The 47,564-nt window shown below is 43.3% G+C and carries 34 protein-coding genes; 10 read left to right on the top strand and 24 right to left on the bottom strand.

Annotation, left to right across the window (positions count from 1 at the left end):
- Both ACYVRH_RS15650 and ACYVRH_RS15645 read right to left on the bottom strand, forming a co-directional pair.
- Window positions 1-186: hypothetical protein (locus ACYVRH_RS15650; RefSeq protein WP_461257773.1), on the bottom strand; the 186-nt coding region annotated here is incomplete at its 3' end.
- Between the two features lie 16 nt (window positions 187-202).
- Window positions 203-5,707, bottom strand: a complete 5,505-nt coding sequence (locus tag ACYVRH_RS15645) for an alpha-2-macroglobulin family protein (protein WP_461257772.1) — start codon at window positions 5,705-5,707, stop codon at window positions 203-205.
- A 180-nt stretch (window positions 5,708-5,887) separates the two neighbouring features.
- Between ACYVRH_RS15645 and ACYVRH_RS15640 the strand changes: the two genes are divergently transcribed.
- From ACYVRH_RS15640 to fusA, 5 genes are all read left to right on the top strand, one after another.
- Entirely contained in the window at window positions 5,888-7,177 is a 1,290-nt protein-coding gene (locus tag ACYVRH_RS15640; RefSeq protein WP_461257771.1) for a hypothetical protein, read from the top strand.
- 242 nt (window positions 7,178-7,419) lie between these two features.
- Complete coding sequence (locus tag ACYVRH_RS15635) at window positions 7,420-7,971, top strand: STAS domain-containing protein (protein ID WP_461257770.1); 552 nt, start codon at window positions 7,420-7,422, stop codon at window positions 7,969-7,971.
- A 4-nt stretch (window positions 7,972-7,975) separates the two neighbouring features.
- Window positions 7,976-8,392 (top strand): YbjN domain-containing protein, encoded by a 417-nt coding sequence (locus ACYVRH_RS15630; RefSeq protein ID WP_461257769.1) that lies wholly within the window; start codon window positions 7,976-7,978, stop codon window positions 8,390-8,392.
- Window position 8,393: 1 nt separating this feature from the next.
- A complete protein-coding gene (locus ACYVRH_RS15625) occupies window positions 8,394-9,083 on the top strand; it encodes a PspA/IM30 family protein (RefSeq protein WP_461257768.1) in 690 nt (229 codons plus the stop codon).
- A gap of 419 nt (window positions 9,084-9,502) precedes the next feature.
- Window positions 9,503-11,593, top strand: coding sequence for an elongation factor G (fusA, locus tag ACYVRH_RS15620; protein ID WP_461257767.1), 2,091 nt, complete (start codon window positions 9,503-9,505; stop codon window positions 11,591-11,593).
- A 371-nt stretch (window positions 11,594-11,964) separates the two neighbouring features.
- On the opposite strand, the gene ACYVRH_RS15615 is transcribed toward fusA, so the two are convergent.
- Together ACYVRH_RS15615 and ACYVRH_RS15610 are read right to left on the bottom strand one after the other, a co-directional pair.
- Window positions 11,965-13,503 carry a HAMP domain-containing protein gene (locus ACYVRH_RS15615; RefSeq protein WP_461257766.1) on the bottom strand — a complete coding sequence of 513 codons (1,539 nt, stop codon included), beginning with the start codon at window positions 13,501-13,503 and terminating at the stop codon, window positions 11,965-11,967.
- A 287-nt stretch (window positions 13,504-13,790) separates the two neighbouring features.
- Complete coding sequence (locus ACYVRH_RS15610) at window positions 13,791-14,309, bottom strand: hypothetical protein (protein ID WP_461257765.1); 519 nt, start codon at window positions 14,307-14,309, stop codon at window positions 13,791-13,793.
- 71 nt (window positions 14,310-14,380) lie between these two features.
- On the opposite strand from ACYVRH_RS15610, the gene ACYVRH_RS15605 reads away from it, so the two are divergent.
- The gene (locus ACYVRH_RS15605; RefSeq protein WP_461257764.1) at window positions 14,381-14,842 is read left to right on the top strand and encodes a methylated-DNA--[protein]-cysteine S-methyltransferase; all 462 of its coding nucleotides are present in this window, start codon (window positions 14,381-14,383) and stop codon (window positions 14,840-14,842) included.
- Here the strand turns inward: ACYVRH_RS15605 and ACYVRH_RS15600 are convergent.
- Together ACYVRH_RS15600 and ACYVRH_RS15595 are read right to left on the bottom strand one after the other, a co-directional pair.
- Complete coding sequence (locus ACYVRH_RS15600; RefSeq protein ID WP_461257763.1) at window positions 14,839-16,608, bottom strand: hypothetical protein; 1,770 nt, start codon at window positions 16,606-16,608, stop codon at window positions 14,839-14,841. The two genes, ACYVRH_RS15605 and ACYVRH_RS15600, sit on opposite strands and share 4 nt — an antisense overlap.
- On the bottom strand, window positions 16,595-17,509 hold the full coding sequence (locus tag ACYVRH_RS15595; RefSeq protein ID WP_461257762.1) for a hypothetical protein: 915 nt from the start codon (window positions 17,507-17,509) through the stop codon (window positions 16,595-16,597). The genes ACYVRH_RS15600 and ACYVRH_RS15595 overlap by 14 nt, the downstream gene beginning before the upstream one ends.
- 152 nt (window positions 17,510-17,661) lie before the next feature.
- Here ACYVRH_RS15595 and ACYVRH_RS15590 point away from each other — a divergent pair, with 152 nt between their 5' ends.
- From ACYVRH_RS15590 to ffh, 4 genes are read left to right on the top strand one after another with little or no spacing between them, the layout of a single operon-like run.
- Window positions 17,662-18,723 carry an NAD(P)H-dependent glycerol-3-phosphate dehydrogenase gene (locus ACYVRH_RS15590; RefSeq protein WP_461257761.1) on the top strand — a complete coding sequence of 354 codons (1,062 nt, stop codon included), beginning with the start codon at window positions 17,662-17,664 and terminating at the stop codon, window positions 18,721-18,723.
- A complete protein-coding gene (locus ACYVRH_RS15585) occupies window positions 18,723-19,469 on the top strand; it encodes a GGDEF domain-containing protein (RefSeq protein ID WP_461257760.1) in 747 nt (248 codons plus the stop codon). The genes ACYVRH_RS15590 and ACYVRH_RS15585 overlap by 1 nt, the downstream gene beginning before the upstream one ends.
- Window positions 19,466-20,602, top strand: a complete 1,137-nt coding sequence (locus ACYVRH_RS15580) for a GGDEF domain-containing protein (RefSeq protein ID WP_461257759.1) — start codon at window positions 19,466-19,468, stop codon at window positions 20,600-20,602. Before ACYVRH_RS15585 ends, ACYVRH_RS15580 begins: the two co-directional genes overlap by 4 nt.
- A 2-nt stretch (window positions 20,603-20,604) precedes the next feature.
- Window positions 20,605-21,948, top strand: coding sequence for a signal recognition particle protein (ffh, locus tag ACYVRH_RS15575; protein ID WP_461257758.1), 1,344 nt, complete (start codon window positions 20,605-20,607; stop codon window positions 21,946-21,948).
- Between the two features lie 186 nt (window positions 21,949-22,134).
- Here the strand turns inward: ffh and ACYVRH_RS15570 are convergent, their stop codons facing one another.
- The 18 genes from ACYVRH_RS15570 to ACYVRH_RS15485 all read right to left on the bottom strand — a co-directional run bounded on the left by ACYVRH_RS15570 (window position 22,135) and on the right by ACYVRH_RS15485 (window position 47,290).
- Window positions 22,135-23,697 carry a sialate O-acetylesterase gene (locus tag ACYVRH_RS15570; RefSeq protein WP_461257757.1) on the bottom strand — a complete coding sequence of 521 codons (1,563 nt, stop codon included), beginning with the start codon at window positions 23,695-23,697 and terminating at the stop codon, window positions 22,135-22,137.
- A 1-nt stretch (window position 23,698) separates the two neighbouring features.
- Window positions 23,699-24,688, bottom strand: a complete 990-nt coding sequence (locus ACYVRH_RS15565; RefSeq protein ID WP_461257756.1) for a glycoside hydrolase family 130 protein — start codon at window positions 24,686-24,688, stop codon at window positions 23,699-23,701.
- Window positions 24,689-24,702: 14 nt separating this feature from the next.
- Window positions 24,703-26,163, bottom strand: coding sequence for an ABC transporter substrate-binding protein (locus tag ACYVRH_RS15560; RefSeq protein WP_461257755.1), 1,461 nt, complete (start codon window positions 26,161-26,163; stop codon window positions 24,703-24,705).
- Window positions 26,164-26,262: 99 nt separating this feature from the next.
- On the bottom strand, window positions 26,263-27,609 hold the full coding sequence (locus ACYVRH_RS15555) for an ABC transporter substrate-binding protein (RefSeq protein ID WP_461257754.1): 1,347 nt from the start codon (window positions 27,607-27,609) through the stop codon (window positions 26,263-26,265).
- 91 nt (window positions 27,610-27,700) lie between these two features.
- Complete coding sequence (locus tag ACYVRH_RS15550) at window positions 27,701-28,675, bottom strand: carbohydrate ABC transporter permease (protein ID WP_461257753.1); 975 nt, start codon at window positions 28,673-28,675, stop codon at window positions 27,701-27,703.
- A complete protein-coding gene (locus ACYVRH_RS15545) occupies window positions 28,668-29,594 on the bottom strand; it encodes a carbohydrate ABC transporter permease (RefSeq protein WP_461257752.1) in 927 nt (308 codons plus the stop codon). Before ACYVRH_RS15545 ends, ACYVRH_RS15550 begins: the two co-directional genes overlap by 8 nt.
- A complete protein-coding gene (locus ACYVRH_RS15540; protein ID WP_461257751.1) occupies window positions 29,594-32,134 on the bottom strand; it encodes a DUF5696 domain-containing protein in 2,541 nt (846 codons plus the stop codon). Before ACYVRH_RS15540 ends, ACYVRH_RS15545 begins: the two co-directional genes overlap by 1 nt.
- A gap of 60 nt (window positions 32,135-32,194) precedes the next feature.
- Window positions 32,195-32,851, bottom strand: coding sequence for a YIP1 family protein (locus ACYVRH_RS15535; RefSeq protein WP_461257750.1), 657 nt, complete (start codon window positions 32,849-32,851; stop codon window positions 32,195-32,197).
- On the bottom strand, window positions 32,848-34,362 hold the full coding sequence (locus ACYVRH_RS15530; RefSeq protein ID WP_461257749.1) for a hypothetical protein: 1,515 nt from the start codon (window positions 34,360-34,362) through the stop codon (window positions 32,848-32,850). The genes ACYVRH_RS15535 and ACYVRH_RS15530 overlap by 4 nt, the downstream gene beginning before the upstream one ends.
- Window positions 34,363-34,367: 5 nt before the next feature.
- On the bottom strand, window positions 34,368-35,240 hold the full coding sequence (locus ACYVRH_RS15525; RefSeq protein WP_461257748.1) for a carbohydrate ABC transporter permease: 873 nt from the start codon (window positions 35,238-35,240) through the stop codon (window positions 34,368-34,370).
- 1 nt (window position 35,241) lies between these two features.
- A complete protein-coding gene (locus ACYVRH_RS15520; protein ID WP_461257747.1) occupies window positions 35,242-36,174 on the bottom strand; it encodes a carbohydrate ABC transporter permease in 933 nt (310 codons plus the stop codon).
- An 8-nt stretch (window positions 36,175-36,182) separates the two neighbouring features.
- On the bottom strand, window positions 36,183-39,074 hold the full coding sequence (locus ACYVRH_RS15515) for an extracellular solute-binding protein (protein ID WP_461257746.1): 2,892 nt from the start codon (window positions 39,072-39,074) through the stop codon (window positions 36,183-36,185).
- Between the two features lie 31 nt (window positions 39,075-39,105).
- A complete protein-coding gene (locus ACYVRH_RS15510) occupies window positions 39,106-40,353 on the bottom strand; it encodes a glycoside hydrolase family 5 protein (protein WP_461257745.1) in 1,248 nt (415 codons plus the stop codon).
- A 155-nt stretch (window positions 40,354-40,508) separates the two neighbouring features.
- On the bottom strand, window positions 40,509-41,630 hold the full coding sequence (locus tag ACYVRH_RS15505) for a CIA30 family protein (protein WP_461257744.1): 1,122 nt from the start codon (window positions 41,628-41,630) through the stop codon (window positions 40,509-40,511).
- Between the two features lie 106 nt (window positions 41,631-41,736).
- On the bottom strand, window positions 41,737-42,855 hold the full coding sequence (locus tag ACYVRH_RS15500) for a CIA30 family protein (RefSeq protein WP_461257743.1): 1,119 nt from the start codon (window positions 42,853-42,855) through the stop codon (window positions 41,737-41,739).
- Window positions 42,856-42,996: 141 nt separating this feature from the next.
- Window positions 42,997-44,325, bottom strand: coding sequence for a 3-phosphoshikimate 1-carboxyvinyltransferase (gene aroA / locus ACYVRH_RS15495; RefSeq protein ID WP_461257742.1), 1,329 nt, complete (start codon window positions 44,323-44,325; stop codon window positions 42,997-42,999).
- Between the two features lie 8 nt (window positions 44,326-44,333).
- Window positions 44,334-46,823, bottom strand: a complete 2,490-nt coding sequence (locus ACYVRH_RS15490; protein ID WP_461257741.1) for a methyl-accepting chemotaxis protein — start codon at window positions 46,821-46,823, stop codon at window positions 44,334-44,336.
- A gap of 119 nt (window positions 46,824-46,942) precedes the next feature.
- Complete coding sequence (locus tag ACYVRH_RS15485) at window positions 46,943-47,290, bottom strand: helix-turn-helix domain-containing protein (RefSeq protein ID WP_461257740.1); 348 nt, start codon at window positions 47,288-47,290, stop codon at window positions 46,943-46,945.
- Between the last annotated feature and the right edge of the window lie 274 nt (window positions 47,291-47,564).

The following is a 47,564-nucleotide window of genomic DNA, read 5'->3' as shown; positions in this document are numbered from 1 at the left end:
AAAACGCCATTGGCCGTCCGAAGCGACCTGCGCTCCAAGAAGATTCCCTTCGTTGTCAAAAAGTACGGGCGAATAGGGATAATTAAAAAGAGGCCGTGGCAAAGAAAAAATAAACGCAAGCAGGAGAAAAATTATTCCCCCGCCGATAATCAGTCGTTTTTTTGTTACATACTTCAGTAATCTCACAAACGCGCCGCTTGCGTTACCGTACTCCGGGAATTAACGCCCTTATTGACTCATCATACATCGCGTAAACATGAATTGCAGGCCTGAAGAAAGTGCCTTCATAAGCTTTGTTGACCCTGAAACTTATCGCGCGTGTTTCGCCCCTGTTAAGATTAAAGTATGTCATCACCCTGTCGTCCCTTATGTCCTGATAACGGAAATTCGATGAAGAGACGCTGCCGCCAATGCGCGTGTTGACGATCTCCCATGACGCGGGAATAGGAATAATTAGGGCGGCTTCTTCCACGGACTGGGTAAAAGTATTGCGCACGTTCACTGTGATTTCCATATCTTCACCTAACTTTAAACTTTCAGGAGCGATTACCTTGCTGTTGGCATCTCGGTATTCAACCGTAAGGGAAAGCCCTTCGGAGAGAGCGGGTTCTTTTCCTTCAGCGGGAAGCCCTTTAGCCGTATACCTTATATACACAGGAGAAGACGAGCGGTTAGTCACCGATAAAGCGGCGCTTGTTCCGGTTACGTTTCCAAAAGAGCGTTCCGCAACAGGAGTGTTAAAAGAAATATTCCCTGTTTTTCCGGCGACTGAATAATCCAATGACAACGCGCCGCTTCCGGCGTTATTTGACATATACGGAACAATGGCGATAAGGGCGTAAGCCGTCTCCTGAGTGGAAAGCCATTTGTCTTGGGAAAGCTCTTTAGTTATTTCTTCAAAGAGCTGTTTGGTTCTGCCCATCTCTTCCTGAGAATTCAACAAAATGAGAGTTTCAAGGATCATCGCCTTATCCCTGAGGGTCGAGCCAAATGTAGCAGAAAGTTCCCGATAATCCCTTTCCGGTAAAGCCAGTCCCTTTATCATGTTACGCGCAGTATCACGCTGTCCCGCAAGCCAATACGCGGCGGCAAGCCGCCAGCTTGCCTGAAACGGCAGTTTATAACTTCGCAGACGGTTCATCGAGCCAAGATCGGCCTCTCCCGCCAATGCCAAAGTGTAGAGCCTGTACGCCTGTTCGGTAAATTTATTACTGCTAACCTGCCACTGCGCCGATGCGTTTTTCTGATAACTAACCCAACTTTTTAGGGCTGTAGTACGCACCTCATAACCGGATCGCCGCGCTTCAAGGAGGAAATGCCCAATATAAGAAGAACACCAGTCATTTACAACAGATTCCCCCGGCCAGTACGAAAAACCTCCCGTCATTAACTGCATTCCCAAGACGCGTTCTATTCCGCCGCTTACGTTAGTTCTGATGTCAGCTTTTTGCTTGTCGTCAAGTAAAAGAATTTTATCTAAATAAAGCTGAGGAAACGAACCGCTTGTAGTTTGTTCAGCGCAGCCGTGAGGATACTTGATTAAATAATCCAACCGCGATTCAAGATTAAGAGGCGGCAGTCTTGAGAAACTTGCGACAAGGGTGTTTGTTCCGTCCCTTCCCGGATAATCAAGGTTTCCCTTCCATGTCTCTCCGGCAGAAAGCAAGCTTTGCAAAGTCTTTGTTACGGGAACTGCCGTGGAACGGACTTCTATATCCACAACTTGCTGGGCTGTTTTTAATCCCGATGATTCAGCCGTTACGGTGAACTTTAAACTTCCCGGGTTATCGGGAGATTTTACTTTAAAGCGGATTAATTTTTCTTCGATCTTGTCAAAAGATACGTTCTGCGACGAAGCGCCTTGAATTGCCGCGCCCGGCACGGAGAGATTTACTTTAACGCTCCTTTTTCCGCCTTTTTGAGAATTAACATAGACAGGAACTTCTAATTCATCGCCGGGTGAAAGCACGCGCGGTAAAGAAGCAAAAACCATGAGATCGGAAGTAACCTTTACCGTTGTCTGGGCGGTTCCATAACCGCGTAACAGTCTGCCGGTTTGAGGTTCGCTTGTGGCAGAAGCGGCGAGAACCATTATTCTCACCGCGCCGGTATACGGCGGCAGATCAAAAGTTTCTGTCTTTTGCCCGTTTTTGCCGATTTCAAAGGGTCCAAAAAAACGCACTACAGGTTTAAACCGCTGTGTCTCTTTTTGCGAATCTAACCCGCTATCGTCGCCGCCGCCAATTGCAAGCAGAGTTTCCAGTTTGCCTGAATAAGCGCCGATAACTTCCTGAAAAAGATCCCATGAATTGATAAACGACGCGTCCCTCGCGTAAAATGTATTTTTAGGATTAGGCAAATTAAAACGGGTAAGACCGAGGAGTCCCTCATCCACTACCGCGACGGTATACGCCATCGGCCTGCCGTTCGCTTCGCTGACGGTAAATGAAACTTTAGATTCCGCCTCCCAGTTTTCCTGCGTTTTAATCTGCGGATTAATTACAACCCTTGCGTCTTCCACCATTATGGGAACAATTCCGTAAAGACGGATTGGAAGATCGTTTTGCGTTTGCAAGTGCGGCTGGACAAGCGTTACGTGAACATAGATATTCGGAACCATCGACTGCTCCGAGTTAAATTCATACTTGGTTGTTCCGGCCTGACAGGTAATCCATTCGTTTTTAATTATGTTTCCGCCTTTTTCCAGTACGACAAGAGCGGCAGCCTCTTTATTGGACGGGAATGTTATCTGAACTTTTTCACCGGTGTTATACTGCTGTTTTCCCGCAGTCAGCGTAAGCATTGTTTGTGATCCCTTACCTTCGTCACGGGCGCGTCCAGCCCAGCCCGGCCAATCAATGTACGCCGTTTTAGCCGCCGCGTGTCCGCCTTTACTGTCCTTGGCTATAACAATGTAGCGCCCCCAATCGGGATACTTAATACTGAAATTAAAAACAGCCTTCCCATTTACGGCGGAAACAGTTTGACGTGAAATCGCGTCCCTTGAAAGAGTCGAAGCAAATTCAGCGGATTCATCTTCACTTTTCTCCCACCACCAATGCCATTCTAATTTATAAATCGCGCAATCAAGATCAACTTTTCCCTGGAGCAATTTTCCGTCTTCGTCAACAATCACTATCTCCGCCTTGTGTTCCGTATCGGTAAGCAACATTCCCCTTTCGTCTCCCAGCGGCAGCTTTATTCCGACATAACGGCTGTAAGGCGAATACTCCTTGCTGATCTGTTCCGATGAAAACACTCCCGACGGCTCAAAAATCCGCGTTAAAAACCGCGCCGTTACCCTGCCTGGGACAGCGGAACCGGGATTAAAATTCATCGTTACTATGGCTTTCCCTTCGCTGTCAAGAGTCCCGTCCCAAATCTCCTGGCGTTCTGTCGAAATACTTCTTGAAGGATCGCGGAAAGAATAATCATCATAACCTTTAAACGTTGTTTCCTTATCCATGTAAACGGCGGAAATATCAGCCTTTAGACCGGAGGCCGGCGCTCCATAAAGCCATTCGGAGCGCAGAGGAATTTTACTGGTACCGCTTTTTATAAATTCATTCGCGCCAAAATCAAGATCTATTTTTAACCTGTTTGGCATAACGGTTTCTATTTTAATGTTTTTGTTAAATGTCTTGCCGCCAACCCTTACCCTTGCAGTCCAGTCTCCTGTGGGAGCGTCTGACGCGGTTACTGCCGCAAGGGAGTAAAAACCGTCTACGGAAGAAGTGTATGTGCGGTTTATAACAGGGCGGCCTCTTGGATCTTCCAACTCGAATATAACAGGATGATTTTGGGGAAGAGTGCCCAATGGATCGGCAAGAAGGAATGTTAGATAAATATCGTCACCGGGGCGCCAAACATCGCGCTCTCCATAGATAAGCCCGCGTATGCCGGAAGAAGGAGTGCCTCCTGAAACGTCAAAATGGCTTACCGCAAGTGCCGTAGAATCGTTCACTTTAAGATATGCCCTGCCTAAACTGCTTTCCGCATACACAAAAATACGCGAACCGCTTTCCGTATCCGAAGATGCGGGAATTGTCGCAATACCGTTTGAGTTTGTCTTACCTTGAGTAAGAACGCGTCCCTGATAATTGTAAACCTTGTATTCGGTGTTAGGAGCGGCACGGGCGGTAATAATATTTGTCGTCGCTATAAGCCATGAACCGTCAAGAGACCTTTTTGCAAGAAGGCCTAAATCAGAAACAAGCACATTCCTGCTCTGTGTTATGTTATGCCCGTACATATTAACATAAAAAGCGGGATGGCATGGATCCTTGTTATAGCTATACCATTCATCCCAGTCGAAATTCGGATAATCATAATAATTCAAATTTGTTTCACCGCTTGCCGTATAACGCGGTGAAAATGAGTCATCCGGAAATTCATACCCGGAAAAATCATTGTGACTTTTATCACAAACATATTTAACATGCCTTTTCCTGAAAGTGATCCTTATATGGAACATTCCGCCGGGAAATTTTTTACTTAGTTCCGCCATATCAAGCCCTCGGCGTATCCAGCGGTTTTGATCGGAAGGCGCCCACTGGAAATCAAAAGCCTTTGTCCAAACCGGCTCGCCAACGCGATCAAGTTCACTTTTGTCCCTGAGGCCGTTAGTTTGCAAAAAATAAACCATGTTTTGATTGTAAATTTGAAACGCTTCCACCAAAATGCCGGTAACATTTCTGGTTGCAATAACAAGCTGCGCCCCCTGGCTTGTCGGCAAAATAGCGCCGTTTCCGATAAAACGTATCTCCGGCAATTCCCAAGTGTCGGGAACCGTATACTGTACGGGAGTAATTAAGCGCTTGCCATTCACATCTGTTAAATCCTGAATAACAAGTTCCGCTCCGGCGGGAATACCCCCTGAATTATTTCCGAAAATTTTTACGGTATTTCCTTCAAGCGAATAACGGACGTCCGTATTACCGGAAAGGGAAATAAACCCCCTTAAATCCTGATTTGCCTTAAGATTATTGGAAAAAGAAACTTCGATTGTATTATTGTTATATTTAAGATCAAGCATCTGGAAAATGTCCATGCCGGGAATTAATACGGTTGTAAACCCATCATCGTTGATTCCCAAGGAGTTTCCCTTCCAGGTAACTTCAACAGTTCTGGAAGATTCGCCGCGTTTAACCGGCTCAAAAACAAAACGGTGAACTCCGTCAGTATGCGACCACGAAAGTTTGCCTAACTCTTTTGAACTGACAGTTTGCTCTATTTTAGAAATTTCCGCATCATCATCAGTATTGACAATTCCCGATATAATAACATTATCACCGTCACCTAACTGTACTGGTTCAAGCTCTACCCTAAAAACAGGAAGCGCAACCGTAAAATCAAAGTTAAAAGAAGGAATCTTGGCAATGTTCACGGACACATCGTACCGTTGTCCCTGTTTATAGTTTTCGGAGGGGGTAAAAACAAGAGTATAATCATCCTGCCATGAAACGGCACCTTTAACTTTAGGGTTAATAACAAATGCGTTAGACGCTAAAGGTGCGGACGTATCCTGACCGAATTTAAATTCAACAATAATAGGGGAGTTTTTATTAAGTATTCCGTTTGAAATCGCCGCAATATACTCAGGATCGGGGAGGCTTTTTTTCCCCTTACAGGATAAAGATAAACCGCCTGTAAGAATTGTTAAAACGATAAAAAAAAGAAAGCTGGCTAAACATTTTGACCTTTTCATGATTCCTCCGTATTAGAAAATAATAGCATAAAAAATGGAGTTTTGCATATTAAATGAGGACAGGAAAGTTTATTAAAAAATTTCAATATAGCGCCGTTGCATATCCTCAATTATGCGTCGTATAATACCGGATAATATCTTTCTTAGTGATATTGCAGAGAAATTTTTCGGAGGCATATAATGCAGGATAAAAATTCATTTGCGCCAACGCCGCCTATGGGCTGGAATAGCTGGGATAATTATGCTGCCACTGTTACGGAAGCGCAATTTCTTGCAACAGCGGAATATATGAGAGATAAACTCCTGCCTTTTGGATGGGAATACGCCATAGTTGATATACAGTGGTACGAACCGCTTGCCGGTACAGGAGAGTGCGAGTACAGGCCTTTTGCGGAACTCTGTATGGATGAATATTCCCGCCTTATTCCCGCTGAAAACCGCTTTCCGTCAAGCGTGGGGGGGAAAGGTTTTGGCCCTATCGCCGAAAAAATACATAGCATGGGCATGAAGTTTGGACTTCATTTAATGCGGGGCATACCTCGCCAGGCTGTTCACCGGAGAACGAAGGTAAAGGGAGAAGGAATCGGAGCCGACAGGATCGCAAATCCTTTTTCAATTTGCAAGTGGAACTCTGATATGTACGGAGTTGATGCCGCAAAACCCGGTGCGCAGGATTATTACAATTCTGTGTTTGAGCTTTTTGCTTCATGGGGTGTTGATTATGTAAAAGTGGACGACATCTGCAATACCAATATGTATCCCCATGCCCCTTTTTCGGGACGTGGAGAAATTGAACTGATATGCCGGGCGATTGACGACTGCGGACGGCCTATGGTTCTGAGCCTTTCGCCGGGACCGGCTTTGATTGAGGAAGCCTGGCATTATGCGTTAAATGCCAATATGTGGCGGATTACCGATGATTTTTGGGATCGCTGGGAACTTCTGAAAGATATGTTCCGACGCTGCGAAATTTGGCAGACCCATGTACAACCCGGCAGATGGCCGGATTGCGATATGCTCCCCCTGGGGCATATAGGAGACGGTTTTAAAAAACCCCGTTCCACTAATTTTACCCATGATGAACAGCTTACAATGATGACCCTGTGGTGCGTTTTCCGTTCTCCGCTTATGATGGGCGGCTCATTGCTGGAAATGGATGACCGAACCCTTTCATTATTAACCAATAACGAGGTTCTTGATGTTTTAAAACACGGCGTCTCTCCCCGGCAGATCTGCCGTGACGCGCATAAGGCAATTTGGACGAGCGCGGCGGAAGCGGGAGGCTGCAATCTTGCGCTCTTTAACATGGACGATGAAAAGCAGACAGTCTGCTGTCCGCTGAAACTTCTCGGTATTGAAAAGGCTAAAGTCCGTAACCTCTGGGCAAAAAAAGATGAACCGCCGGTTTACGATAAAATTTCGGCAGATTTAGCCCCCCCACAGCGCGGCTCTTTTCCGCCTATGGTATGACCGCTAAAATACTAATAACTATTAACTAAAAACAAAGACCATATGATAAACGCCGGTTACTTCATGGACGACACTTGCAGTTTTATGATATTGCGGAATAATTATCTAAGGTTGTCAAAATAACTGCTTCCAGTACCTATTGACAATAATTATTTTAATTTATATCATTAAAAAAGGCGAGTTTTTATTGATTTTTTAGAATAATTCGGGTATTTTTAGAGTACCCGGCATAAGGTTGTAATATGTTTAACAATGAAGTCGTCCCCGGATTCGACGATGAAAAAGATGAGAGTCTCAAAATAAAAATCGAAAAAATAAACGAAGCGCCCAGATGCCTTCTGTTATCTTTAACGGGTTATATTGATACCTACAATTCCAATTTCTTTCAAAAACGCGTCCAGAAAGCCATAGATGAGGGGTTTATAAGGTTAATTTTCCTGTGCAGCGGCTTAAATTACGTATCATCTACCGGTATTGGCTCATTTACAACTTTTCTTAAGGCGGTTAAAGCCCAGGGCGGCGATGTTGTTCTTTTGGATATACAGCCAAAAGTTTATGAAGTCTTCCAATTGCTCGGCTTTGCCCAGTTTTTTAATATCATGGAAAGTCTGGAACATTCAATCCAATTTTTCAACACAGACCAGCCTCAGGAAAAACCGTCTCCTTTCCCAAAAGTAGTTGCCTGCCCTATCTGCTACAAAAAACTAAAAGCGTTAAAACCGGGGCGTTTCCGCTGTTCTGAATGTAAAAGCGTATTAGCAATTGACGCTAACGGTCAAGTTCTGTTAGGATAGAATTATGGCAGAGAGTAAAATCGAACAATATCTGATTGATCTGATGATTACATATCAGCAGGTAGGGAAAAATTTATGGCTGTTGGATGACGAAGAACGTTCATTGCAGGGCGTTGCGGTTATGCAGGCTGAGCCGCTTGTCATTATCAGGGCTGAAGTTATGGATGTTCCCAAGAGCAATCTTTTGGAACTGTATACCAAATTGCTTGAATTAAACGCCACCGACGTAATTCATGGCGCGTATGCAGTTGATAAAAACAAGATAATTTTACTCGATACATTGCAATACGAAAGCATGGATAATGAAGATTTCCGCGCGTCTTTGGATTCGTTCAGTATGGCTTTAACCGAACATTATCCAATTCTGTCGAAATTCAGGGAAAAAGGGTCTTCCGCAAAAACGGAAGGCGCGGGAGCCTAAAATGGGTATATTTTCGAGACTTAGAACTCTTATTGCGGCGAATGTAAACGCGCTGATTGGCAAGGCGGAAAAACCCGAAAAAATGTTAAATCAGCTTATTATCGATATGAACGAACAGTTAATCGAGTCCAAGAAAGCCGTCGCTATGGCTATTGCGGATGAGAAAAAACTGGAACGGGAAAAGGACAACCAGTTTGCACAGTCAAAGGAGTGGGAACGCAAGGCGATGCTTGCCGTCACAAACGGAAAGGACGACCTCGCCAAAGAAGCCCTTTTACGCAAGCAGGAATACGACAATGCCGCCGCCGAGTACCAAAAACAATGGGAAGCTCAAAGAACATCGGTAGAACAGTTAAAAGAAAGCCTTAGAGAATTGCAAAATAAAATTGAGGAAGCCCAGCGCAAGAAAAATCTGCTTATTGCCCGCGCAAAACGCGCCGAAGCCCAACAAAAAATACAGGACACTATTTCCAGCGTATCCGGCAACCGTAGTGCGTTTGACGCATTTGATCGTATGGCTGCAAAAGTTGACGAAATGGAAGCAATGGCGGACGCGTCTAAGGAGTTGCAGGACTTAAGCAACAACGCCAGCTTGGATAAACGCTTTAAGGAACTGGAAAAATCCGACTCAAGCGCGGACGCTATGCTTCTAGAACTTAAAGAGAAAATGAAAGCTCTGCCTGAAAAATAACGTTTAATTAAAATAGTGAAGAAAATCGAAATAAACACAATAGTTACGCTTGTGGAAAACTTGTGTATTCAGTACTAATAAATGACTGGAATGTATCACTTTTTATACAATAGCAAATATAAGAAATGATTTTCAAATAACAGATCATGTTAATTCCTTGCTACATAAGGAATTACGTGTTTTAATTATTAGAGTTATAAAGATTATTTATTAAATTAAATGTAATTGTTGTGATTCTTCCTTGTGGAAAACAGGTGGATAAAAGGGGATATTGAGGGCTGATAGGTGACTGTCACCAATTTAAGAAGTCCGCGCATAGCCTTCGTACAAAAACCCCTCTCCCCTTGCAACCATTTGCAAATCTTGCTATCTTATGCCATATACAGGCATTTAATGCATTTTTAAGGAGTAACTAAACAATGAGCATTGAAACTAACAGAATGCGTAACATCGGCATCAGCGCCCACATTGACTCAGGTAAAACTACCCTGTCTGAGCGTATTCTGTTCTACAGCAAGAAAATTCACGCCATTCACGAAGTCCGAGGTAAGGACGGCGTTGGCGCCACTATGGATCACATGGAACTTGAAAGGGAACGAGGCATTACAATTCAATCCGCCGCGACTCAGGTGACATGGAAAGACTACACCGTCAATATAATTGACACGCCCGGACACGTTGATTTTACCATCGAAGTTGAGCGTTCTCTTCGCGTTTTAGACGGGGCGATTCTTGTTCTTTGCGCGGTTGGCGGGGTGCAATCGCAGTCAATCACGGTTGACCGCCAGCTTAAACGTTACCATGTGCCGCGCATCGCGTTTGTAAACAAGTGCGACCGTACCGGCGCCAATCCATTTAAGGTGCGGCTGCAGTTACGCGAAAAGTTGGGGCTTAACGCGGTGATGATTCAAATCCCCATCGGGCTTGAAGATAAACTTGAAGGCGTTGTAGACCTTATCACAATGAAAGCCGTCTACTTTGACGGAGATCAGGGCGAGACAATCCGTCTTGCGGAAATTCCCGCCCACTTAAAAGCGGAAGCGGATAAATACCGCGAGGAACTGCTTGACGCTATTTCAATGTTCTCTGACGAGCTTGCGGAAAATATTATTGAGGGCAAAGAAATTCCCGAAGAGATGATTCACACTGCAATCCGCAAGGGTACTCTTGCGGAAGAGTTTGTGCCCGTTATGTGCGGTTCCGCTTACAAGTTCAAAGGGATTCAACCGCTCTTGGACGGGGTAACGCATTATCTTCCCAACCCGGAAGAAGTAAAAAATTACGCGTTAGACCTTGATAAAAACGAAGAGAAGATAGAGCTTAACGCGGATGAAAAAAGCCCGACCGTCGCGCTTGGCTTTAAATTGGAAGACGGTCAATATGGCCAGCTAACGTATGTGAGAGTTTATCAGGGTAAATTAAAAAAAGGCGACGAGCTTCAAAATACCCGCGCCCGCAAAAAATTTAAAGTGGGCCGCCTTGTGCGTATGCACGCGGACAGCATGGAAGACATTAACGAAGGCGCTCCCGGCGACATTGTGGCTCTGTTTGGAATTGAATGCGCGTCAGGCGACACTTTCTGCGGCGGCGGACTTAACTACGCAATGACGTCAATGTTTGTTCCAAATCCCGTTATATCTCTCGCTATTATGCCGAAGGACAAAAAAAGCGCCGACCAGATGGCGAAGGCTCTTAACCGTTTTACAAAAGAAGACCCCACTTTTCAAACTTATGTCGATCCCGAATCGAACCAGACAATTATCAAAGGCATGGGAGAGCTTCACCTTGAAGTGTACATTGAGCGTATGCGCCGCGAATACAAATGTGAGCTTGATACCGGTATGCCGCAGGTCGCTTACCGCGAAACAATTACGCAAAAAGCCGAATTTAATTACACCCACAAAAAACAGACGGGCGGCGCGGGGCAATTTGGGCGCGTGGCAGGTTACATGGAACCATTCACCGAAGGCGATTACGATTTTGTAGACATGATCAAGGGCGGATCAATTCCCACCGAGTATGTGCCAAGCTGCGATAAAGGATTTAAAGAGGCGATTAAAAAAGGCAGCTTAATCGGCTTCCCAATCGTCAATATCCGCTGTGTTATCAATGACGGTCAAAGCCATCCCGTAGACTCGTCTGACATCGCTTTCCAGTCAGCGGCAATCGGCGCTTTCCGTGAAGCTTACGGTAAGGCAAGACCGTGTATTCTTGAGCCGATTATGAAAGTGTCGGTAGAAGGGCCGACGGAGTTTCAGGGAAATATTTTCGGTTCAATTAATCAAAGGCGCGGTATGATTTTATCTTCCATAGAAGATGGGCATTTTTCCCGTGTAGAAGCGGAAGTTCCGTTAAGTGAAATGTTTGGTTATTCCACGGTTTTACGCTCGCTCACGCAAGGGAAGGCAGAGTTTACGATGGAATTTGAAAAATACTCAAAAGTGCCGCAGGGCGTATCGGAAGAGCTGATAAAAGAAGCTGAAAAAAAGAAAAAGAACGCTAGCCGTTAATTAGGAGAAAATATTATGGTATTAAACGAACTTATCCAACGCAGTCCAATCCGCATTTTTGAGCAGTCAATCGAAGGCGGATTAAAACCCGGAGAAATCGGAGTTATCGCTTCACCTAACGGAGTGGGAAAAACATCGGTACTGGTACAGCTTGCCCTTGACAAACTGCTTCAGGGGAAAAAAGTTATTCACGTATCCTTTACCAGCCACAATTCTTTGGGACAACTCAATCAGCACGTGCCTGTTTGGTACAATGATATTTTTGAAGAATTTATCAATAAAAAAAATCTTGATAACGCCGTGGAAATAAAGAACAACCTTGTTAAAAACCGCGTATTAATGAGTTTTAATCAGGACGGAATCACGAAGAATCAGATTCTGAAAAGTTTAAGGGCAATGATTATCGAAGGCGGCTTTAAAGCCGATTCAATTATTGTAGACGGATTTGATTTTTCACGCATGGACAAGGAAATCATTGCCGGAGTTAAAACATTTTGGCTCTGTTTTTCCACATGGCCATTGAGTTTGTTAATATTCACTATTACCTGTTCCATAGTGGCGTTGGTTTCGGTTACGCTGGCGGACTGATTTATAACACGGCTCTTGATGCTCTGGATGTTGGAAGTGATTTCGTTTATCGCTGCGGCAGTCTCGGTCATATTGCTGGCAAGATCATTGCCTATATCTTTCAATACAGCGGCTTGCTTTTTAATAATAAGCACAAGGTCTTTAATTTTTTGAATTGTTTTATTAAAGTAATTGGCAAGATCGCCTACTTCGTCTTTGGAACTGACGGCTACGCTTCGGGTCAAGTCGCCTTCGCCCTCGGAAATGTCTTTGAGCGTGTTCGCTACCTTGACGATTGGGGCGGTAGTGTTATTCAAAACAAAGTATATAAGTACCACCGCCGCTACAAGGGCTATCGACACCAATATAATAGAAAACCGTTCTATCGCTCTAACTTCTTTCATGATATAAGATTCGACTGAACCGACCATTACCGACCAATTTGTTTTAGAACTCCCTATGGGAACATTAGCTATGGCTATTTGTATATTTTCTTTAAGCGTAGGAGCGTAACTGAAACATTCGAATTCAATTCCGCTTTTAACGGCATCTAACGCTTTGTTTATATAGTTGCCAAATTGCACTTCCGCATCGATCATATTCTTTCCTATGCGTTCCGGCCTGTAACTCGCCATAACAAACCCCGTGTTGGTGTAAATTGATATAGCGGAAACTTCATCAAAATCTTTCATTGTCTGCTCTATTCTGGGCTGTATCATGTCAATATCTAACTGACAGCCTACGGCTCCTACTATTTCATTGAGCCTCTTGTTAAGAATGGGGACTACGAGTCTGACGCAATAGATATCTTTTCCCGACAGATTAAAAATGCTTGGGTCGCTCATTCCGACTGTTGTTCTGTCGGGTCCGTTAATATGATCCATTACCTCTTTAACGACTGCGCTGGTTTGAGGCTGTATCTTTCCGGTTTCCTTTCCCAGAGCATAAGCGAACTGTCCCGTAGGGGTTGAGCCTACCCTGCCAATATAACGGCTGTCCATGCCGTCAATGGCGTTAGGTTTCCAGACTGTAAACATTCGGATAAAATCGGGCATATCCTCAAAAACAGACTGCATCAGATTTTCATACTCATCGCGCCGCGTTGTTGGTTCCAGGTGTTCATAAAAATTCATTTCATTAGATAGCGTTTGCAGTACCTGTATATAGCCGCCTATCCTGCCGTCCCAGTACTGTGCGCGTTGACGCGCCAAATACATGGTTTTCTGTTTGGATAGATTCAAGGCTATATTGGACGCCTGCTTTAATTGAATTATGGCAATACCGCCGGCAATGACAGCCATAATGGCAATCATCATAATGCTCAGTTTGATTTTAATCTTCATTTTATACTCCCCTTTTAGATATAAAATTTCCATGTTTCCACAACTAGGCTGTTTTATTTTTGTTATTTAAAATAATACTACTTAAAAGTGAAAATATCAAGATAAAAATGGGTATTTTTATAAAAATACCCGAATGCAAAATGATAAAAGTGATAAAAATAACAAAAATGACAAAAACAAATGATATAAAGGGCAAAAACAACATAAAAACGGTTATAATATATTTGCTTAACAATACCTGTTTATGCGCTTCTTCTATAAAAATTTCTCAATTTATAGAAGTAAATTTACCAGCAGTAGCGGCCATATCTGTTAAATTTATTTCTGTCACCTTGATTATTCCGTCTCGGAGGAAGAGTACGCCGATTATTGTCAGGGCGGAAATCCCGCTTTTCAAATCCCTGCCCCTGTCCTTGACCGCGATTCAATGCGATAAAATCGTAGGATTTTCCGTCAATTGTTACTTTGGTGGGGTGAATCATGCTTTTGAATTCGTATCCTTCAACAGAAACTTTTTCGCCTTCGCGCAGTCCGTTAATAAAACCAATATACCGGTTCAACATCGGAACAATATAAACTTTATCGGTACTTTCTACCGCGACAAATCCCTTCTCCAGTTTTAAAACGCCTTCTATTGATACAGAATTTCTTTCGCGCATACGGTTTTTCTTTAATTGAGGGCCGGCATCTTTTAATTTCTCAGGTTTCACTTTAGTACCGGGGTTACGCTCTTCCATGATAGGTTGGGCAAAAACAGTACCCGCAACTAAAACAGCGATAATAAGGGAAATAATTAATTTTTTCATTTTTACTCCTCCGTAATCAATAGTATCTGTACTATATAACCAAAAAATAATAATTGTGTTACACTTTTAAAATGAAAAAATACTGCGTTTATCATTATAATTTCTGTAACCTTTATATTGCCGAAGAAGACGGAGCTGTCCGTTTTGTCTCATTTGGCGCGGGCAAAATACCCGAAGATTTTGAAAAAAGTGAAACTCCGTTAATTAAAAAAGCGGCAAAGCAGTTTGATGAGTACTTTAAAAAAGACAGGCAAAATTTTGACTTGCCGCTTATTTTACATGGAACGGATTTTCAGGTAAAAGTTTGGAAGGCTCTGCAAAAAATTCCTTATGGGCAAACGCGCAGTTACGGCGAATTAGCCGCCATGATTGGAAATCCAAAAGCATGCAGAGCCGTAGGAATGGCAAATAACCGTAACCCAATTACAATTATTGTTCCCTGTCACCGCGTAATCGGACATGACGGAAGTTTAACAGGTTATGGTGGCGGGTTGAAACTTAAACAAAAATTACTCGATTTGGAAAAACGCTAACTATGCTGCGCGGCAAGCGAAACAAGCGATAGAAACAACGTCACGGCAAGAGCCGCGATAAAAACAATTAATGCGGCGGTAAAGCCAAAACTCATTACAAGCCAAATACCCAACGTGTTAATTGCCGAGCGGTATAGGAAAACAAAACCGTGAAAAACAACCGGCAGAACAGGAAGCAAAAGAACAAAGAAATAACGCGGCTTTTCTTTTGCGCGATACCGCCATGCGATAACAATTACAAAAATTGCCATCGGCAAAAAATATAAAACACAGCCAAGCCGGTTTAAAATTTCAGCCTGAAAAATTTGATTTATATATCCGTAATTCTCAAGTTTTTTTGATGCGGTAAAAAGCTCATTAATCCGCAGATTTGTAAGCCCCCTTCTGACATCAGTAATAACCAATAAGTCTTCATAACTGATATTTAAAAATATTCCGCCTGTAACGGGGCTGCCAATAAGCCATTCGCCCTTAAAATCGTTATTCTTGTTAAAACGATCCAAAGCGTGGGTTAAAACATAAACTTGCGGCTTTCCTTCTTTTGTAAAAGGCGTAAGCTTCGCGTATTGTGAAACAACGCTTGTCTTTGGAGTCATATTAGAGTCAAATTCCATGTATTCAAATCCGGCGCCGTAAGCGACATCATCCGTTGTTGTAAGACTGTTAAAACGCATCACTGCCCTGCCGTCCGCGCCGGAAATAGAAAATACCGCGCCGTTTAAATTTTCACCCAGGGATAATTCCATCTCTTCAATAAAAAAGGCTATTTCTTTCGCGTTTTTCTCGCTTACGGCAATAAAATTTTTCGCGTCTGGATCATCTGGAGTATATGTCAACAATTCCTGAAAAATGTAAAACGCACGTATCCATTCGCCCGATGCCATCGCCTGATAGCCGGAAAGTTTTAAATTGTACAATGCAAAAAGATGTTCTTCCTTTGCATTAGGCGCAAGAGAGGAAATCATGTTCCATGCTTCGCTTGCAAGCCGCGCGGCATTGGCGGCTTCTACACTGCCTCTTACGGCAAGCCGCGTTCCAAGATTTGCCAGCCAATGGGCGTCATAATAACGTCTTTCATTAAAAGCTTCCCTGCTCATGGCAATAGCCTGCACGGCGTCAACAGGCTTTTGATCTTCATTTAACGGGACAATATCTGAAAAATGGTAATCTGCCGCCAATGCCTCACGGGCGCGGGTTCTTTCTTCGTTTTTTTCTGAAATATCTTCGTGTAAATTTATCTTAACTTCATCTCTAAGAGCTTTTAATTCTTGGCTGTTATACCAAACATGATCGCAAATATTCAAAAATTGGGAAGCTTTTTCCCAATCCCCTGAATCCCTGCACTCCTGCGCCCTTTTTTTTGCAAGCTTATACATATCTCCGCTGTATATCAAATTTTCCTCATAATTCTTAACCATTGGGAACACAAGAAAGAAAATCAGGCCATAAACAACAGCCGCAACAATCGCGGTAATAACGGAAGTAACAAGGTGTTTAAAAAACATCTCGGAAAAACTCTGATAACGATCTTCAAGCGAAACAAGTCCAAAAGGAATCACAAGCGCGGAAAAAGCAATAGCGGGAAATAAATTAATTATTTCTAACACCCCATGTATCAGCCGCCAACTGAAGGAATAGAGTAATAAAGGAGCCGGTGAGCCGGGAAAAATAAATCTAAAAATAATAATAAGAAGAAGGGCTGCGAGGAAATAAACAAAAAAAATAGACGGCGGAGCGCGCATTTTTTCAGTGTTAATCGTCATCATTCACCCGCCTCTTTGCGGCAAAAACCAAAAGTGAATACAGGTTTACAAGCGTTCCAAAACCAAGAAAAATAAACGGAAGCGCGTTTACCACGGGTATTTTATTGTTAAGGAAAGACGCCGTTATCATCTGCATCTCTTTCGAGTTAAAAAAAGTGTTAAGCGCAAGAATGCCGCGGAACGCCAGAATGGACAGAAAAAGATTTGCAAGCGGCCATGCGCTGAATTTAATCACATAACCCAGCGAGCATAAAAGGTAAATGAGAGACCCGACGTAAAGTAAGTACGAAATAAAACCTTGTGAATATTTAAGCTGAAACATTTCAGCGTTAAGCCTGATGTCTATTTCAATATCTTTTAAAAACCACGGCGTATCATCGCCAAATGGGATTGGAGGAAGATCAAAATCCGCGCTTGCCGAGCGCTGAAAAGCCAGCGGTTTGTCCGGTATCGCTACCACGCGCGGACCAAGAGGGTCAGCCGCGCCGTTTAGCAAAATAACCGCCGTTTCACTTTTATTTAACGTGTTTGACAATATCAATCCTTTTCCGCCAAAAGTTACACCGGGATTTTTCGCCGGCACTACGGATTTCCATTGTTCTAAAGCGGTAGAAATTCCAAAAGTAAACAGGAATGACAGGGACATTACGCATATAAGGGCTATCAACGCGAAAACCTCTTTTCTGATTGAATAATTTAAAGTTATTATAATTGAACAAAATAAAGCCATTGTTAACGCCCAATGCGCGGCTGTTATTAACAGTGTAAGGGAAGTCTCCGGTTTAGGCGGCAGATTCTTAATCCAATCAACATGAAGGGACAAAAACCTTATACCTGTTACTACCGTAAAAATAATGATGAAGGTAAGGCTGAAAAATATCGTTAATTTTGCTAATTTCCTCACAATATTAGATTATCACGCCGGAAACTCACATGCAAGGGTATTTATGGCTTTTTAAGCCATAAATTTCAGTTTGACAGCCGGAATTCCCCGCCAATCTTAAATTGCGGGAGAATAATTGTTGAGAAAAAACAGATTAAAGTGCATAATAAAGTATGAACACTCAAATAGCGGTTTTAGGCGCGGGCGCATGGGGAACGGCAATAGCAAAGGTCATTGCTGAAAAAGAGAAAGACGTACTTATCTGGAGTTTTGAGACTGAGGTAAGAGACGATATAAACAACAATAGACAGAATTCCAGATATTTGCCGGGTGTAGAATTACCCAAAAAAATAAAAGCCATTTCTAATATTGAGGAAGCCGCAGAAGGGAAACAATTTCTTATTTACGCGGTACCGTCTTTATTCCTGCTTGATACGTTGAAAAAAACTCTTTCTGCAAATTCCATAAAAGAAGGAAAAACCATAATCGCCGTAATAACAAAAGGCTTTTTACCTACCGAAAACGGCCCCCGGCTGATTCTTGAAACCATGGAAGATTACCTGCCCGGTTTTTTCCGCCAATCCCTTGTATACATTTCCGGTCCAAGCCACGCTGAAGAAGTGTCGCGGGGAAAAGTAACGGGGCTTATCGCGGCAAGTGAAAACCCAAAGAACTCCATCCGTTTCAGAGACTTGCTAAAAGGCCCGCGCTTACTGGTTTATTCATCGCTTGACGTAAGGGGAGTACAGGCGGCGGCGGCGGCAAAGAATGTTATAGCAATCGCGTTTGGATTGTTAGACGCAATGAAATCCGTCGGCAAAATGGATATGTTTGGGGACGGTACAGAATCACTTTTGCTTGCGGCGGGATTAAACGAGATACAGATTCTAGGCAAAGCGTTAGGCGCGACTCACACCGAGACATTTACTTCCATTTCCGGAATTGGCGATTTAGACGTTACGTGCCGTTCTATTTACGGAAGAAACAGGCGCTTTGGCAGGGAGATAATAGAAAAAAATATACTAAAACCGTTTAAAAACATTGATGATCTCCTATCCCGAATAGGTGAAATAGGCTATTTGCCGGAAGGCGTAGCCGCCGCCAAATATGTCCGTATTCTGGCGGAAAAACACAAGCTTAAAATACCAGTCTCCATCGGATTATGCAGGCTTTTAAACAGAGAAATTGATCCGCAGGAATACTGTGAAACACTTTTAGCGGATTGGGTTAAATAATGAATCTTTCATACGCTTTAAATACTTTTACAGGACCGGCCTTAATAATCATAATCATATTTGCCGAATGTATGGTAAAATTTTCCAGTAACCGCAAATTAAGAAAAATTTTCTGTATTATCTTAATCGCCGTATTTTTATTGTTAATCGCGGATTTTATTTATTCACTCAATAAAAGCTCCGGTAATTTTACGGAATACAGAATAATTTGGCCTGTAATTGCCGCATTGTTCCTTTTTATCTATTTATTTGTCATACTCAAAGAAAATAAAACCGATTATTTAACCGGACTGGACAACCGGTACAGTTTTTTTGAATTTGTACATAAATTTACACGTTACAAGAACGGCAAATCCCTTATAATTGCAATGATTGACATAATTAATTTTAGGTCCATAAATGAAAATTATGGCAATCTTGAAGGAGATAACGCCCTGCGTAATTTTGCGCAAATTATTAAATTTTGCGGCAGAAAATCTGATTTTGCGGCGCGTTATGGCGGAGATGAATTTGTTCTTGCCGTAAGAACAGAAACGGGCATCGACGATTTATTGGACAAGATTAACGAAAATTTAAATTTGTACAATAAAAATAACGGAAAACCATATCAGATAAAAATAATTTACGGATTTGACACGTACTTTTCAGACGACACCAGACGTATAGATGATTTCTTAAATCACATTAACGGCCTAATGCACTTAAATACCGAAGAAAAACGCCGCGCGGGAGATTATAAAATATGATTACTTTTGAATATTCCAATGCAATAATCGGTTCCTGCATAATAATAATCCTTATCGCGGCTGACTATTTACAAAAATACAATACGGATATTTTTCAGCGCAAATTATTACTTATAATGCTGAGCGCGGTTTTTATTTCCGCTATATGTGATTTTATCGGTTCTTCTATGGAAGGAAATACGGAAATACACGCAAATAACGAATTATACTATGTTTGGTCAATTTATTTTATTGCGCGTAATTGCTGTTATTACTACGGGGCTGTTTTTATAGACTATTTCGCCCATGAAAATATTATCAGGACAAAAAAATTTATAAAAATAGTAACTGTTTTTCTGGCGTTATATACGCTTAGTATAATACCTAATTTCCAGTTTGGATATTATTTCTATCTTTCAAAAGATAATACTTATATCAGGGGAATATTATTTTTTCTTCAAATAATAATAAGTTATTTTCCAATAGTAATAATTTTAGTCGATATAACCCTTGCCTACAAATATATAAAACATAATCAAATTTTAATGATTACTATTTTTGTTTTCATTACGTCCGTTGGAGCGGTCGTAGATATTTTACTTGGAACAACAAAACTGATTTGGCCGTGCGTTACAGCGTCAATATTATACGTATATTTCTTTATGCTTAGATACGATTTAAAAGTTGACAGCCTTACCGGCATGGGCAACCGCAACGATTTTTATAAATTCATTAATAAATTTTACCTTGACAGCAGAAGCTTTAAACAAAGAAATAAAAATGAATATGCGTTTATTAAAATTAATATAAATAAATTAGGAGAAATAAACGATGTCCACGGACATCTGGAAGGCGATAACGCTGTGCGCGACATCGCTACAATAATTAAAACTTATTTCAGGCATACTGACTTTGCGGTACGTTACGGCGGAGATGAATTTATTCTGATTACTGCGGCAAAAAATGACGTTCAACGCATTATTGAGCGCATAAATAACGCCGTTGACAACCAAAACAAAAAAAATATACGGCCTTATAAACTCTGTATAAATTACAGTTACAACATATATAAAGTTAATTCCGGCCTGCAAATTCAGGATTTTCTAGCGCAACTGGACAGTAAAAATAAATCAGTAGAAATAAAGACGGAGTAAAAATGTTCGAAAAATTAACCGGAAAAATCACAGACGCTCTTCGCTTTGTTACCGGCAAAGCGTCGATCAGCGAAAAAAATATTGAAGACGCGGTAGAAGCGATTAAAATGGCGCTTCTGGAAGCGGACGTAAACCTTCGCGTCGTGCGCCGTTTTGTAAACTCTACAATTGAAGAGGCAAAGGGAGAAAAAGTTTTACGCTCCGTAGATCCCGGCCAGCAATTTGTAAAAATTGTCCACGACAAATTGGTTTCCTTCCTTGGAGACGAAGACCCGGCAAGCCGCGCTTTAAAATTAAGAGGCCCTGATGTAATATCGGCAATTTTAATGCTTGGTTTGCAAGGATCGGGAAAAACCACAAGCGCGGCTAAACTTGCGCTGCGCCTTAAAAAAGAGGGACGCAAACCGTTGCTAGTAGCCTGCGACTTAATCCGCCCCGCCGCAATGGAACAGCTTGCCGTTCTTGGCGGACAAATTGGAATCCCCGTTTACAAAGAAGACGGCGCAAAGGACAGCGTAAAAGTTTATCAAAACGCCTTATCGTGGGCAAATAAAAACATGATTGATACAGTCATCATTGACACAACAGGCCGAATGCAAATTGACGAACCGATGATGCAAGAGCTTTCCCGACTTAAAAACGCCGTAACCCCCGATGAAATGCTCCTTGTAGCCGACTCAATGACGGGACAAGCCGCCGCAGACATCGCAAAAACATTTGACGAAAAGGTAGGGCTTACCGGAGTAATCCTAAGCAAGTTCGACTCCGACACACGCGGCGGCGCGGCGCTCTCGCTGAAAACAGTAACAGGAAAACCTTTAAAGTTCACAGGCACCGGAGAAAAACCCGAAGATTTTGAACCTTTCCACCCCGAAAGAATAGCCGGCCGCATCCTCGGCATGGGCGACGTAGTAAGCCTTGTAGAAAAAGCTCAAGAAGTGATTGATCAAAAAGAAGCGTTGGAACTCCAGAAAAAAATGGAGAAAGAAAACTTCACTCTTGATGACTGGCTGAATCAAATCCGCTCCCTGAAAAAAATGGGTTCTCTTCAAAAAATGTTAGAGATGATTCCCGGTATGCAGGGACAGATAAGCGAAGATGACATTGATAAAGAAGAATTAAAAAGTCAAGAAGCGATACTAAGCTCCATGACCATTAAAGAGCGCAATAATCACTTAATCATAGGCCCGCCGCGAAGAAGCAGAATCGCCCGAGGTTCGGGAACGTCTGTCGCGGAAGTTGCTAGATTGTTAAAAAAATTCGAAAAAATGCGCGGCATGATGAAGAAGATGGCGAAAGGCGCAAGAGGCGGCGCAATGCCGAATAAGCCGGGAATGTTCCGATAGTACATTATTTACAAAGAATTTTTACCACGAACCACACGAACCAACACGAACCTAGAAAGCGAATAGACTTGCTTCATATATATGCGTACTAGAAAGCGATGGTTTAAGGGGTTCTTGTCCGTTATCTTATCGTAAAGTTCCACGCTAAGCTTCCGGACAAAAACCCCACTCCCTACTCCCCATTCCCTATTCTACAGGTTCATCTCTATTTGTGCGGAAGGGCATCGCAGCTAAACCGTTTTTTGCGTATAACGGAGTTGGTCCGTACTTATACCACGCGTACCGCGCCCTTTTTGGCTGTTGTACTCTATCGGAACTTAAAATTACGCTGCTGCCTTCTATTTCCGCTTTCGCAGGATAGTATTTGCCTTGAGCGCCGGCAATTTCAAAACTTGCGTTTACATCATCTGTACTGCCATGAAATTCAAGGCCGCACTCGGCGTTATCAAAGTGAAGATGTAAAGCACTCCCCTGCTCTTCCAACCAACTGAATACGGGCGCGTCAGCTTCAATGTCTTTACCATAAACTTTTTTAAGGGCTTGCAGGGCAAGACGGAAACCTACGGTTTGTTTGTCGAATGGGTGAATATTGTCAAACTCTCCGCAGTCAATGATTACCGCAAGCCCTGAATTGGCAATATCAAGGGAAGCGAGATATTGGCTCTCCCTAAGCAGACACCAATGGCGCGGGGGATTCCCCGAATCAACTTCTTGGCGCGAAGCGTACATGGGCAGTTGAACAAACAGAAACGGAAGGCTGTTATCATTCCAGTCGCTTCTCCACTGTTCTACAAGGTAGTACATCATTTCGCGGTAGTCGGCGGCGTAAAGTTCATCTTGCTCTCCCTGATAGTAAATAAAACCTTTTATAGTGAAAGGAGCGGTACGCCGTATCATCGCCTTATAAAGATTTGTGGGGCAATAATGGCTGGTTCTTCCGACAGGCTGAGGCCAAGGGCACTCGCCGCATTCCTTGTTTAAGACTACCCAGCTTACATCCGGGTCTTTTTCCCTGCGGAGGCGGACACGCTCTTCCCATTGCCGCCGAAGTTCAAAGTAATCCGCCATTTCGGCATTGTACTGCTCGTCGGTTTTATTGCCGACTTTTTGCGCGTAATCATCAATAAACCGCTTGCCCGCCACGGTCTTCTTTAATTGTTCTTCGCTCATCCACGCGCTGATCGACGTGCCGCCCCACGAGCAATTTATTATCCCGATGGGAATTTTTACATCAGCGTTAATTTTTCGCGCGAAGAAAAAAGCGGCGGCGCTGAGCATTGCAGACGTATCGGGCGCACATTCCTTCCAACAGCATTTAGCTTCTTCACGAAAATAGTCTTCGTCTACAACGGCGCGTTTAGTCACTTGAAAAAAACGTATGTTGGGATTAGCGCAAGAAGCAAGCTCGGCTTTTCCGTTTTTGCAGTTTACAAGCTCCATTTCCATATTGCTCTGTCCGCCGGCAAACCACACGTCGCCTGTTATTACATTTTTAAAACGTATCTCATCAAATCTGTCGCTGAAGACCAACTCGCCACTTAAACCGGCGGCAAGGGGCGGCAACATAAGGCTCCACTCAGTACGATACACTGTGGCTGACGCAGAAACGCTATGTTCCCCACATTCCCAACGGACGCTGACAGTCCCTCTTTCATCTCCGCTCCATCCCCAGATTCTAACCGGTTTTCCGCGCTGTAAAACCATGTTATCGCCGAAGATCGGGACTGTCTGCAATGCCAATCGTACCATGCTACATCCTATTCTTTTTTACCCAATCGACAATCTCGTCAATTTTTCCAAAGACGAGGCCTGTTACCGTATCCGCGCAACCGTAATAAATCGCCACCCTGCAAGTGTCTTTGTCAACAAGCGCGGCCACAGGGAAAGTAACGTTAGGCACGTCACCCGCTAATTCATAAATTTCCCTCGGATTGATGATATACGGTCTTGGCCGCGCTATAACTTTCCACGGCTTTTCAAGATCCATCAATGCCGCGCTGAACGAATACACAAAGCCATTACAGCTTGTCAGTACCCCATGATAAAAAACAAGCCAGCCCTCTGATGTTTCAATGGGGCAAGGACCCGCGCCTACTTTTGTGCTTTGCCATCCGCCCCACGGCGACATAACATGACGATGTTTGCCCCAGTAAACCAGATCGGGGCTTTCCGAATAGACAATATCGCCAAAGGGAGTATGCCCCGAATCGCTTGGGCGGCTGTACATGGCGTAATTTTTTCCAATCTTGCGCGGGAAAAGGGCGCCGTTACGGTTGAAGGGCATTACCACATTTTCCATTTGATAAAATTTTTCAAAGTCATAAGTGTAACCAAGTCCGAGGCAGGGGCCGTGATAACCGTTACACCACATTATGTAATAACGGTCTTCTATAAAAATTACGCGCGGATCATATTTGTAATCCGAGTCGGGTATTTCAGGGTTATCCTTGATAAACTTTATTGGTTCATCTTCAATAACCCAATGAATACCGTCCTTGCTTCTGCCCGCGTGAATATCCATGTGACGCGCAGTATCATCGCAACGGAACACGCCGGCGAACTCTCCCTTATAGGGAACAACGGCGCTGTTAAAAATGCTGTTAGACCGTAAAGTTAAATCCCGTGGAATAATAGGGTTTTTAGAAAACCGCCACATCAGCTCTTTTTTTGGATTGCTGGCAGACGGCCTGTCTTCCCACGGAATATTCGGCAGACTGTTTCCATTTACAATGATATTCATGTCTTTCTCCTTACTTATTTATTTGCGTCTTCTATTAACGCGTTCCATTGCTGGGAAACCGCTTCAATAAGTTGTGCGGCTTCGCCGTCATGATACCAGATTTTCCATGCGATATCGCCTCGGTTCAGGCCCGGAACATGCAAGTGGTATCTCCACCGCTGAAATTTCGGGTCGCGGATATATGCCCATGTCTCGTCAATAGCGCGCCTATCCCTGTAAACCTGATACAGAGGCGCTTTCCAGTCATTATCAATCGGCGTATACCATGCTTGAACAGCCCACATAATAGCGTCCACTTGAGCTTTTTTATATGTAGCGGGAACAATCATTACGTTTTCATCGGTAAATACGGTATAATTCTTAGCCTTTGGACCTATGGGGGGAAGAATCATTCCCCAGTCGTCTTTTAAAGTTGAAAAATTGTTGACGATATATTGCTGGTCAATGCGCATTGCGACTTTACCGTCATTGAAAGCGGGAATATGCCAGTCCCACCTCGCGTTTGGAGGCTTTTCCATCATAACTTTTTCATCTCTTAACTTCATAAAAAATTGTACCGCTTCTACAAACTCCGGCCTTGTTGTCGCATTGACAAGTTTTTCTGTTTTCGGATCTTTGTCAACATACGCCGCGCCGTTACTGCCGACAAAAGCGTCCAGTATTTCAGTACTCAGATCGCTTGGCATGGCATAAATATCAATTTTACCGTCGTTGTTTATGTCCCTTGTAAGCTTTTTGCAGATTTCAAGAAATTCATCCCATGTCCATTGGTTGTTTTTTTGCAAGTCATAGGGAAGGTTAGGATCAAGCCCCGCTTCCCTGAACAATCTCTTGTTCCAAACTATAATAGTGGCATGAAAGCTGCCGCCATATCCGGGAGTAAAAGCATAAATTTTATTGTTAAAAGTAAATACGTCATTAACAGTTTTGTTCCAATCGACAATATTTGTTTTTCCAAGGTCTACTTGCCCATTGTCGCTTACGGGGTATAAAAGATTCTGACGGTACAAAGACAATGCCCAATCCGGCTGTAATACCATAACATGCGCCGCCGGTTTCCCCGACATGATGGAAGTAGAGGCATTTTGTAACATTTGATTCCAGCCCCCGATGTTTTTTTGCACGATAACAATGCCGTTGTTCTTTAAAAGCGCTTTCCTGTATTCAAGTAATTTTTCGTCATAATCGCTTTTTGGAACAACTGAATTAACATCGTAATTCTCCCACCAATTGCCGATGATAACCCCGCCCATCGCTTTAATTGTTTTTACGACCGACGCGGGGGCTTTAGGAATTTTTGGCTGCCCAAGTGATATTACATCCGAATTAGACGTTTGCCCTGTGTCATCAGAGCCTTCTCCCCGCAAATTACAACGGGCAGCCGGTAAGAGCATGGCAAGCATCACTACACTGGCAAAAAAAACAATTTTTTTTGGATTGATTGACGGTCTGCGTCCATTGATGATGATACTCATATTTATTCCTTAATGCGTTAAGCGGGAAAATATCCCCGGTAATTTAAATACCGGGGATTAGTAACCTCTAAAAACCTAACGAGGTTTTTAGAGGTTCTCTTACTTATTAGCTTCGTTTATTTTTGTATTCCAGTCCTGAGAAACAGATTCAATTAACTGGGCGGGTTCGCCGTCATGATACCACATATTCCATGCAATATCGCCGCGCTCAAGACCATTGATATAGGAAAAGTATTTTATCATGGCAAGTTTGGGGTCGCGGACAAGCGCCAGAGTTTCATCAACGGCGCGGGAATCACGGAAATAGTTATATTGTCCTGATTTCCAGTCATCATCAGCAGGAGTGTGCCACAGCGCCACTGCCCAAAGAATTTTTTCCACTTCCGCAGGCTTATAAGTAGCGGGAATGACCATCAGGTTATCACGGCTATACACGCGGACAGTGGGGGATTTCGGCCCTCTTGGGAACAGCACCATGCCCCAGTCATCTTTCATTTTATTCAACTCAACAGAATCACTGTTGGCTATATATGACTCATCAACACGCATCGCAACTCTTCCGTCAATAAACTCGGATTTGTACCAATCCCAGTTGCTGCCGTCCGGTCTGGGTTTTAAAACGCCTTCGTTCTTCAGCCTGATGGCATACTGCAGGGCTTCCAGAAATTCCGGCCTGCCTGTAGCATTGACAAATTTACCAGTCCTGGGGTCCTTGTCTACATATTGGGCGCCGTTACTGGAAGTTATCGCATCCAGTATTTCCGTAGAAAGGTCAGCGCACATTGCGTAGGTATCAATTTTGCCGTCGTTGTTTATATCCCGTGTCAGTTTTTTACAAACATCAATGAAGTTGGCCCATGTCCATGTGCCGGCTTTCTGCATATTGTAGGGGAGGTTGGGATCAAGTCCCGCTTCCCTAAACAGGCGTTTGTTAAAAAACAAAGCTTCAAAATTGTTCAGATTGATGCCTACCGAAAAGGCGTAGATTTTACCATCAAAAGTAAAGGAATCAATCGCAGGCTGGTTAAATTCTACCGGCAAATATCCCTTGCCAATGGGCTTAGGACTTTTGATAGTGTTGGGTATCGGGGCAAGCAAACCGCGCGCCCTCATCGCCATAGCCCAGTTTGGCTGCAACATAAAAACCTGCGCTTCAGGTTTTCCTGACATGGTGGATATAACCGCTTTTTGCTGCATCCCATTCCAGTCGGTCAGGGCTTTTTCCCTGATGGTGACGTTGTATTCCTTCATTAATTTTTTACGCTGTTCAAGTAATTTTTCAGCGGCATCATTCTGCGGTTTTCTGGTATTAACGTCATAATCCGCCCACCAGTTTCCAATAATAATTTCCATTCCCTTTACATTCGCCTTGTTCTGACCCCAAACGGGAAACGCCGTAATCAGCGCCAACACCGCCAGCGCCATAATCATCGTTTTTTTCAGCATTATATGCCTCCTCTCAAAATAAAATTTATTTCAAGCGGTCTGCCATAAGATGGCATCCGCATTGAAAACTACATCTTAATACCCGTCTGGCTCAATGACTCAACAAAGGCCTTTTGCGCCACCAGATACAATAATTCTTTCGGGCAAGGCATACCAACATACCGGTGGCTATTATCGCCTTGGTATATCCCATCGGCGCCACAGTATAAACAGCGCCCGCACTGCTGTTCATTGACATCCACCACGCGCCCAGCCTGTCGGCAATTCTGCTCAAGCCCACTGATAACATTTTATAGTTACTTAAAAACAATGTCGAGTAGAAAGAATCCGTCCATTGCCACACAAAGGAAAATAAAAAACAGGATGTGAGCATTGGCGTAGCGTCGGGAAGCATTATCCTGATAAAAGTCTTGAATCTGCCGCAGCCGTCCACCCACGCCGCTTCTTCAAGTTCTTTGGGCATACCGCGGAAATACTGCCTGAGCATAAAAATATACAATCCGCTTTTCAAGCCCATGCCCGTAGCGGAAAGCAGCCAATAACATGCGGCGCTGTCCAACAGATTAGCCGGATCGCCGGTTATCAGGCGCAATAGGCCGAATATGTCAAAGAAACGGAAATTAAGGTAGAGCGAAGCCATGATAGTCTGAGGCGGAACGACAATAATCAGCATAACGCACATAAACCAAAAATTTTTCAGAGGAAATTTATAACGCGCAAAACCATAACCCGCCATAGTACACGCGGAAACCTGTAAAGCGGAACTGACCAATACAATAATTATGGTTTGCAGCAGCGCGGGCCAAAACTCAAGCAGTTCTCCCGCCAGCCTGTAATTTCCCAGCGTAAAATGACGGGGAATGCTCACAACCGTACTGTCGTACAAATCCTGCTGTTCCATAAAACTGACGCTGAGTTTATCCAACAACGGCTGCACGATAAGAAAACACAGGCCAAAGAGCAGTACAGCGCGGCATATTTTATACGCTATGTCAAGAATAGTTTTTTGAAGATGGTATGAGCGGGATATGCCGCCCCATTCTCCGGTTTTATCATTGTTATTCATAGTAGTACACCCTTTTGGAAATTATCGCCATCGCAATGCCGATGATTAAAATAACGGTAAAAAAATACACCCATGCCATTGCGGTAGAAAAACCGTATTCCATACGCTGCATCATTGTTACCCTAATTTTTTCCATAACGCGATTATCAGTTCTGATAAAATAATCAACAACGCTGTAAACGACATTAACAAGTATCAGTGGACTGATCATTGGGAACGTTATTTTCCAGAAACACTCCCAGCTTGTCGCTCCTTCGATTTTAGCAGCCTCAAACATACTTGGCGGAATTGTTTGCAGGGCGGAAAGGAAGATAATTATCTGTATGCCGGAAGCCATCGCTATATCGTAAATTTGATTTATGGTTTGGAAAATATACGCCATAAAATCGCTTGCGGCGCCTTCAGTAACGAGTATATCCTCAAGCACGCCGGTAACCGACGACTTCATTAAATTGCCTTCCTTTATAATATCCGCCATGCTGCTCAAAAGCGTATTATTGGTCTCAAGCCCAATCATGATGCCGGAAGAAAGAATTACAGGCAGAAAGAAAATCGCCCGCACTATCCCCCTTGCCTTAAATTCCTGATTCAGTATAAGGGCGGCAAACAGGCTGAAAATAATTACAGCAGGGACTATCAGGAGCATACGCCCAATTTCTTCGACAAGCAGACGGTTAAACTCAGGATCAATCATAAGAACGCGTTTTAAATTATCCATTGCGGAAAAATTCATTGAGAATCCGTTTTTTTCCAAATCGATATTAACGTCGCTGAATACCATTCGCAGGGATTCCAGAATCGGCAAAAACATAAACGCCAATAGGCCGAGCAGGAAGGGCAGAATAAACAGATAACCCGCAACCGCGTTCTTGCCTTCAAGCGTCAGGGAAAATTTATCATTCTTTTTTATTAAATACATCAGTTGCCCCTCCGTAGTACCGCGTAACTGTTCGCGTTAATAACAACACCGTCATAATTAACGGCGTTGTCCGTACTGTTCACTATAACGCGCCTTCCGTCTTCATATTCGGTAAGCGTCAATCCCGCTGATATAATAACATGATCGGTAATCGCCTTGTCGTACAGTCCCGCAAAATCGGCGGCAAATTTTTGGTACAGGGCGTTGGCATCCGGCGACCATTTGTCGTATTCGTTGGCATAAAATTGCCTGAACTTTGTTTCCTGCAACACGGTAGTTTCTTCGCTCATAAAACTGAAGTACAGCCCCGCCCCGCTCTCAATGGTTTTAAGCAGATTTTTAGTGTAATCTTCGGCAAGGTTTATCGCCGGCCCAGTATATGGAACCAGTCCGTGAAGAACAATCTGATAAAATGGCACCGAAACATCAGTTATGCCGAAACCTTGATCGTCAATGGTCATGTCAGTAATGAAACTTGCCAAGGGCGCGGCATACGCATAACCCGTGTTTAACATAACGCCGGTTCCTTTACCCGACAATTCATTAAGTTTTTCCTGTCTCATCTTCATTGAAGCTTCGCGGCTGACAAGCCTCTTTTCATGGTAGTCGCCTGAAAGTTTCGCGCCCAAACTTCTGAACGCTATGTTATGCAGATTAAATTTTGCGGACTTACGCGAAAACTTGTCTATCAGGGACATCATGTAGGCGGGGCGGGCAAGATAACTCAGTTTGCCCCAGCGGATACGTTCTCCGAACCAGACAAAACTGAAAGGATATTTTTCTATCCGTTTACGGTTTACATAACGCGCAGCATCGCGGTAAAGATCAAAACCGTCAAACGGTTTGACATTCCTAATAAAAAGAAAATCCGCTTCGGGAAAAATTTCATAGCCGTTTTCTTTAGCGGCGGATGTCATTTTTTTAAAATCTCTTTTACTGCCAAGCTCAGTTATCAATTTAATTTTTCCCGGTATTGTATGTTCAACGCTGCGGTTAAACCAGCCGGTAAGTTTTATCCTCACATTTTTCCAGCCCCATTTGGCAAAATCATCTATCATGCTTTCAGATTCTTTATAAGAAGTAAGTTTCAACGGCAGATCAAGCGGTATGCCAAGCCGGTGCTGGGTCTTGTTCACCGCGCCGACAATCTCTATGGCGATTGGTACGCCGTTCTCTGTACTCGCGCCCAAAGACGGATGTTTTTGCATAAGCCATGAACGGTATTCTTTTGCCATACCAACATAACCGTCTTGAGCGCATGGGGTATAGCGCAGGGTGATACCTTCGCCCGCAGGCAGATTTCTTTCGTACAGGTATACCGACCTGTCGGAACGGCCTGAAATGTCCATTTTAGCGCCGTGAACTATGTTAAATTGGGGATATACATTGTTCCACGAACTGTTACGGCCTGATACGTCGGCGCGCACTCCGCCGTATGAAGCGCCTTCTTCAATGACGCATAACATGGCATTCCCGTTTTTCTGTATGCCAAATACGGGGAAAAGCGCTTTGTTGTCATTGATTATCGCATCACGCGGTGTCGCCTCATCCCAGCCATATACATCGTTGTTATACGCTAATTGGTTCTGCTTTTTGTTGTTAAAGTATATCAGCGCCCCGCTACCGTCTGGAACAAGCAGATAACCTTCGTCATCGACTCCCCCGGCTCCCATATACGGCAGAAGGCTTAATTGGGTTATGGGATACGCCGGCCTGTACGCTATTCTGTCAAAAGGCACATTAAGCACCAGTGATTTTTCGTCAAGCGTATAACGCAACGTTATGTTAAATGCAGGTTTGTCCGCGCCCTCCGGTGCCGTATAAAGGGAAGAGTCTTCAGAATAGTCATCGAATGTGTAGCCGGCTTGAGCGAAAAGTTCTTCCATTGTTTCTTTCATGTATTCTTGCGTATTATCACGTAACACATACATTTTTGTCCGGCTGAGATCGGGATAATTGGACAAGAGCTTGGCTTTGTCGTCGCTTGAGCGCAGATTGTTAATGTCGTAGAGACGGTAACTTGCTTCAACCTTGCGCCTGTCGTCAAGTTCCATTTGTTCCAAAAACGGCAACATCCTTTGTTCAGGCGCCGCCGGTGGAATAATATAACTGCGGGCAATATCGCCGATTGAATAACGCACTTCAAGCATATTATCCGACAGGGAATAATCGTAAACACCTAACGCCACGCTGTTAAGGCTTGAATACAAAGTCATGCCGACTCCGGCGGCATCGGCGTATTCCAGAGAGAACTGGGAGCCTAAAAAATCTTTTGTTACTACATCGGCAAGCGCGTCGTTTTCGGCATCCTTAGGATTAGAACGCCATTGTACGCCGTTTGCCTTGTCCGTAAGAATTATTTCCGCAGTTTGCGGCAAGAAACGCAGATGCAAATATTCATTTTCAAGAACAAGCTCTTCCGTACTGCCATCGTTTTCAAAAAGAGTAACAGTCCTCGCCCTTGACGCCTGCCTCCCGCAGGAACCAAAAGCAAAGAGAATGAATAAAACCATAAAAATTCCCGCAACTCTCCTCACCATTACCCCTAACTCCTCCCTAATCCCATCTTTTCTTCACTGCTCACTTCTCACTGCTCACTGTTATAGTACCCTAAAAAGTATTTCCTTATACAAGGATATAAAGTAAGCTACAGCGTCGCTGACAAGACTGAAGAAAATTACAAATATAAAAACCATTATGCCCATTCCAACTATGGTAAGCAAACTGGAACCGATTGTTTTTGCCAATGAATAATCGTGAACCATCATCATACCGGCAAGTATCAAGATACCAGTCCATATAGCGGAAAAGCCCGCAAGCACCCAGTAAATCGCGCCTTCATCAAAAGTAATTATTTGGCTTAACACTATCATAACCGCATTGATGATTACATAAGGAGTAAGCGCGTAACAAACGGACATATAAATTTCAAACATTCGACCCTTGCCGTCCATAAGCGTCGTAAGACTCCAGTTTGCGACAGTCCATAGCCCGACTGGCAATAAAATTCGCAGGGCGACAATGACAGAGTTAAAGTATTCCATGTTAATTGAAACAAACTGGAAATTTGTTAATGTAAGGCGAAGAACTTCCACCACAACGGCAAGAGCGATTATAATATTTGCCGCAGCGATAGAACCGCGCTTTTCATGAGTTAAATCCCAAAAACCGTCAAGCGGGTGGGTGCATACATAAAGTGAGTATTTAAGCGTCTTTCCCAAACGCGTCCACCATTCTTTATCGTTAAGGTATTTCATGCTTCCTTAATCTCCTTGACGGTTTTAATTGAGAATCTGATAACAGGCGGCAGAAGAACAGCGATTCCTATAATTAAAAGTATCCACCAGAGGTTTTCTTCCATCCATTGCTTGCGGTACAACCGGAAAGCTTTTCCGTAACCTTCGCGGTAATGTTTTAACTTATAATACTTCATGGCTTTTTGAAATTCTTTTTCCCTAAGCGCCGCCCGGCCGATTCCAATGTAAGCCAAATCATAATTTCCGTTCATTTTTAAAACTTTTTCCCAAACTACCGCTGATGACTCATAACGGCCGGCTTTGTATTCGTTTAACGCTTCGTTAATTAACGCTCCGTAATCGGTAAGATCAAAGCGGGTAAGGGTGGCGGCTCTTGAATCAAGGGCGTATAAAGCGTATCCCATTTTTTCAAGGGCAATCGGCTGCAAGAACGAACCCTTTCGGTTGCCGACTCCGCCAAAAGCGTATAACAGGTTTGCCTGAAAATCATACATAAAAATACGCCCGCGCGCCCTATCAAAACAGGCGTAAGAATCGTTATCAAAAGCTACTACGTCTATAAAACGGGAACGGCCTGATATGCCGCCCGCGTTACCTACCGCCAAATCGCCTACCGGATCTTCATAACCGTTACGGATTAAAATATCCTGCCCCATCGCGTTAAGCCGCCTGACAGGATCCGTCTGCCCCATAGAATTGGTAACATAAATAAACCCATCCCTGTCCAGAGCGACATTGCTGTACTCTGTCGGAATAAATAAATCCATGCGCTCTTTTTGCGCCTGAGTAGAAAGAAGTTTCCATATATAATCAATTGGATTAACTGTAACCTTATTCGCTCCCATATAACCGGAAAATTCCCAACGGCTGTCAAACTCCATAAGCCCTTTGTTAATGTTACGCGCTTGAATAAAAACGCGGTTCGCGAAATCAACGACCAGCTTTACAGGAAGAAATTCCGTAAGCTCACCAATGCTCTCATCTTCAGGTTTATCAATTGTATAAATATATTTCCAGTTATTATCAAGTACAAGCACGCGCCTATTATTAGTGTCAGTAATATAAAGATTACCGTCCCTGTTTTCAAAAATATCCATAGGATAATTAAACGGCGATTCTTCCCCGTTAATAATTACGGAAGAAACATTTGCTTTTACGGTATGCTTGCCGTTTTCATCAACTTCAATTTTTAAAATCCGGTTATTGCCCGAATCGCAGATATAAATGCGGTTATCCCGAATAAATAACCCCTGAGGATCCCTAAAATGGCCTACTTCCAAATCAGTTCCAAGAATATATTCGCTAACACGGTACGCGTCAGGCGAAGAAACCTGCTCCAGCCAATAGTCATAATTGTAAGTGTAGTTGGTGGGATCGGCGTGGAGTGATAGTACGGGGGTAAATAACATAACGGCGAGTAGGAAGAGAGGGAGCAGTGAGCAGTGAGCAGTGAGCAATGAGGAATTAGGAGAATATTTTTTATGCTTAAAAATTAATTTAACTTTTTTCATTTGTATCATTCCTTTATTCCTGAGCTTGCCATTGTTTGCAGGACATTGCTTTGGGCAAAGATAAACATTATTAACGGGACAATCATTACAAAGAGCGTTACTGCGGCTCCTACGCCGGCGCGGGCGATACCGCCTGTGATAATCTGGCCAAGCGCATAAGGCAGTGTTTTTAATTGTTCTGAATATATAAAGTTGGATGCCCTCGCGTTACAAAGGTTCTGAACAGAAAAGATCATTACGGTAAGCCACGCCGGCTTAATCATTGGCAGAACTATCCATATAAAAATACGAAACTCCTTTGCGCCGTCTACCTTTGCCGCTTCCAACAGCGTATCCGGTATGGTGTCAATGAACTGCTTTAACAGAAAGAATCCCATAGGCATGGCAAACGCGGGAACAATTACGGAAAGGTAAGTGTCTACCCAGCCAAGACGCGCCATAACAAGGTAGTTGGGAATCGCCGTAACATAGCCTGAGAACATAAGGGTTATGATTACGCCGGTAAAAAATATTTTGGAACCGGGGAATTTATACTTTGATACGACAAACGCGCCCATAGACGCTACAATAATTAAGCCGACGGTTCCGACAACGGTAATGAATACAGTATTAAAAATGTAACGTGAAAAAGTAACCCATGACTTGCTCATAAGAATAAACATATCCTGAAAGTTATTTAACGTGGGACGTTTGACAAAAAGAGTGGGCGGAAACCGGAAGATTTCATTTAACGGTTTAAAAGCGTTGTTAATCGCAAAAACAAGCGGATACGCGAAGAAAAGCCCAAAAAGAGTGAGGATTGTAATAATAAACGCGTCTCCGCCGAATGAACGGTTAAGTCTTCTGCCGCCGACTAATTTTTTGGGCTTTTTTACCATGTTAAGTTCCCACCCGTTTAAGCATTTTTTGAATAACCGTATTAATTACAATCATTGTAAAAAACAGTATTGTGGCAATGGCGGAAGCGTAACCCATTTCAAAACGCACTGAACCGTAATCAACAAGATGGTTGACAACGGTATGCACGGCATAATCCGTACTTGGAGAACCGGCAAGCGCGACTGTTACGTCCGCGACCCCGAATGACTGCGTAATAGCCATGACCGCGCCGAACATCAACATTCCCTTCATGTTTGGCAAAGTAATGTACCACAACTCCTGCCAGCGATTGGAAATCCCATCTACAAGACCGGCTTCATAAAGAGTCGGATCAATCGTGGAAAGGCCGGCAAGGAACGCTAGGAAGCCCGCGCCTAAACTCATCCACAGGATAACTATAAGCATTACGGGCATCATATAATGGGGATCGGTCAGCCAAAATATCGGCTGGTCAATAATACCTATGTTCATTAAAATGCCGTTTATATAACCGTAAGCGTCGCCTGAAAATATCAGTGTCCAGATCATGTAAACAGCCCCGGAAATTGACGGCGCGTAGAAAATTAAAGTTACAAAAGCGCGAATATAGCGCGGCAATTCGTTAATAAACCACGCAAACAGGAAAGCGGCGATATAGCCGATTGGCCCCGTTATCGCCGCCATAATAAACGTGTTTTTTAGCGAAATTAAAAACACATCATCACCTAACAGAAGATTGATATAATTGCGCAGCCCGATAAACTTAGGCGGTTCAAGAATGTTATAATACGTAAAACTGAAAAATATCGATATTACAACAGGAGCGACAAAGAAAAGAAGGAAAACAATCGCATAAGGAGCAAGAAAAATATAACAGACCTTATGTCTGCTTATTTCTTTTATGAGCCTTTTATTTTTCTCTTTTATTTTGTTATAATAGCTTGAAAAACTCATTTATCCCCCTATTCCAAACCAAATTCTTTTCGTTTTTTAATTAACTCATCGTTAATTGTAAGCGTATAATCCAACAGGGTTTCCCGCGTATCCTGCCCTTCATTTAAAATCTTGCGCACGGCGTTTGTAATATGGCGGCTAATAAAGTATCCGCCGGGAACTTCAGGCACTCCCACAGTCCACTTGCGCTGTTCGTCAAGAACCGCCATTTGCTCCGAACCCCATGAAAGCCGCCTGAAAGCCGCATAATTCGCGGTGGGATAACGCGCAGCCGCGCCCATGATGCTTTCAAGCTCACGTCCGTACCTAAGCTGAGTATCCGCGCTTATCCACCATTTCATAAATTGCCACGCCGCTTCTTTATTTTTCGACCCGGAAAAAATCATGGAAGCGAGAGTTCCCGTTGAAACGGAGCGGTTTATTACTCCATTTTCCCTTGGAAGACCCGGCATTCTGGAGAAACCCCATAAACCTCGGAGTTCCGGCGCGAATACTTCCAACGTATTAAAATTTGTATAATCCGCGAACGCGAGCGGCATTTCACCTGTACGGAAACGGTTTACAAAATCGTAAACGACCGGCGTTTTATAGTGGGTAAAGAATTTTGTGTAAACGTCAAAAGCTTCTATGGCGGTCTCACTGTCTAAAAGAGTCCGCGAATTTTCTTCATTGTACATGCGTCCGTCGCGCTGGAACAGGTGCGCAAGGAAGTTTGAAAAGTCGATATTTGCCTGAATGCTAGTCGCGACGGAAGGAACGCCTACATTCATATTATTTTTTTGAATAACGGGCAGGATATTAATTAATTCATCCCATGTATCGGGAATTGGAAGCCTTAATTCTTCAAAAATATCCTTCCTGTAAAACATTACGTGAAAATACTGCGTTTCCGGCAAACCGTATACGCCGCCCTCAAATGTAAAAGGAACAATCACGCTTGTGCTTAAATCTTTTACCGCCTCATCAAAATCGGGAAACTTTGAAATATCTACAGCCGCGCTGCGAATGGCGTAATTGACAGGATCGCCCTGAGGAACGGTAAGAGCCATGTCAGGCCCCGTACCCGCTACAACCGCCGGCATAACAGCGTCCGCGGCTACAAGTTTTACGTTTACTTTTATTCCTGTTAACGGAGTAAAAGTATCGTCTATCATCGCTTTTAAGATTGTACTTTGATCGCGGCCCGCAAGAATCCAAACATTGATAACGTCGGCGCTCTTGCGGTGAAAATCGCCAAGGTTATTGTAATCAACAAAGAACGACGCGAAAAATGAGCGTATTTCATGCGAAGCGGCGACAAAGAAATTTTCATGTATTTTAGGCAATTTCGCGTCAGAGGCGCTGATTGTAATGTAATCAATATCAAGCTGTGATTGGGAAAGGGCGAGCAAACTGTCGCCAAGAGAGCTTATATTAGTTTTAAAATTAACAAGCGTTCTTGGAATTTTGTCAGGCCTTCTTACAAAAAGTTCAAGCTGACGGGCAAGAGTCAACGCAACCGCCGCCTGAGCGCTTCGCTCGCCTGAATAGTTCGTTAAATCATCAACCAGCTTAAACAGTATTTTGCTCTCCAGTTTCATCGCTTCAATAACTTCTGGATACACGACATCAACGCGGTAATCGCGGTAAATATCCGGCTCAGGCCCGGTCAATACAAGTATTTTTCGGTATATCGCGTTCAGGCGAAAAACGCTTTCTTCCATTATGTTAAGCATTTCGCCCATGCCGCCCAGAGTCGCCTGGATACGAATGGTATTCGGACCCGCTTCCAACGGAAAATAAAAATACCCGTTATTATCACCTAACGTAACAAGATTCCACTTATTGCTATAGACAAAAGGCACGGCGGAAAGTTCCTGAACGGGAATTTCCCCATTTATCATAACAGTACGGTTTGAAACAAAACCTCTGTTATAATTTTGCCTGCCCTTAATTGAAATACGGTACATCCCGTTTTCCGGCGCTTCAAATTCCCACTCGATCCACTGCCCCGCCACGCGCCAGCTCTGACCGCCAATCATGTTCAGTCTTATCCTTGCCACGCTTGGAGGTTCTGTCGCGCCTGAAGAACGATCATAAATAGGGTACAGGGAAGGATCGGATCTTCGCGTCGATTTTTCTCCCTGAATCCTCAATAAATAATTACTGCGGTTGTTTTTATATTTATCTAAATTTATGTTAGAAATAAAATCACGGTAACTCTGCGTCTTTACAGGGGCTTTTATTGAAAGAGAACGGATCACTACAGGTTCATTTATGCCCGTAAGCCTGATGGTATTTGCGCCTTGCCGCAAATAGAAAGAATAAGGCTCCGCAAAATAACCCAATGAATCCCTAAACCACTCGTTTTCCCAGCGCGGTTTTTCAACCTGAGAAGAACGGATTTCGTTACCCTGATTGTCAAAACGGCTGTTGGAACTGTCGCCCCAGACGCGCTGGAAAGAAAGCCTGTCCGCGCCAAGAAAGGGAATCTCGCCGTTAATTGAAAGAGCGCGTTCAATCGCGATGCCCCTTGACTCAACCGGGTAATATTCCATTTTTATAAAATAAAGCCCTGCCTGTTCAACATTGACCGTATACTCAACAAAACTTATTTCTTCCGTGCGCAGAACACGCGCTTCATTTTCAAAATTATTAAGCGTAGAAACTCCCTGCGCGGAAGTCCATGCAAAAATATTGACAGGAATGTCCTGTTGTCCGGCAGGCGCGTCAATGTAACGTTCCATGTAGCGGGAATATGTATTGGTTCTTCCGGTACTCGCGCCGCTAAGATCAAAGCCGGCATACTTTGCGGAAAAATCCTGTTCTTTCCTTGTTACGGCAAAAATAATCAGCGCCACAACAACGATAATAACGGCGGCAGTTATCAAAATTTTAACTTTAGTATTATTTTCATCCATTTTTATAACTGCCTTTATTCATAAAATATATCTATTTAACACTATTAATCATAATATTAATAAGAACGGAACTGTCCGCCGAATTCGGCTGACCCGTTATACGGTCAAAAAGACCGTATTTTTCCCCATTGCCTCTTATAGCCCCATTGTCCCAATAAATTGGAACAAGACCGTATTTTTTTGCGGTAACAAATACATGGGTAAAGTAATTTATTCTGCTTTGGCGCGCCTGCGCTTCAACTGCTTTGTCGTCCGGATGCAACTGTAAAACCGCGCCAGTTTCTCCTATAATTACCGGAATCTTATTATCAATGAATTTTCCCTTGAAGGGGGCAAAATCATTTTCTACTCTTTGTTTTTCGCTATCTGTTCCCCATGAGGAACGTTTTCCATCTATGGCAAACTCACTTGGCTCATAATAATGAAAAGTAACAATCTGTCTGTTAGGGGCGCTGTCAGGCGGCAGCCAAAAATAATTGGCTACGGTGTGTTTAGCGACGGTACAATAACCGGGAAGAACAAGATAACGCGTGGCGTTATTGGAGCCTGTGTCCCTTACAACTTTTGTAAAAAGCCGGTTCCATTCGTTTACAATATCATATTGAGGATTCTGTACGCTTTCACTGCCCCACCCCCAGTTGCCGTCATGAATTTCGTTCATTGATTCAAAGAACAGCCAATCGCCGTAATTTTTAAAATACTCCGCTATCTGCTTCCACACGCGTACAAATTTAAATGTTACTTCTTTGTAACCGTCCTCGCTTGCCCGGGCTTTGTTGACAGAAAGCCAGCCATTGTCCCTTCCTTTTACGGTTGAGCCGTCGTGGTGCAGATTGATAATCGCCTTGAGACCGGCGTTATGCGCCATATTAACCACTTCTTCGACGCGCTCCATATATTTTTCATTTATATGATAATCAGGCGCGGGGCCAATCCAGCCCATCCATGTTACGGGGATGCGCACCAAATTAAAACCGGCCTGTTTAACGCCGTCAAGCAGCGCCTGATTTATTTTTGGGTTACCCCATGCAGTTTCGCTTGCCCGTCCGCTGACATAGGCGTCAAGACTATTTCCGACATTCCAACCGACAAGCAGTCCTTCATCATGAAAATAATCGAAGGCTGTTTTATCAGACATCGGTTGCGGAGTATAATCATTTTTCGTATCCGAGACTTTTGGCTTATATGAAAGGTTCACTGCCTCTTTTCGCGAAACAGAAGACGAATGGCAGGATGCTAACAGGGCAGAGATAAACAAGCATAGCAAAAACTTTTTCATTATTCGCGGCCTTCCATAAAAGCTCTTTAAACCCCACACAAAGGATTTATTTTACATTGAGATAAACGGCGTTTTAATACCGTTTATCGCGTTGGTTCTGACCGCTTTTAGCGGTCAGAACATTCCTCTGTGTGAGGCGAGTATACATATTTTATCTAATTTTTACTAAAAACAAATTCGCTAAAAGTTATAGTAAACGCTTTTTGTTTACCGGAACCTTTTGAACCTTTTCTCCCCTCACCAGACGTTTCCATTCCAATCAAATTTGCTTCAACTTTTGTGCTTGTCGCGCTTTTATTTGCGACAAACGTTATTTCCGCGGAGAATGGCACGCCCGCTTTAAGCTGTGAGCCGGGAACTTTTATCTGCGGGGTAAGTTCAGTATGATAATTTGCCGCAGAAGTATGATCTACCAGATAAATCCTCATTTCAGCTTCCAGATCGCGGCTTGCGGTGCAAGTGAATTTTAATGTATAGGTATCGCCTTTACTGATCTTGTTTCCATTAAATACGCGAGCATCGCCAAAATAGACCATATAGCCATCCGCATATTCAAAATTGTCAACAACATTCCATACAACATCGGTTAATGAGCCGCCAACCGGTTTTGCCATCTTCGCCTCAGCCGCCGCCGCGTCTTTTACCGCTTTATCATTGGCTTTCTTTTCGGCGGCAGACAGCGCGGGAGTACCGTCTGTATAAAGCTTGAGATCCCATAATTTAAATTCAAACGTGCCGGGACTGCCGTTGCGGGTAGTCTGGAATTCAATAAACTGGGCAAGCTCCGTATTAACCTTCGCCCCTATTGATTTTCCCCATGAAGGCTGCATCAGGTACTCTATCGGTACAACGACAGTTATAGGCTGGCCTTTTACAGTATTAAACCTATACTCATAATAAGCGTAATCTTTTACGTCTGATGTGGTGATTTTAACGGCATAATCGTCTCCATCCCCCATAACCTTGAACGAAAAGCCGGTACACTTTTTGAGTATATTCATAGTCGCATCATCGGGAGTTACTTTAACATTAACAAAGCCATACTCGTACTTGTTGGTTATTGCGCCGGAAAAACCGTAGCCGGTCACACCCTTCTGAATCGTTTCTTCTTTCATTGTAATGGTGGACGAACCCCCATTATCCTCATCGCCGTTGACTGACCATGTCCACTTAAGAGTTTTTGAGTCATAAGTGGTGATTTTTGCCCACGCAAATGAACTAACCAGCGTCATAAGCGCCATGCAGAGAATCAAAGATGTCATTTTTTTGTTTTTCATAAAAAACCTCCATAAAGAATTAATTTAATATTAGAACCGCGCTTGTCTCAAGAGCAATTCTATTATGATAATAATACCCTTATTATCCGCTACCGTCAATAAATATCTATTCCTGCTTAAAAACAAATTCGGTAAAATTTAACGTTACCGCCTTTTGTTTGCCGGAATTTGCGACGCCTTTTTTGCCCTCGCCTTTGGTTATGAACACCAACGCATTAGCGGCGCCGGATGTACCTGTCGCCTCCGCTACCGTCTTGAAGTTTATAGTTGCGGAAACTACTTCCCCCGCCTTGGATTGTTTAAGCTCCACCATGCCGTCATCACCAAGCCATGAAAGAGATGTCCAATATTTTGCCGCCGGAGTGGTATCAACCAAGCCAACCAGTACAACGTCTTCCAGATCGCGGCTTGCCGTGTAGGTTATTTTTAAGGTATAGCTCTCGCCCGGTACAATTTTATGTCCGTTGAACAAACGCCTATCGGAGAGTACGCCCTGATAACCGTCCCCATACTGGAAATTGTCATTCAAATTGAGCGCAAAAGCGCCCAGATCGCCGCCAATTCCCTTAGCCGCCGCAGGAGCCGCCGCCGCTTTTGGTTTTGATTTATTTACATCTTTTTCACTGGGAACGCCGCCTTTATACAGTCTTACATCCCAAAGTTTAAATTCAAACGGACCAGGACTGCCGTTGCGGGTAGTCTGGAACTCAATAAATTGGGCATTGGCAAGATTGACAGATGTCCCTACTGTTTTCCCCCAGGAAGGCTGCATAAGATATTCTATAGGCACTATAACCGTAACAGGCTGACCTTCTACCGTATCAAAAGCATACTCAAAATACGCATAATCCGTTATATCAGATGTTGTAATTTTTACCGCATAACGGTCGCCGTCGCCTAAAATCCTGAATGAAAAAGCTGAAATGGTTTTAAGTATGTCCAGGGTTTTAGGATCGGGGTACAGTTTAACATTAACAAAACCATATTCGTACTTGTTGGTTATGTTGCCTTTAAAACTGTAGGCGGGTACACCTTCCTGAACGCCTTCAGTCATGGCGATAGTGGATGTTCCGCCATTATCCGCGTCGCCGTTGACTACCCAGTCCCAGCTTGTGGCTGTCGAGTCATAGGCAGTAATCTTGCCGCCGCTTGTCGCACAGGCAAAGATAACGGCACAAATAGCGACAAAAAGAGAAAAAAGACACAACTTTTCTATGTTTTTCATAAAAACCTCCATAAAAAGAATTAATTTATTATTATTACTACGCTAAAAACTTTGTCTCAAGATCAATTCTATTATAACAATAATACCCTCATTATCCGCTACCGTCAATAAATATCTATAATAAAGCATGTATTTTTAGAACTAACGAATAACTTTTTCTATAAAACCGGGATATGTTACAGCCGCGCTTTCGGCGGTAGTTATTTCGACAGGAACAGGGCTGCCAAGAGCGGCTGCGGCAAAAGACATAACAATACGATGGTCGCCGTGGCCGTCAATAAGAGGGGTTTTTATTGGAAACAATGCGCCTTTTCCGTGAATAACAAGACCATCCGGTAATTCAGTACAGCGTATTCCAAGTTTTGCTAACTCTTTCATCATTACGGCAATACGGTCAGTTTCCTTGATACGGGCATGGGCGACATTGATAAGAGCCGTATCCCCGTCCGCAAAAGCGGCTGTAACTGCCGCCGCAGGGAGCAAATCAGGCGCTTTGTTAAGATCAAAGGATCCGCCGCGAAGGGAACCGCTGCGGGAAACGGTAATGGACTGACCATTTTCGCCACTATCGTTATATTGAACATCACAGCCCATTTTTTTCAGCATTTCAAAGAAAAATTTGTCTCCCTGAGTGTCTTGCGGGTCAAGACCGAGCAATGTTACAGCGCCTCCGGTAATCGCGGCGGCTGCGGCAGGGAATGCTGCGGATGAAAAATCACCCGGTACAGAGGAAGAGAACGCCTTCCATGAGGAGCCGCCGGGAATGGAAAAAAATGAAAAATCCCGTTCGGTTTTTAAACCGCCGGTTCCTGAACCGCAGATACTGTAGGGAATACCGTGTGCCTTTAAATAGGAAAGAGTCATCTCGATATACGGTTTTTCGTTAAGAAGGGGGACTTCGATTTCGGTTACTGTTTCGGCGGGAGCTAACGGAGCGGCAATTAAAATTGCCGATAAGTATTGGCTTGTAGGGCATGGAAGGTTCACTTTCCCCCCTTTCCATGGACCGCTAATCGTTATTGGGGCGCACCCATCATTACTTTTAGAATTAACGCCAAGACCGGCCAACGCGTCAAGAAGGGGGGCTGCGCTTCGTTTTTGAATCTGTTCATCGCCTGTAAATTCAATGGGTTTTTGCTGAAGGCCGGCAACGGCAAGCGCAAGGTAAAGAGTAGTCCCGGAATTGCCCACGTCGATTAAAGTGCGCGGAACTACCCCGTTTTTAAAACCGTTATTACCCCGTATTTTCCAACTTGTTATTTCGTCGCCGTTACGTTGTTCCGCTATTTCCGCGCCGAAAGCCTTGCAGGCGCAAAGGCACGAGCGGGTATCCAATGAATCAAGCGGGTATTCTATCACGGATTCACCGTCCGCGAGAGAGGCAATCAGTAATTGCCTGATGGTGTGGGATTTTGAAGCGGGGATTTTAAAAGTGCCGGTAAACCGGCGCGGAGTTACGCGAACATTCATCAGATGTATTACGCTCTTTTAAGGATTCTCTCTATCCTGTTTATCAACTCTTCTTTTTTAACCGGCTTTTTAATGTAATCAACCGACCCCATTTCACGCGCTTTTACCTGATCCTGCGGATTTTCAGAAGTCGTGTAAATCGCTATCGGCACACTGTGTAATTTAGTTAGATCACGTATCCTGATGTAAGTATCCCATCCGCCCATTTCAGGCATATTCAAATCCAATAACACCACATTTGGAGTATACCCTTGGAAGAACAAGGTCAAAGCCCCTTTACCGGAATTGACCGTGGTAACGTCATAATTTTTCTCAAGCATGGATTTTGTCAGGGTAAGAACGGTATCCTCATCATCAATTACGATGACTTTTTTCTTTTCATTACCCGATTCAACCTTGAATTTTTCCGATTCCACTTTAAGATCATCAAAGTTCCGTCCATTCTCTGTGCTCATTTCATCTACAAGGGTAACTGCGGCTTTTATTTCCTGCATGGCGCCGTTCACTATTTGGTTCATGCCGCCTACCACGCTATTGCTGATATTAATGAAGTCATCCGTTTGTTTAGTCAGATGATCGCCTGACGCAAGCATTTCTTCCGATCCTTTTTTAACCGACACGCTTATTTCTTTTAGGTGCAGCATGGATTCCAGTATTTGCTTTCCTCCCGTTTCCTGTTCTTCCATCGCGTTGCGGATATTTTGTTCATGTTGCGAAACCGTCTTTACTTCGTCATCAATAACGCCGAAACGGGAAAGAACCTCGTTGGCAGATACGGTTATGCTGTCTATGGAAGCTTTTATTTTTTTCAACATCGCCGCAGTTGTCTTTGACTGTTTTGCCGACGATTCGGCAAGTTTGCGAATTTCATCGGCGACTACGGCAAATCCTCTTCCGGCTTCTCCGGCGTGGGCGGCTTCAATTGCCGCGTTCATCGAAAGCAAGTTTGTCTGGCTTGCTATATTATCCATGACCGCGTTTATCTCCAAAAGCCCCTCGGAGTCCTGCGCAATATCCTTTATCTTTTCCGCTACCGTTTGAAGCCCCGTTTTGCCGTTTTCAGACGCTTCCGTCAAACTGCTGACATTTTTGCTGTTTTCAACCAAAGTTCTGGTTACTGAATTAATGTTAGCTGTCATTTCTTCAACTGCGGAAGATGATGTATTGATGTTCTTGGACAGGCTTTCTATCTGCGTATTCAGACTTACAATGTTATTTTGAATATCTTTTGCCGCCCCGCGAGCTTCTGCGGCACTTTTGTCCTGCTTGACCGTCATGTGCTTCATTCCGTCAAAATTTGTTGAAATATTGTCTACCGCTTTGGAAGTTTTTGCCATATTCGTAGAAAGCTCATGACCCGTATTGGTAAGCGCGTTGATTTTGTATTTAATTACCCCTACAAGGTTTTTAATTCTGTCCATCATAAAGTCAAAGTCATGCGCGAGAACGCCTATTTCGTCCATGTGTTTGAATTCAACCCGCCGCGTTAAGTCCCCGTCTTCCGCTATTTTGTCCAGCGTCAGTACCATGTTATTCAAAGGTTTGAGAGTACCGCTGAGAAATATAAAGGAAATAATTAAAATAGCCATTATAACCGCCATCATCAACAGGAAGAGGATTGTCATATTTCCTTTTAGGGCATCTTTAATGTAAAGGGGTTGAATAGCGGTAATATGCCAGTTAAGGGTAGGTACGCTAACTAAAGCCGCCACGCCTTCGACTACATTAAAAAATTGAGATTCGCCTGATTTTACTTTTTCAAGAATTTCCGCGCCGGTATGTCCAAGGGCTTTATCCAGTTTTGTTTTATTTGTAACAAGATTAACGTCCTTACTGCCGGTTATTTCCCCTAGATCGTTAAAGAGGTATAAAGCCGCGCTGCCTGTATAATTTTTATAAATATTATTAACAAATTCCGTAAGGTCGATACCTGTTCCCACAAGGCCTATTGGCTTATGCTGCGCGTCAAAAACAGGCGCGTTGATAAACAGCAGGGTCTGTTTTAGTTCCGCATTATAGTTGATGTTGAAATTATATTTTTCAGTTTCGTATAGAGTCATTTTGTACCAATAGTTACCCGGGTCTTCGGCATTAAGATGATAATGATTATCCTCGGCAAAGTAAAATTCTTTGTCAACATCACTGCACCAGAAAACCGATTGGCTTTTAAACGCGCGGCGGTATCCGTCTATCTCTTCAAAGGCCATTCTTTTCAGTTCGCTGTCCGCAGGGTTGAGGAAGTGGCGCTGTATCAATGGGGAAGTTGTCATTTTAATGGCAATGGCGATTTCGCTGTTCACCGATGTTTCCAATTTGGCCTTTTGAAGTTCCATCGCGTCCCTCAGTTCATACCCCGCCGTGTAATGGAGGGTTTGCCACATTGAAAAGGTAAAAGCCACGCTCCCACCGATAAAAATAACCAAAAAAAGAACAACGGAGAAAACAATAAAACGGGTTTTTATTGAAGTCCTGCGTTCTTCAGTTTGTTTTTCTTTCATTTTTTCCTCATAATTGACAAGTATAACATATTAATTTGAAAATGATCAACTTGAATTGCCTCATTCACTATTATTCATATTGATAATTTTTTTTGCGGATAAAGGCGATAGATGTTTCTTTATTTTTTTAAATATTCGGTGAAATGGGATACTATTTGAGAATCAACGCTTTTTTTGATGGTTTTCATTAAATCCCAAAGTTGTTGTGTTGAGTTTTTTTCCTTCTTACGCTTGATTGCCAATTTAGGCAGTAATAATTGATAACACTCTAAATTCAACGCTGAAGAAAGTTTGGTCATAGTTTTATCGCTTACCCATTTACGGCAACCTTCAATATCATTAATTGTCTGAATGGATAAGCCGGATATTTCGGCAAATTTTTCCTGTGATAACCCCAATTTATTACGTTGTTCCTTGAGGTTTTTGGCTAAAATTGAACGAATTTCCAGAGGGTTATTTTTCATCATATACTATAGTAAGTAGTAGCATATTATTGACAAGTTACTTGTAATAATGTCTAATATATGTTACTATTAGCGGATATAGGCGATAGATGCCGTAAAAAAGGATTGAAATTTATCTCAAGGTTTTAAGGCGGTGTAAGTTTTTTTAATTAGACTTGTTCGACAACCCATTATTTACACCTGTTTTCAAAATTAATAACACCGCAGATTAAAGACAATCTAAGCAGATGCCTTTTACAGTGATTCCTATATGGATACGCCATAATTTTAAATGTTT

The sequence above is a fragment of the Treponema sp. R80B11-R83G3 genome (assembly GCF_054786115.1).
This window is presented reverse-complemented; position numbering and strand designations above follow the sequence as displayed.

What these genes read in the sequence shown, in the direction of transcription:
- ACYVRH_RS15490 (WP_461257741.1), bottom strand. Translation starts at nt 46,823, where the DNA reads ATGAAAGAAAAACAAACTGAAGAACGCAGGACTTCAATAAAAACCCGT.
- ACYVRH_RS15600 (WP_461257763.1), bottom strand. Translation starts at nt 16,608, where the DNA reads ATGATGACGATTAACACTGAAAAAATGCGCGCTCCGCCGTCTATTTTT.
- ACYVRH_RS15605 (WP_461257764.1), top strand. Translation starts at nt 14,381, where the DNA reads ATGAAAAAATACTGCGTTTATCATTATAATTTCTGTAACCTTTATATT.
- ACYVRH_RS15590 (WP_461257761.1), top strand. Translation starts at nt 17,662, where the DNA reads ATGAACACTCAAATAGCGGTTTTAGGCGCGGGCGCATGGGGAACGGCA.
- ACYVRH_RS15510 (WP_461257745.1), bottom strand. Translation starts at nt 40,353, where the DNA reads ATGAAAAAGTTTTTGCTATGCTTGTTTATCTCTGCCCTGTTAGCATCC.
- ACYVRH_RS15505 (WP_461257744.1), bottom strand. Translation starts at nt 41,630, where the DNA reads ATGAAAAACAAAAAAATGACATCTTTGATTCTCTGCATGGCGCTTATG.
- ACYVRH_RS15530 (WP_461257749.1), bottom strand. Translation starts at nt 34,362, where the DNA reads ATGAAAAAAGTTAAATTAATTTTTAAGCATAAAAAATATTCTCCTAAT.
- ACYVRH_RS15535 (WP_461257750.1), bottom strand. Translation starts at nt 32,851, where the DNA reads ATGAAATACCTTAACGATAAAGAATGGTGGACGCGTTTGGGAAAGACG.
- ACYVRH_RS15645 (WP_461257772.1), bottom strand. Translation starts at nt 5,707, where the DNA reads ATGAAAAGGTCAAAATGTTTAGCCAGCTTTCTTTTTTTTATCGTTTTA.
- ACYVRH_RS15640 (WP_461257771.1), top strand. Translation starts at nt 5,888, where the DNA reads ATGCAGGATAAAAATTCATTTGCGCCAACGCCGCCTATGGGCTGGAAT.
- ACYVRH_RS15540 (WP_461257751.1), bottom strand. Translation starts at nt 32,134, where the DNA reads ATGGTGAGGAGAGTTGCGGGAATTTTTATGGTTTTATTCATTCTCTTT.
- ACYVRH_RS15500 (WP_461257743.1), bottom strand. Translation starts at nt 42,855, where the DNA reads ATGAAAAACATAGAAAAGTTGTGTCTTTTTTCTCTTTTTGTCGCTATT.
- ACYVRH_RS15485 (WP_461257740.1), bottom strand. Translation starts at nt 47,290, where the DNA reads ATGATGAAAAATAACCCTCTGGAAATTCGTTCAATTTTAGCCAAAAAC.
- aroA (WP_461257742.1), bottom strand. Translation starts at nt 44,325, where the DNA reads ATGAATGTTCGCGTAACTCCGCGCCGGTTTACCGGCACTTTTAAAATC.
- ACYVRH_RS15560 (WP_461257755.1), bottom strand. Translation starts at nt 26,163, where the DNA reads ATGAGTATCATCATCAATGGACGCAGACCGTCAATCAATCCAAAAAAA.
- ACYVRH_RS15635 (WP_461257770.1), top strand. Translation starts at nt 7,420, where the DNA reads ATGTTTAACAATGAAGTCGTCCCCGGATTCGACGATGAAAAAGATGAG.
- fusA (WP_461257767.1), top strand. Translation starts at nt 9,503, where the DNA reads ATGAGCATTGAAACTAACAGAATGCGTAACATCGGCATCAGCGCCCAC.
- ACYVRH_RS15565 (WP_461257756.1), bottom strand. Translation starts at nt 24,688, where the DNA reads ATGAATATCATTGTAAATGGAAACAGTCTGCCGAATATTCCGTGGGAA.
- ACYVRH_RS15615 (WP_461257766.1), bottom strand. Translation starts at nt 13,503, where the DNA reads ATGAAGATTAAAATCAAACTGAGCATTATGATGATTGCCATTATGGCT.
- ACYVRH_RS15625 (WP_461257768.1), top strand. Translation starts at nt 8,394, where the DNA reads ATGGGTATATTTTCGAGACTTAGAACTCTTATTGCGGCGAATGTAAAC.
- ACYVRH_RS15545 (WP_461257752.1), bottom strand. Translation starts at nt 29,594, where the DNA reads ATGTATTTAATAAAAAAGAATGATAAATTTTCCCTGACGCTTGAAGGC.
- ffh (WP_461257758.1), top strand. Translation starts at nt 20,605, where the DNA reads ATGTTCGAAAAATTAACCGGAAAAATCACAGACGCTCTTCGCTTTGTT.
- ACYVRH_RS15520 (WP_461257747.1), bottom strand. Translation starts at nt 36,174, where the DNA reads ATGAGTTTTTCAAGCTATTATAACAAAATAAAAGAGAAAAATAAAAGG.
- ACYVRH_RS15570 (WP_461257757.1), bottom strand. Translation starts at nt 23,697, where the DNA reads ATGGTACGATTGGCATTGCAGACAGTCCCGATCTTCGGCGATAACATG.
- ACYVRH_RS15580 (WP_461257759.1), top strand. Translation starts at nt 19,466, where the DNA reads ATGATTACTTTTGAATATTCCAATGCAATAATCGGTTCCTGCATAATA.
- ACYVRH_RS15515 (WP_461257746.1), bottom strand. Translation starts at nt 39,074, where the DNA reads ATGGATGAAAATAATACTAAAGTTAAAATTTTGATAACTGCCGCCGTT.
- ACYVRH_RS15550 (WP_461257753.1), bottom strand. Translation starts at nt 28,675, where the DNA reads ATGAATAACAATGATAAAACCGGAGAATGGGGCGGCATATCCCGCTCA.
- ACYVRH_RS15610 (WP_461257765.1), bottom strand. Translation starts at nt 14,309, where the DNA reads ATGAAAAAATTAATTATTTCCCTTATTATCGCTGTTTTAGTTGCGGGT.
- ACYVRH_RS15555 (WP_461257754.1), bottom strand. Translation starts at nt 27,609, where the DNA reads ATGCTGAAAAAAACGATGATTATGGCGCTGGCGGTGTTGGCGCTGATT.
- ACYVRH_RS15630 (WP_461257769.1), top strand. Translation starts at nt 7,976, where the DNA reads ATGGCAGAGAGTAAAATCGAACAATATCTGATTGATCTGATGATTACA.
- ACYVRH_RS15525 (WP_461257748.1), bottom strand. Translation starts at nt 35,240, where the DNA reads ATGGTAAAAAAGCCCAAAAAATTAGTCGGCGGCAGAAGACTTAACCGT.
- ACYVRH_RS15585 (WP_461257760.1), top strand. Translation starts at nt 18,723, where the DNA reads ATGAATCTTTCATACGCTTTAAATACTTTTACAGGACCGGCCTTAATA.